Origin of the sequence: Bartonella bennetti, from assembly GCF_045945445.1 — a bacterium.
Classification (GTDB): domain Bacteria; phylum Pseudomonadota; class Alphaproteobacteria; order Rhizobiales; family Rhizobiaceae; genus Bartonella.
In genome coordinates this window covers 230685-288355 of sequence record NZ_CP174576.1, presented here as the reverse complement: position 1 = coordinate 288355, position 57671 = coordinate 230685, and the positions used below count along the sequence as shown (strand labels likewise).

The following is a 57671-nucleotide window of genomic DNA, read 5'->3' as shown; positions in this document are numbered from 1 at the left end:
GAGTTCTAGAAAATGATCCTCATTTTCTTAATCATGAAAATCCCGATCATGTGTGTAGTCCCGAATGTAATCATGAACATCATCATAGGCACAACCATAAATCTCTTATACATGATATTACGATAACCTCTATAAGTTTAAAAACAGGTGCTCTTCAACAAGAGAAGTTTTTCTCATGGCTTCAAAAAGTTACCCAAGAACAAGGTCCTAATATTTTACGCTTAAAAGGTATTATCGCGTTTCACGGAGATGATAATCGTTACGTTATCCAAGGTATACATATGCTTCTCGAAGGACAGCATCAACGCCCGTGGCATCAAAATGAAAAACGTGAAAGCCGACTTGTTTTTATTGGTCGTTCTCTTGATGCTGAAAAATTAAAAACTGATTTTGAAAATTGCATATAAGCGAGTCAAAATGCCAAGTGTTATCCCTTATAATCTCAAAAGTTATTGTTTATCTTGTGGTTTTATTAACGATAAACCAGCTTTTGTTTCAGTAGAAGGTTTGATTGTTTTTCTTCAACAAAGTCCACAAATCATTGAAGTGCATAAAGGCATAATTTCAAGCTACTTTTCTCCTGATAAGACAGCTATTATAACAGGTGGAGAAGATGGGAAAGTATGTAAAACAACAGCAGATGGTCGCGTAGAAATATTAGGCATACAAAAAGGCAAATGGATAAACAGTGTTTCTTTTGGCCCACATAATGTATTTGCTTTTGCATCTTCCCGTCTCATGCTAGCTAATATTGGTAAAGGTTTACAAGAGTTTTGCCACAAATACAGTGTAGAAGGTTTAGCTTTCGCTCCAAAGGGATTACGACTTGCAGTTGCACACTATAATGGTGTTACTCTTCATTGGTTGTTGACTCAAACAGTACCAACCACATTAGAATGGAAAGGAGCACACTGTGATGTTATTTTCTCACCAGATAATCATTATGTAATTTCTACAATGCAAGAGAATGCCTTACATGGTTGGCGTCTTGCAGACAAACAACATTTACGTATGAGTGGCTATCCAAGCAAAGTTAAAAGCTGGTCTTGGAGCACAAAAGGAAAATGGTTAGCAACATCAGGTGCATCAGCTGCAATCATTTGGCCCTTTCATACGAAAGATGGTCCAATAGGTAAAGCACCGCTAGAACTTGGCATACGAGCAAATGCGCTTGTTAGCGTAGTTTCATGTCATCCAAGCAAAGAAATTGTAGCTATAGGCTTTAATGATGGAATAATTTCTTGTGTACATTTTAGTGATGGAAAAGAAATATTTCTTAAACTCTGTAGCAAGAGCGCTATTTCAACGCTCAGTTGGGATAAAACAGGTCATTACCTTGCCTTTGGCAGTGAAAATGGTGAATGCGGCATCATAAATATGACCACTTAAAAATATAACAATAAATTATTCTTATGCTTTAAAATTGATCATGTTCTCTCCTGCAATATTTGCTCTAGGCAAAATCGTTGTAATCAAGTGATTGCCGATACACCAAATTACTATCAAAGGCTATATTAGAAAATAATTGAACATAAACAACAGCCCTTCTTCCATTATTTAATACAATCACGAATTAGCTATAAAATATACTTAAAATGCTAAATAGCTCAAAATTCTTATTAAAATAATTGCGGAAAATTACCACTAATCGCTGTTTTTGTTATCAACCAATAGCGATGAAGCAATAATGAAGTTGCATTTTCCCGAAAAACTTTTGCTCCCAACTGTACTATTTTTTGCAAAGATGCCGGCGTAACTGCCAGCGGGAGAAATGCTGGTTTAAGCGTTTTAGGCAAAATAACAGAATGCCCATAAAACTTAAGATAGTAATCTCGCGATAACGCTACCATAGCCTCAATGATCCGCTGTTTTTGTTCATCATTAATGCAATCACAATCTAGCTCTTTCCGACTTATCCCCAAAGACTCTAACATATCATTAGGAAAATAACATTGATATCGTGATTGCATCAATGGCAAAAGACGTAATATGCCACTTAATGCTTGCGCTATTCCCCCATATTTACAAGCATCTGTAAAATTTGGTGCCACATCAAAATCTAATATCTGACAAGACAGCTGCAATATTGTACTTGCTGTTTTACTACAATAAGTTTCAAGATCGTGAGTAGTTATTATTGGATTATTGTAAAGATCAAAAATACGTGCATCACAATAATGCAAAAAAGCTGTTTTGGATAACTTAAACAAAGTAATTGTTTTTAATAAATCATTTAAAATCGGATTACTCTCAATATTTTGTCTTTCATCATTAGCAATAGAATCGCGCCACCAACGTAATCGTATCTCACCAATAAGAGGATCACGCACACTTTCGCGAATACGAGCAACCTCTGCATTAAAAGCGTAAAGAGCAGCTAATGCTCGGCGTTTTTGTTTGGGTGCAAATAAAACTGATATATAACGATCACGATCTGTATTACGTAAAATATCAAGACAATAAGGAAGAAAATTTGTCATTCTACTGCACCTATTAATACTTTTTATCGTGCCTAAGATATTGTTTTTATTATATTCTAAATTAGTAATTCTAAAATAAATATTAGGAAATAGGATTTCATACTTTCCTTTATAATGCACTAAAAATCAAAACTTATTTTCAAGGTGATTTTGGGTTTGTGTCAAGTATCAAAAGCACCGAGGTTTTTCCCTTTGTAATTCGATCTTTTGTGCACCTTTCCACCCACATACATGAGCGCCTTGTTTGTTGTGCTTTAAGATTTTCCTTGCCAAATTTGGACTGATGAGCATGAAGTCGTTTCTATCCAAATATATTGGAGACAAACCAATATAGGAAGCGTATTCATTTATCACGCACCCACTGAGCAAGATCAGAACGCACATCGGCATCACTTTTCTTATTAACTTCATTTTCTATTTCCAGCCGTGTTATTGCTCTCTTGACGATGCTGTTTGTTTTTGCCGTTCAGTCTTCTTACCCAAACAAAAAGCCTTAACTACGGCTACAAAAAAAGCGGTTAAAACCGCCATCACCACCACAAAATATCTTTTTCCTCACAAGATCATAAACATTGCTCTCGTAAACGCTTAGCAATAAAAACTAACCCCAGGGCAGGACGAAAAACCATAATCGTTGCTAAAACCTCATTGCACAGGGCCACTCGCGTTCATTTTGAATTCTTATCCTCTTGTGTTGTTTTACCGCACAATGGATAATTTGACGTTTTTAGTTTCTCTTAATTCCATTTTGGGAGGTTTTTAACAATCTTCATAGTTTCTAAACTTACTGTAATAATCCTTTGAAACAATTCTAAGGGATAAGCAGGGTTGCCAATGGTGTCAACAGCGTAGCAATTGGCATCATTAGTCAAACCACTCGCTTTATCAGTTTTGACAACCTGCCGCCTCATAACCCATTCAAGAGCTGGTCTACCATTTACAACATAATCATAGGCTTCAAGAGGGATATCTGTCATGATGATATTGCTGTTGTAAATAACTGTAGACTTGTCTTTTTCTTTATCCGCTTTTGCAAACTTCATTTCTGTAACGTAATAAAACTTCTCAGGGTTAGTGATATCTGTAAGTTTAGGATCACCTTTTTTAAAGGTAACAGGATAAGGCTCTACAGTTTCATAATTTACGTGCAAATTGCCTAATTTACTCCCTGCTGTTACAAACATCCGAAAATCTTCAACACTTTTTACGCAAGGGATGCGAGGGAGCTCTTTAGAGAGGTTATCAGCGTAACGAGCACGGTAATCTTCTGAATGTAACAATCCATAAACATAATAGAATAGATCATCTTTCGTTATGGTTTCATGAGGATAAGCAGCTTTAAAATGGGCTAATCTTTCATCCGTAATGGCATCACGCCTTTGCAAACCAGCTGTTTCGCTTTCTTCTATAATATTTGTAAATAAATGTTGGAAAACCATACTTTTTTTGAGCATCAGCCACAACCTGAATGGATTGATAGGTTGCAAACACAACGGTCATTTTATCTGCTACAACATTACTTGCACGTTCGGCAAGTTTAGCAGCATCGGTTGTTACTGGAAACGCAAGATCAAACACATCAATTTCAGCAATATCATCACTCCTTTTACGACGCTTTCCCACTTGTGTATCTGAACAGACAGCAAAGGATCGTAATCCGATTTCTGCATCGGTTGTCCATTCACGTATTGCCTGTGACATTAACGCAAGGGAAGGAATAAGAAACAAGACAAACTTTCCTTTACCCGCCAAATCCTCAGCGATTTTAAGACTGGTAAAGGTTTTCCTCGTTCCACAGGCCATGATAAGCTTGCCACGATCTGCTTCAGTAAGTCCAGCACGCACACAATGTAATGCATCGCGTTGATGTGGACGCAATTTCTTTTTATCCTCCAGCACAACTTTGCCGTTGGCTGCAAAAGTTTCCCAATGGATTGGACTTTGTTGTGTATCGGCAAGACCAATGCGTATAATAAGCCCAATCTGTAAAGCTTTGAACCTTTTCATATTGTTCAAGCTGGAGAGGATCATATCTCAGATAAGCAAGTGCAAAACGCTCAAAATACGTCCCTTTGTCTCGTTCGGTACGCGCTTCATCACGATATGTCTTGTAAAAGCGATTGTAACATCATGATCCCACCCCATTATAAGCATTTTTAGTTATTGAATTTAAACAAAGTCGTCAATGCTCACTACCTAAAGGATTTTAAACGGCTCCATTTCCTCATTCTCTACAATGAAATATTTTCTAAGCAAGAATAATCAAAACTTCTTGCTAGATAAAGGTGCATCCCGCAAGATAAGCTTATACATACCGGTTTCAGAGGCTTGGACATCTGTGACAATGAAGTATTCTTGAGAGGCATCTTCAGTGTTTTCAGGAGAGATGATCACAACGCTATCTTGAGGTTTTGGTGGTAAGCCTCCAATATCATTGATACAAAGATCAAGTTCCTTTCTTGGAATTGTGGTAGGGATTCTGCCACCAGCATCCGATTCTGAATGTTTGATGCCGTAAATCGCTGTGATACGAAAAGATTGCTGGTTGTCCTTTCGCGTGTAGATGATGGGCTGCCCAAAAGTGTTGCGCACATCTTTAACCATTTGATTTAGCAGCCTGTTAAAGCCCTGCTAACAATTCCCCAAGTCGCGAAAAAGAGGCTATAATAGAAGCAAGAACTTCTTCTGTTAAAAGCCCTGTGAAATACAGCTGTAAACCCTCTATTTCTTTAAATAATTGAGACAATTTTCAGTGATTTTTCACGCCATCGTTCAATTCCATTCTATAAATAAACTTTGATCAATACGGTACCATCTCCACTACCCCCAGTTACCGCCAAGAAAATTATTATCACCATGAAAAAGTTCAGTATTTTCACCGTCAAATACACCTTTTTGATAAGGTTGAATTGAGGTTTCATCAAAAGCTATATTAAATTGGTCAACTTTTGTTTCTCATGACACCATAATCACCATCAGCTATCTTTCCTTTTCCAATTTGCACTGAATTCTTGCCAAGAAACTTTTTCCTTTTTTACGTATGTACCACAACCACCAATGCCACCCTTGCCAACAGAACTGCTAAACCCAGCATTGCTACTACCCCACTCCATATCTCAAATTCTGTCTCATCAGTGACAGCTTCTAGCCAAGGGATATCAACGCTTTCTGTCATAAAAATTTCAACCGGTTTTCTCTTTTCATTAGAATGATAGCTTCCATTGCTGTCACTATTGCTGTTTCTTCTATTTGCTTGAATCGAAGTGAGAAGATTAATAAGTATATTCTCTGTTTTTATACCATTAATCCAATTTTGTTGTTCAAGAGCTTAAATGAAATAAACTGTTTCTTGCACTTACCAGCTATCTTTTGCGCTTGATCGGCAATCTCTTGCGCGCTATTCGTGTCAGCTTGTGCATTATGCGCTGCTATTTCTTTTGCATCGTTGATACCCTTTGTATATCGTCAATCTTTGCGATCTGTATGTGCTCTTCAACTGTTAATATAAATGCTTGTCTCCCTCTCGCATATTGTCCATATCAAAAGCATCTTTTGCGACTTTTTGGGGATCATAGACTGACTTTGACATCACAAGAGACTTGGATAATGAAAAGTAATAGAAAATGCGTTTGACTACAAATTGTTAGAATCATACATAGAAACCTTCATATCACCAATCTCTAAAAAAGACGGTTTTACCGAACTAACTCCCGATAAGAGAATCTCTTCACTCGGAAATCCATTTGTTTTAATATCATAAATTGTGGCTTTAACCTTTGTAAGCAAGTGCCCCAACATCTCTCTTGGAAACGACATCATCCGCCTTTTTTCCTTGAACCGCTGTTGCAAGATATTCTACCGAATAAGCTGCTGAGCTCCCCACTGAAATAGGAGCAAAACGCCTTACTGTTTAAAAGGCCTTTTTTGAATTCTGCTTTTGTTGCTGGTTCAATCGTAAATGCGTGCGTATGATGGAGAATAGGCATGGCATGCAATTCCTTAATAAATTCATTGGTAAGATTCTGTGGAAGGGAGACGCTGCAAGTGCAATTCATCAATAATTTTTTCAAAGTTTCTAGGAATTCATCTGCCGCTTTTAATACTCTATCAAAGACTTAAAAGATCATGCTGAACATCATTTTAATAAGATCAGTGCTCTTATTAATGATGCATAAATCATTCTATTACTGGTAAAAAAAACGCGGATTTGCTCCGCCTCAGCAATATCATCATAGCATATGGATTATTAAGCATTCGAAGATTTCATGATTTTATGGCATAAATAACAGTTGCATTAATAGGAAATGTTTCTGTCTCACCTTTTGAAGAAAAACTAACTTTATGCGTATGGGAATCAGATGAGTTCGTCGTTCCTGCTTTATAGAGTTGCTTCTGTTAAAATTACAATTTTTATTTTTTTGGCATTTTCCTGTTAACATATTGATAAAAAAACACAGTATTTTTGCTTCACTCGATTATTCTTAGCTGTTCGTGCTAAAGTTCTCACTCCATCCACTAATGTTCGCATGGGTAGTGCTTTCCTGTGCTTAATCAGATTTCGGTTCTGTTACTGTAACTCCCCTTCTTATTGCTATGAAAAATATTTTAATTTTACTGCTTCTCTTCTAGGGCCTCTACTCTTGCTCATTTTAATTAAATGCTTATATGCAATTTTTTACAAATATAAAAACCTAAAGCTTTAAAAAAATCTATATTTGTAAAAAAATTGTAGTAAAAATAATAGAGGCTTATAAAATATGCACATATTTTTTTGATAAAGTATACTAAATGTTATAATTATACTTGCATAATGTCTAATTATATTTATTATACCTATCGGGTTAAAGGGGGAGGAGATATGTATTATAAGCCTACACCATTGTTTATGGTAATTATAATATGTTTATCAGTAGGTGGCTTAATTTCTACTGATATTTTCTTGCCAGCGCTTGGAGATATGCGTCAATACTACCAAGTCACAGAATCTCGAATTCAACATGCAGTGGCAATTTTTTTATCTGCATTAGCTGTTGGACAACTCATTTATGGACCTCTTAGTGATAATTTTGGACGTAAAAAAACACTTCTGTTTGGCTTGTTTTTATGGCTGTTTGCGACATTGGGTATAATTTATACAGTCAATATTCAAGCTTTTTTAACATTACGCTTTTTACAAGGTCTTGGAGCCTGTGCAGGGATTGTTTTAAGTCGCGCTATTATTAACGATTTAATGGACAAAGAAGCCGCAGGAAAGTTTTATTTGGTTATTTTCCCTTTTGTCGGAACATCACCAGCACTTGCACCATTAATTGGCCAGCTTTTATTACAATTTTTTAATTGGCAATCCATTTTTATCTTTTTAAGCCTTTTTATACTTTTATCCATTTTCCTCTGTCACTTTGTATTAACAGAAACTCTCCCTCTTACAAAACGTCAATCTTTTACTTCTGTGGGAATTATTAAGAGCAGCTTGAGAGTCCTTAGAAATAAACAATTTATTTTTTATGCATTGATTCCATGTTTTGCATATGCAACCTACTTTGCTTATATCGTAGAATCTCCTTTTTTCCTTACAAAATTAGGTTTATCAACTTTACACATTGGTTATAGCTACATTGGCGTTTCTTTAACCTATGTCTTAGGTAATTTGGTAGCGCGAAACTTTCTTAAGCGAGAATCTATGGAACGCACTATTCGGCGTGGATATGTTACTTTTGTTATGGGCGGTATATTATTTGCTATACAAATGTATGTAAGTCCGTGGCCGCTTCTAACAAGTTTAATAGCCATTTCTATTCTTACTTTTGGCAATGGTTTTTTGTTGCCATTAGGAACAGCATTGGCCATTTCATCACATCCACAAGCTGCTGGAGCAGCATCTGGAGTTATGGGAGCATTACAATTAGGCAGTGCCGCATTAAGTGCAATAATTATCGGAACAATATCTGGTCATAATCCATGGAGTTTTGCCATCTTATTGGCTACATGCTGCATAGTGGGTTTTGTAATTTATAGTCGAAAAGCAAATTATTTTATAACTTTGAAGTAAATTATATAATCAATTAGGGGAGGAATTATGGTTAAAAATCTTGATGTTACTTTACGAGATGGTGGTTATAGAAATCAATTTTCTTTTTCACTAGATTACATCATTAACCATGTTAAAATCTAACAGAAGCTCAAATTGAATATATTGAAATTGGTTATCGTAAGGGTGCATTTAAGCCTATAGATAACATAGGCCAAACAGGATTGTGCTCTAATGATTATATTCAAGCATTACGCAATGCTGTTCCTGATGCTAAACTTGTTATTATCGCACATCCACATAATATCAATCAATCAAATATTCTTGAGTTAAAGACTTTTGGAATTACACTTTTACGATTATGTCTAAATAAAAATGACATTGAGTCTACATTTGCACTTTGCCGCTATGCTCGTTCTTTAGGGATATCTACCAGTATCAATATTACGAGAGTGAGCGAAGTAGATGAAAACTATTTACGTAATATAGCAATAGAAGCGGTTAATTGTGGAGCGAACATTTTATATTTGGCTGATTCTAATGGAAGCCTCTTACCCGAGAATGTCACCCAACTCGTACAAAAAATAAAAGATATTTCACCTTTAGAGATTGGTTTTCATGCGCACGATAATTTAGGTATGGCTATGACAAATAGCATAACAGCTGTAGAAGCAGGCGCAAGTTTTATTGATAGTTCATTAATGGGAATGGGTAAAGGAGCAGGAAATCTCACTTTAGAGTCATGGTTAGCACTTTTAAATTTTCATAAAAAGGAAGCATATTATAATATAGGTAAAGTTTTGCAACAGACAGAAAATCTAAAAAGCTATTCCTTTTTTTCACCTGTATATCGCAGCACTGTTGATTTTCTTTTAGCCCTCAGTAATTTAAACTTTGAATACCAATCTTTGCTAGAGACTAAAATTCCTTTAGGTATAGAAGAGGCGCTGGTTACTATTCAAGCCTTAAAACAAAAAGCTCAGGAGATCTAAATAATATGAGCTTACATAGTGTTATTCTTGCGCCTGTAATGCCAGTCTGGGACAAAGGAACTTTTTGTTCTCCACTTAAAAACCTATTTTTAGAAAAAAATTTAAGGTTACGCTATTAGATACGTTATCTCTTTTTTCTAGTAGCTCTACGGCAGTAGTTATTCCTTCACTTACAGCAGAATTCAAGGATCGTTTTCAGGATCCTTTTATACTTGTAGGATTTGCTATGGCTGGGACATTAGTCCAAATGTTAGCTGCACAACTTCCAAATATACAAGCTGTGCTCGCTGTGAGTGCACCTGGTTATCCAGATGCTCTTTTGCAAAAACGACTTGGATATATTCTTACTGTACTGGAAGATGGTGATTTATCAAAAGCTTTGGAAATATTAGATGCTCTTGTTCAGCCTGTTGGATCAATAAAAAAAAGAATTCAGATAGAAATTCCTGCTCACCAAAAAGACATAGCTATTGAACGTATGAAAAGAGGATTTCGACTCCTTTTAGAAATGGATGCAAGGCATGAAATTGTTAAATATGGTGGAAAGTTTTTATCTTTAGTTGGTGAGAAATCACAACTTGCAACCATAGATAACCAAACACGAAGTTACAACCTCAATCATGAATATAAGATTATCCCTGGTGCTGGTATGCGTCCATGGGATGATAATTTTTTTGTGACACATACAATCGTTAATCAATGGATCAATAAATTATGAAAAAGAAAGTTCTTGTATTACCTGGTGATGGGGTAGGTGCAGAAGTCTGTGATGCTGCAATGATGATTTTAGAGCAACTTCAGCTACCGATCGAATTAACCTATGGAGATATTGGTTGGGAATGCTGGAAACAAGAAGGAGATCCTGTTCCGAAAACAACTTGGGAAAAAATTGCCGAAAGTGATGCTGTTTTACTTGGAGCCATCACTAGTAAAGGAAAAGAAGCCGCCTTAAAAGAGCTTGCACCGCATTTAAAAGAGAAAAAACCTGTATACGTTTCACCTGTTATTCAGCTTCGTCAAAAGTTAGGTCTTTTTGCGAATATACGTCCTGTAAGATATATTGTTGGTCCGAGAAAGCCTTTTCATTTTTGTGTTATTAGAGAGAATAGTGAAGGTCTTTATGCAGGATTAGATTTTCGCGGAATAACTCCTGAGAAAGCCGCATGGTTAAAACATCCTAATTTAGAAAGATATAGTCTTGATGAAGCAGCATGGACGGTACGTCTACAAACACGTTTTGGTTTAGAGCGGCTATTTAAATATGCTTTTTCTTATGCACGGAAACATGGTTTTAAGCGAGTTACTTTTGCTGATAAGCCAAATGTTATGCGAGAAAGTGGCCAATTTGCTCAGGAAATTTTTGAAAACATTGCTCAAAATTATCCAGAAATCGAAGCAGACATTCACAATGTTGATGCGGTTGCTTTATGGATTGTAACAAAACCAGAATATTTTGGTGTGATTGTTGCTGAAAATATGTTTGGCGATATTCTCTCCGATCTTGCTGCTGGAGTGATGGGGGGATTAGGGCTTGCTCCTAGCGCAAATGTGGGCAATAAGACTGCTTATTTTGAACCTGTTCATGGAAGCGCTCCACGTATTGCTGGACAGAATAAAGCCAATCCTTCTGCCATGCTTTATACTACAGCTTTACTTTTGGACCATTTAGGCTTTCAAGAGGCAGCACAACAACTATCTGAAAGCATTGATCAAGTTATTCGTGCTGGAAAAACCGTCACCTATGATTTGGGAGGTTTAGCTACTACTCATCAGATGGCTAAAGCTGTTCTTAATTATCTTGTAAACCCTATTTCTGTTTGTCATGCAGCAATTATTACTGTTGGTGATGAACTCCTTTCAGGACAATATTTGAATACGAATTTGCAGAATTTGAGTCAAAGTTTGGAAAGAAAAAATATTCAAGTAACCCGTCATTTTGTTTGTGCTGATCAATTACAGCAAATAAGTGAAACTGTAATTTCTTGTCTTGGACAAGAAGATCTCATAATTATCAGTGGAGGACTGGGACCAACATCTGATGATAAAACACGTGATGCCATTGCTCAAGCTGTGAAGAAACCTTTAGTTCATCATGAAAATGTTTGGCAAAAAATAAAAGGTCAACTGCAACAACTAGGTATTGCTCCAGATACTAATAATGCACGTCAAGCTTTGTTTCCTGAAACAGCAAAAGTGCTTGATAATCCTACTGGAACAGCACCTGGTTTTTACCTTTCCTGTGATGGAAGTTTTCTTATTGTTTTGCCTGGTCCGCCTACACAAGCTCTTATGCTTTTAGAAGACTATTTAAATCATAATGAGAAGGAGTATTCTCCTGTATCGCGTCCTCAATATGTGTGGACTTTGATTGGAATTGATGAAAGTACAATTGCGAACTGGGTTGATTGTCATTTCGTCAATGAACCATTTGAACGACATTTCTTATGGAAAAGTCCTTATGTTCTGGTACAATTAATTGGTCAGTCCTCAGTCCCTTTAGCGCAACATTTAATTGAAAAATTTGAAAGTCATTTTTGTTCATATCTGGTCGGCGCAGAGATAACTACCGCTCGTGAACAGTTAGCGATGCATATAGAAGTTCATTGGTCAGCAAATGATCCACTACTTTTAAAATATTTTCAGTCCATAGAAAAGAATACAAGCAATGTTCCACAGATTGAGGCTGAAGTTAACTTATCACCTTCCTTAGAAACATTAAAAAAGCAAAAGGAAAGCCTCGGACATGCTACAATGACTGTACGAATAAAAGGCTATGGTGATGATTGTATAACTTTTCCTTATACACGACCGCTTTTAGAGGTGGTTTTACCAGAATACGGGGCTTGGTTAATTTTAAAAAGATATTTGTACCAGGAGAATAGTAAATGATTCCTAATGAGAATATAGAAATACTCAAAAAACGATTATTAGCATTAGATACAGCAGCTGTTTCTGATGCTCTAGATAGTTTATATTTACAAGCGGCTTTACCTAACATTAAACCACGCCTAAACAATATAAAAATAGCTGGACCTGTGTTTACAGTACAATATGAAAAATTTACGCCTCAAAATCAGCAATTTGCGAATGCTGGTAATTATATTGATGATGTACCTGCGGGATCTATTATAGTGATTGATAACAATGGACGATTAGATTGTACCAGTTGGGGAAATATTTTGACTCATAAGGCACTACAACAAAAAATTGTAGGAACTATTATTCATGGTTCTGCTCGTGATATTGCTGAAATTAGAGCTCTAAATTATCCTCTCTTTACAACAAACATTTATATGGTTTCTGGTAAAAATCGTACACGCGTACGAGCTGTGCAAGTGCCTTTAATAATTGAGGGAATAAAAATTATTCCCGGAGATTGGGTTTTTGCTGACGATAATGGTGTATTAATTCTTCCTAGCTCAAAGTTATCTGAAATTATTAAACGCGCTGAAAATGTTGATAAAACAGAAGCGCGTATTTTGGCTGCACTCAAGGATGGAAAACGGCTTGAAAATATAAGGATACAAGAAGGCTATGAAGCACCTTGGAAGGAAAAATTGTGAGTGAATATTTTACACAGTTCTGGCGTAAGAAATTAAATTTTTTAGATATTCATTATCACGCACGTCCAGATTTATTTAATAGAACCTATTCTGCTTATGAAGCAGCACAAATTTATGCTAAACACAAAGGTGGAGTTATTTTAAAAAATCATTTAGGCAGTACAGCTGCACTTGCCACAGCTTTACAAGAACAAAATTTACCTGTTTTTGGCTCTATTGTTCTTAATTACGCCTCAGGTGGTTTAAATATACTTTCGGTTAAACGTGCTTTAGCGCACTATAAGTTTGCTTCACAACCCAAATTACTTGTACATTTGCCTACCATTGTACCAACATCTCATCGTAGCCGGCTCAAACGAAATTTTTCTAATGATTATGCCGCTTTTCTTGCTCAACAACCAACAGCTATCACCTGTGATAAAGGACTTCTAAAATTAGAGATTTATGAGCTCATAGCTTTTGCTGCTGACAATGAGATTGTTCTCTCTTCAGGACATGCTTCTAAAGATGCAACTTTACGTTTATTAGATGCAGTAGCGAAAAAAGAGAACTGTACGCTCCTTTTAAATCAACCAGCTAATCCAATGACAGGTTTTTCTGCTGCACAATTACAAGCATTGGGAGAACATGATTGGCTTTATATAGAACAATGCGCTCTAACTTTTTATTTAGGATACCAAACAAAAGAGGACATGCTTTACGTGTTATCTAAAATTAATAATGTGATTTACAGTTCAGATCTTGGACAATTGGGGGGAACTGATATTCCAACATGGCTAAAAGACAGTGCAAATTGGTTTCAGGAAGCAAATCTCTCTCTTTCCAAAGTGCAAACAATAACGCTTGATAATCCTTTAAAAATGCTGGCACCAACTGGTTAGTGAATAAGACCTATACTGTAATGAGATTTAACTCAATAATTATAAAAATTTCAAAAAGACTATAATAATACAAATTTACGAAATGATAAAGTGCAGTAAACTATAGCTAACATCTCCCTTTAATAATAAGCTCCATGAACGGCTTTTAAATAGCCACCTTGCCAAATATGCTTATAAAGCTCGGAGTGTTTCCTAAGATCATCAAGTCGTGCCTCATTCAATATCTGCAGAAACTTCGAATTGTCTGACCAATTGATCACAACACGCTTAATGACTTTATTGTCTGAAAAGCGAAAGCGCCTTTCAACCGGTGCATTGTCGCTTAAGGGAGTTTATGCCACCCATAATTCTGTTCCCCATAACTCTGCACGCCATCCCTCGCCTTCTTCACATAAAGTCAGTATAAGGTTCTGCCAAGCCTTCTCAGTCACCGGTTTCCCTCATCAACCCAACAAAGGAAAAATCGCCCCATCGGATTTAATACTGGCTATATCCCGGTCTAGTCCTGAAAACTGAAAGGCTATACGGCTTATCTTTCGACCTAATCGAAGCCTCTACAGCCTTATAATAATTCTTTTAAAAATTATAGAATTCAATAGCGCGCTCAATTTCCTCCAAAGAACTCTCAGCAAGTGAATTTTGAAATTGACGCGCACAAAGGATAGTGCCTGATATTACTCCATACCAAATTGATAGCCTTTTAAAACAACTATCCAAGCAAAGAACCTTGTTTTGCAAGCCCCCTATCCACCTTTATGCTACTCTTACTAAAGCATCCTCTAAAAAATCGACATAAGCTTTGGTACAATCTTAAATAGAAACAATAATCACGCAATTCTCTCATTTTTTAATTAAAATATTGATTTTATTAAATAATATATCAATCTATTGCAAATAATAACGCAGCAACTGAACGATCTTCAGCCAATAAAACATTAAATGTACGTACCGCAGCTCCCGTACTCATTGTATCTGTCGAAATATGCTTTTCCCATAAAAGACACCGCAATTTTTCGGGTAAACTCAACAATTCGAGTCCAGTACCTATCAATAAAATCTCAATGTCATTTGCTTCTTCTAAAATACGAGAAATATTATCCTGTGTAGGAAGAGGCTCCGCCATGTCAATACCATAAATACCTGATGGTAAACAAATAATAGAACCTTTATGAGACATATCTGCGAAACGAAATCCCCCATTCCCATAAGCATCAATAGGCGCTCGTCCTGGAAAATGTGCTTCACGAATTTGAATTGCATATGACATAATAGGCATCCTTCATTTTTGGAAACCCAATTACATTTTCTCTCCTAAATTAGTAAGAGGAAATAATAAAAACTAACCAGCGCAGATCATAACACATTATCAAAGGCGCGTAAAATCTTTAATAACAAAATTACCACAATAAAAAAGAGAATAGTGTCCTAAGCAGTATTGCAAATAATATCAAAAAGTTTGCAATAAAATGTAACGAATACCCATATCATAGACAGAGAAAATCATCCCAATCTGTTTTCTTCAAAAAACTTGATTATACACAGCAAGCACATTGAGTAATAAAATAATTTCTATAAAAATAAACAGAAATCCAATGCGATTTATCAATTATCAATCTACTTATAAAATATAATGGCCCTTATACAAAAAGCCATTACGTACCCATAAAAGTAACTCTTCAAATAATCATATAAAATAACTATGTTTTTGGTTTATTTTTCTTTTGTATTAATTTTTTTACTTTAGTAGAAGAAACACTTTTCTTCATTTCAGCCTTATTTTCAGAAGTTTTTGATGCTTTTATCTTAGCGCTAGGTTTTGATTTTTCTTCCGATAGTGGTTCGCCTTTAACGCGAACATCGGCCAATGTTGAACGAATAACACGAATACGTATACCTTCACTAATTTCAACTTCTAACTCACCACTTTCATCATAAACTTTTGTAACCTTACCAAGAACACCTCCACCCGTGATAACTGTATCTCCACGACGCACAGCATTAAGCATTTCCTGCCTCTTTTTCATTTGCGCGCGCTGTGGGCGAATGATCAAAAAATACATAATTGCAAAAATTAAAATGAAAGGGACAAAGGTAATAAATGATATTCCATTCGAAGTATCACTTATAGCCTGAGCGTAAGCGTTAGTAACCAACATTTTTATCTCCTATAGATTAAACTTCAAGTATCTCTCACTTTATTAAAATAAATTTTTGCCTCAGAAGAAGAATCCAGTGAACAAAAATTTTAAAAAACAGATTTTATTTCGTTTTTCTATATATCATGTAAATATCAGCTTTTCTCTAAATTAAGTAGCAGAATACTTAAGAACTTATTATTCCAAATACAGAAATCATTTCATTTTTTGTATATTTTTACTGACTTTCATAATTGTTTTTAAATAGAGTTCTTTAAGAAAGATGTACTCTTAATTTGTGTTCTCCTTAAACATTCCAGCTAAACATTAGGAAGGATACTATTCATTCTATTAAAAAATATAGAATTTGTATTCTCTTAAATAATAAGATCCTTATTTATCTCCCCTTCCCCAAAAAAAAACCCGAAAGCAAAAACTTTCGAGAACTATAAACCAGAATTTTATAATACAAACAGTAATACGAGATTTTTAGACACGATTTTTAAAACAGTGTCAATATAAAAATACTATATGTTGATACAATCTATATGAATCATCTACAGTTAAAGGGTTTACAAATTGGTCATCAACAAAAGGAACGCCATCTATATGAAAATGAAATTAGTGTTACTTTCAAAAACAATAACAATAAGTACTCCCTTAGCTTTCGTTATGTGTAGTATCGGAATATGGGCTACTTTTTCAATTGTCTTCAATTGTTTTCTTTTGAAACAAGCATTTATTATTCATTTTTTCATCATCTCTTGTATCATCTCTTTTATTGTCATATTTTTAAAATCATGGTTCACAGCTTTTTTTATAATTGGAATAGTAAGCTGCGGAGGTGTACTTATGAGCCATTTATTCAATCAGTTGCTCCTACTGTGGTTCACCGTAGAACTTTTAATGCAATAGTTTTTCATACTTTTATGAAAATTGATCATTTAAAAAATATTTATGAAAGATCTCACAATTGCATAAAGTAAATTAGTATTTTTTTTCAATTTAAAACTCGAACAGAATATTATCAAATGTCTTCACCATTTATTTAAAACAGAAGCAATCAGATTAGAATAGCCTACCCTCTCAACGGCCAGCAATAATAAAACAACTCGAAATGACTCTCTTATCTCACTATTAAATGAATAATTACCCTCGACAACCGATACCACTTGACAATTGAAACGCTATTTAAGCTAATCACATAAGAATTTAGAGAACATTACAAGAAAACTTATATTTGGAACTAAAGCAGATGAATTCACATAATTTTGAATTATTTAAATTGACCTCTTCCCCATTCTAAAAGATGAGAATTTTTACGAACGCTTATCTTGAAACAGATAAGCTTTTTCCGACATGTTCCTACTGCTGATGGCTTATGCGATCACTTCATAGCCTTTGCGAACGAACCCTATCCTGAATATTTCTTACACTCAAACGAAACAACTTCCTCACGATAATATATTAAGCCTCTTAAGAGTATTTGTCTGATGAGTCAAGGAGTATAGGGCCTTATATCTCTAATCTAAAAGATGGAGTTTTATAGCAAAAAGATAAAACGGCAACCAGTTTAATTTTCCAAATATTCAGCAGGATCAACAGGAAGAGAATTCTTACGTACTTCAAAATAAACACGCGGTGTTTTAGCATCCCCTGAAAAACCGGACTTTGCAATTTCATCACCACGCCGTACCTTTTGCCCTCTATTAACAATAAGCTTACTATTATGCCCATAAATAGTAATAATATTGTTTTCGTGCCGAATCATGACAACGTTACCAAGCTCTTTCAACCCATCACTTGCATAAATAACAACACCATTTTCTGCAGCTTTAACTGATGATCCTTCAGGAACCATGATATCTATTCCTCGATTAACTGCAGTTCCTTTTTTTTGGCCAAAGTGACTCAACAAACGTCCTCGCACAGGCCACCGCATCTTAGAAATACCCGTCAATTGTGGAGTTGTAATATCATTTGGATCAATAATTTGATCTGATGAACCATTTATTGTTACTTGTGTAGGAGAACTTTTCTTAATGTTTGACGTATCATTTTTAACCTCAGGCACAGTCTTTACGGAATTCTGATGCACAGATGTAGGAGCTTTGCTCTGTTGAACAGAGGATACAATCTTAGACTGAGATGAAGATACTTTTTTTGATGCATCTGAAATACTATTTTGAACATTTGAAGCCATCTTTGTACTTTGATCTGGAATAACCAACGACTGACCAATATAAATAGAATTACCGTTTATACCATTAGCTAGCCTTAACGTATCAACACTGACACCCAACTGTTGCGCAATACTTAATAATGTATCCCCACTCTGCACAATATAAGAATTCCTCTTAAAAACAGGAAAAGTATTCGCCTGTGAATGAGGAAGAGTTCCAAGATTTTTAGGTGGTACCCCCATAACCTGCCCATCAGAAAAAAACTGCTTGTTTTTATCAGGAGAAAAAGCTTCCTCTTGTCTTGAAGAATTATTATATGGAGAATTGTAACCAGCTTCTGAAATACCGCTCGATTCTACAGGTGGCAATTCACTGCTTTGTATTTTAACATTTTGTGATAACATTCGCGGGTCATCAGCCATAGTCATAAATGTAGTTGACTGGCTAGGAGTGATATCATTATAAGAGCCACTAGAAAAACGCTGCATACTGGAACTACAACCAGCAGCTATTAATGTCACCATCAAAAGAGCAACTTTCAGAAAAATGCACTTTAAAATGCTACTCAAAACCCTTAAATGCATAGTTTTGCTCACCAGCTAATATTAAATTACTCTATTAAAGCGTCCTAATCTTACCTAAGAGTTAAAATTTTTAAAATATCCATAAATACTCCTATAATAAAATCAAAATGTATTTGTCATTATGTAGAATAGATAAAATATTTAGCAATATCTTAAATTCACAATTACAAAACTTCTGCAATATTTTCAATGAAGGGTTGATAACGCACTTGAAACATTTCTGAGCATTCAAATTGGCTACCAATTTTTGTATAACGCATCACTTTTTGTACCCCTTCATCTGGTCCAATAGCTTGAATGAGAATTCCATTTCCCGCTAGAAGTTCTAAGCATTCTTTTGGTTCATTAGGACGTGATGGCCAAATGAGAATACGATCAAATGATCCCAAGCCTGTAATGCCTCGACTTCCATCGATCTGCCTTATAGTAATGTTCTCAATCCCTAAATGCTGAAACCTTTGTCGTGCTAAATCAATAAGTGTTTTATAACGATCAACTGTTGTTACACGATCACTAAGACAAGCCATAAGGGCAGTACAAAAACCAGAGCCTGTACCAATTTCTAAAATACGGTGTTTCTTTTTCAACGATAATGCGGAAAGAATCAAAAGCTGCTCTTCTAGACGCTCAATATATTCGCCACATTCAATCGGAATAATTTTATTATCATAAGCACTATTAAGCCAAGAAACAGAAACAAATTGCTGGCGTGGAACTTTCTCTAATGCTGCAAAAAAGTTTATATCATCAATGCCTCTACTGCGCATTTTCAACACAAGACTTGCTAGCTCTTCACGAAATCGTAAAATGCCTTTTTGCTCCATAGTATCATTTGATCTCCAATAAAATGGCTATCTTAATTGTATATACGAGTTCTCCTCTTATAAACAATTAAACCTTGCATATAAATGCCATTAATTCACTAACAAGTTCTCATAAATAAGAATACAACAAAATCAATCAATTGTTTGCTTTTATTTTTTAATTCCCTCTCAGAATCCATGCTCGTGCATACTTCAATTCCCGATTCTTCATAAAAACTACCAAGTATGAAAGGAACAAATAATGACGTAGATAACACGATGTATATGAATATTCAATTAAGAGCAAAATAGCTCTCATTATAATGTGCTCTTATATCATAACACTATAAAAATTACTAAAGCTTCAGTAATTTGAACATGTTGATATAAGTTAAGTAATTTGAATTTTTGAAGATTTCACCTTAATTAAGAACCAGGTTTATTAATCACAACAAAGAATACGATTTGGAAAAACACAAAATTTTATAAAAGTTAAAATTTGAGTCTCTGCAAATTCCTCCTTTATTTATACATAAAACATTTAGATCTTTTGATTTTATACAATGCCTCTATTATATACATATTAATCATAATCAGTTTAAACATATGCATACTTCCACTTTTTGAGAAAGTCATTAAGATAAAATTTAATAAAACTTTCGAAATACACTCTCTTATTGCCTTCAAATTGAGCATGCTCGTGATAAGAACATATTTTAAGAAATCTCAAAATAAATTGTAGAAACACCTTTTTACTCTAAAGCATTATTGATTAAAGCATTATTGATTAAAGCATTATTGATTAAAGCATTATTGATTAAACTTCCTTTCATTTTACAAACAAAATGAACTTTATTAAATTAAAAAAATAGTAACAAAAATGAAACAAAAAGCTAAAAAATACAAATCGTTTATAAGAAAAAATATTATAAACTGCAATTTAAAAACTCTTATGAAGAGTTTTGGTCATTAAAAAATTACTTCTTCTGTTAAATAATTTTAGCTCTATTTATAAATATCTCATACTGTAAATCCAGTTAATTTATAGAATATTCCTTAAGGATATCAATAATTTCTAGGTATTCTTATAATTTCAATATTCCACTTATCACCCTTAAAATAACATTCATGATGACAAAAAATTATTGAACAACAATAGATCAATCGACAAAAGATAAGAGTATTAGATTTTTTAATAAAAACAATTTTACTACTTGACAATATTTCCTTTATGAATGAAAAGAACAAAATGCTCATTATTAAGTTTTCAGCTTTTATAATAATGGCATAGCAGTAAAATGTGTTTCCTATTTTTAAGAAAGTTGATTGAAAAATAAGGAAGACTGTATGGAGATAACTTCAAATGTTAGTTTTATTTCTATCATGTTGAAGAAATTACAGAAATGTAATGAAGTAGTTATTTCAACTACTTGGCGTCCGTATAATTAGAAAGGAGGACTTTTTGTTGGTAAAACGTTGAGATTTTGAAAGATACGCAAAGGGGGATTATCCACTACAAAGTGATTTATTTTTAAACATAACATTGTGTAAGGAATAATCATGTCAATAAGAGATACTGAAGCTTTAAAAAAAGCAGAGCAATTGTTACTGCAACAAAGTTCTAATTACACCTATGCTAATTCTGGTTCTGGAAATAGTATATTAAAAAATAAATTCGGGATACAAGATCATAAGCGCTTTCAGGTAAAGTGTGCTCATGAAGTGGCAAAACAGATTGTTAATGTGCATCAAGAACCAGTGCCAGAAAAGTTTGATCACTCTTATCTAAAACAACTTCACAAGCGTTTGTTTAAAAAAGTATTTGACTGGGCTGGAGAAACGCGCGACGCTTCAATTAAAATGTCAGATGGCACAATTGCTAGTATGTCAACGGCTAGTCAAAGTCCTACTTTTGCACCTAGTAATGACGTCAAAAAATGCTTAGAGGAGCTCAATCAAAAGCTTGCTCAAAGAAAGAAATCTCAAGATAATTTACAAGAAAAATCAGAGGAAAAACTTACTGATTCTATAACAACTGTCTATGCATTACTTACCCATGCACGTCCTTTCGTAGATGGCAATGGGATTACACAACGGTTATTTATGAATAAGCTCTCTCAAGCTGAGAATCAAAAGCTTGATTTTTCAATTGTGACACAAAAACGTATGGAAGATGCTATTGTTAATGCAGCAAATGACAATTTAGTGCCTCTGAAGCATATGTTTGAAGATGCTTCTGATCCACAAAAAATTAAGACTTTGAAAACAGCTCTAAATGGAATGTCTTCTATAGAAGAGCTTACACAGGGAATTGTTACAACACCAATCCCAGGAAAAACCTATACAGGTGTCTATGAAAGTCGTCAACTGGACACTGTTGTGATAAAAACGAAGGATTCTGTGATTGTATGCAATAAACATGATATTCCAAAAGATAAATTCCAGAAATTAAAGTTAGGTGATACAATCAGCTTTAAAGCTCTTAGCAAACTTGATGATGTTTTTATCCCAGGACGAGAATTATCTGATTTAACAAGCTTTAAAGTTATAGAAATGGCTTTATGCAGTCCTTCTGTTCAACAGCAAAAGAAAGAAGTTGAGCGTTTAACAAGAGTTGTGTTTGGAAGGCGTGAGAAATTATCTAATTACCTAGAGCGAGTTCATGAGAATGAAAGTTCAGCGACAATGCTTGCTAATAGAATTATGTACAGCCATCAATCTATCTCTAAGCTTGCAGGTTTTGGAATATGTGGGATAAACAGTTCAAAACGTAACAGAGCTGAAAGAAATCTTACAGCCCTTGGCGATGCAGTTAAAAAATATGGGGAATGCCTGAAATCTTCTAAGGAGGAAATTCTTCAAGAGCATAGAAAAGAACAGCACCGCATTGCAAAAGATGTGCATTTACCTAACAGAGATTTGACGCGTTTTCTTAATATGTCACCAGATGAGCGTGGAAAGATTCCTGTTACTGAAGTTGTTACTCTCAGCAAAGAATCTGCCCGATTTTTAAGCCAAGTTTATTCTCGTCTTTCAGTAGATGAGCGTAAAATGCTTAATAATAATGATTATAAATCGCTTGCTGAAAGTATTGGTATTCCAGAAGACAAAGCACAACAGGTTGTGAAGACCGTTAAACAGGTTAAAGCTATACAAGAGCCGGGTAATTTAATTAAACCTTTAATGAAGCCTTTTCCCAAACAAGCAATGGCTATAGCTAGTTAAGACTGTTGTAAATTTTTCTTTAAGATTTAGGGGGGGGCTATTTAGAAAATAAGGAAACATTAATAAAAAGTATTTCATCAGTATAAATTTGGTGAAAAAGTTTTTTATATGCAAAGTTATATATACTTTGTTGAATATGGGTAGTTTGTAAATATAAAATAGACAAATATTACGCATATAAAGTCGATACAATCTATGATTGGCATTTATGAAAAATATTGTTTAATAATTATAATTAAATCAAGCAATTATCATTAAGTATCTTCTAATTTTAGGATTTGAATATAATGACTCTTGAAAATAAAATACAAAGATCTGAAAATTATTTAATTCCTCCACGAACAATATCTAATCTTGTGTTCGATCAATCATTATATGCAATCGACAAAAGTGCAAATAATTTTTTTTCTTTAAACAAGAGAAGTGAAATTAGAAAATTGTCAGCGATTGTGTTTAAAAACAAGACGGTCTTAGATAAGGAGATAAATCAGATTACTGAATATCCAAATTCTGTGCATGCATTTGCCACATTGGTCAGAGAAAATCCTGAACATTTTGGTGAACTCGCAGGTTTTTATAAATTTGGACTAAAAACTCCGGGCCGTATAAAAGCTGAAAGAAATATTCTAAAATTGAGTGACACAATTATAGAGTATGCACGCATTGTAGACGAAATGGTAAATAGTTCTTTAAAAGAAATGCAACGCTTGGAACAATCAGTCGAAATGTTGAGTGACGATGTGATGCATCTGCTTAATCAACCAAGTGACATACGGCGAGATATTTTACAACAGCAGGATACTTCTCAACTTTACAAAGAACTTTCGTATTTTTTAGATGACATTGCTTTTCGTCTTTCAGCAAGCGAGCATAAAATGCTTAGGAATGGTAATTATAAAATGCTTGCTGAGAGTCTGGATGTATCAGAATATAAAGCACAGGAAATCATAGATACTGTAGAGAAGGTGGAAAGCGTGCAACAAGAGATTCAAAGGATTAACGAAAACATTTATAATATTTATGAACATTATACCCCATATGAAAAGCACATGCAGAATTCTGAAAATTTTCTCAATTCCTCAGAGGAAATAGATTCTATCTATGACAGTCCTCCACATGAAGCTCAAACGCAGAATTCTGAAAGTTTTCTCAATTCCTCAGAAAAAATAGATCCTATCTATGAAAATTATAACCCAAATAAAACTCAAACGCAGAATTCTGAAAATTTTCTCAATTCCTCAGAGGAAATAGATTCTATCTATGACAGTCCTCCACATGAAGCTCAAACGCAGAATTCTGAAAGTTTTCTCAATTCCTCAGAAAAAATAGATCCTATCTATGAAAATTATAACCCAAATAAAACTCAAACGCAGAATTCTGAAAATTTTCTCAATTCCTCAGAGGAAATAGATTCTATCTATGACAGTCCTCCACATGAAGCTCAAACGCAGAATTCTGAAAGTTTTCTCAATTCCTCAGAAAAAATAGATCCTATCTATGAAAATTATAACCCAAATAAAACTCAAACGCAGAATTCTGAAAATTTTCTCAATTCCTCAGAAAAAATAGATCCTATCTATGAAAATCGTAACCCAAATAAAACTCAAACGCAGAATTCTGAAAGTTTTCTTAATTCTGAAGACTTTCTTATTCCTCCAAAAAAATTAGCTCCTCTAACCCAGTATGACATTAATATTATAACTGCAAATAATTCTATTATTCAACAGAAGGCAGAACAAATTCGAAATCTTTCAGAACTTGTATTTGGGAACCGGGAATTATTTAACAGCATTCTACGAGAAATCATTGAAAAACCAAAAATCGGAGAAGGGTATAGTAAAATACTAGAAATTTCTCCTCAATCTTTTGCTAAATTTGCTGGTTTTAAAAAGTGGTGGTTTAAAAATTCAAGACATAAAACAGCTGAAAAAAATGCCCCAAAACTCTGTGAAGAAATTAGAAAATATACAGATTCTGTGAAAATTTATCAGAAACAAACTCTTTACGATCATAAAAAAGAACAACAACGTGCCAAACAAGCAGTATTAATGCCTAGTGATAAAATGCAGCATTTGCTTAATATGCCAAGTGATATGTGGGAAAATACTTTAATAAAGCAAGATACTTCTCAACTTCATAAAGAATTTTCTGATTTTTTAAGTCAAGTTAATTCTCGTCTTTCAATACACGAACGTATAGCGATTAAGCATAATGATTATCAAACGCTCGCTCACGAGATTAAGGTCCCAAAGGTTAAAGCACGTCAGATTATAAATGTCGTCAAAAAAGCACAAGAATGCCAACAAAAAATTAAAGATATAATATCTCAGCAACAGGAACAAATGATAGCTGTAGCTCTTTAAAAACATAAGCTTCTTCTCTTGATCTTCATAGAGAAGAAGTATTTTTAAAAATATTATCTCACTCTAGAATTAGTGAGAAATGTTTTTTAACTCAAATTCTATTAAATGTGAATAATATGTAGAAATATCATAAACGTGAAAAAAGGTTCTATTTGTATTTTCATTTTACATTTTGATATGTAGATAAATAGTTTCTTTTGATGCAGAACAAGAAAATTTAAATAAGATAATACAGCCCTATTTAAAGAGTTGGCGCGTGATAAAAAAGTAATAAATTATTGTTAAATTAATTAGTTATCATTCATAAATAGCAAATGAGTATTAGATTCTTTTTTACAAAACTAAGTTGTAATATAACTCATACCTCGCATATAAGGTTGCAAAACATCCGGAATAATAATTGAACCATCTGCTTGTTGATAATTCTCAAGAATAGCTATAAGACAACGACCAATAGCTGTACCTGAGCCATTTAAACTATGTACAAAGTGCAATGTTTTTTTATCTTCTAAACGATATCTAGTATTCATGCGTCGCCCTTGAAAATCACCGCAAACTGAACAACTCGAAATTTCACGATAACATTCTTGCCCTGGAAGCCATACTTCAATATCATAAGTCTTACGCGCTGCGAAACCCATATCACCAGTAGAAAGAACTATAGTACGAAAAGGTAAACCAAGGCGTTTCAAAACGTTTTCTGCGCATTCCGTCATACGTTCTAATTCATCTAAGGATTGTTCTTCTGTGGTAATCGATACCAATTCTACTTTTCTAAACTGGTGTTGACGTAACATACCACGTGTATCACGCCCTGCAGCCCCTGCCTCTGAACGAAAACAAGGAGTAAGAGACGTAAATCGCAAAGGTAATTCTGTAATATCAAGAATTTCACTGTTGACTAAATTAACTAAGGGTACCTCTGCTGTAGAAATAAGCCATCGACCATCTGTCGTTTGAAAGAGATCTTCAGAAAACTTAGGTAATTGGGCTGCTCCATAAACAATCTCATTACGAACAAGAAGAGGAACTGAAATCTCTTGATAACCATGCTCATCCACATGCATATCAAGCATAAATTGGCCTAAAGCACGTTCTAAACGTGCTAATGAACTTGAAAGAACTGTAAAACGTGAACCTGACAATCGGCTAGCTCGTTCAAAATCCATCTGCTTAAGATTTTGACCAAGATCAAAATGTTGCTTTGGTAAAAAATCAAACGTCGGTGGTGTACCAAAATAGCGCACTACAATGTTATCGCTTTCATCTCTCCCTTCTGGAACGTCATCTAATGGAATATTAGGTATTGCTGAAAGAGCTTCTTCTAATCTATCTGTTAACCGCTTTTCTTCTAAAACAGCAGAGGAAAGAAAAACCTTTACTTCTTCAACCTCAGCCTTAACACGATTAGCAGTTTCTTGATCACCAACAGTTAAAGCTTGTCTTATCTTTTCTGAAGCTGAATTGCGCAACTCTTGAGCTTGCTGTACTTTAGAAACATACAAGCGACGCTCAAGATCAAATTTGAGCAAATTTTTAGCTTGCGGTTCAAGGCCTCTCTTTGCAAGTGCTTTATCCAATTCCTCAGGATGATCACGGATCCATTTAATATCAAGCATTTAATCTCTCTTTTGCATTATATTTCTACTCATTTCCTACTGTAAAAAATAAGTTCACTACGAAGATTTTTTGTTTTTTTCTATACAGCGTGCAATAAAAATTGAGATCTCATAAAGAAGCACAGTTGGTAAAGCCACTGCAAACATAGTAAAAAAATCTGATGGTGTTACCATAGCAGCAACTATAAAAGAAATTAAAATAGCCCACTTTCGTTTGGATATTAACATATGACTTGTCAATAATCCAACTCTCGTTAAAAGACTTATGATAAGAGGCAATTGAAAAATTAAACCAAAAATCAAAATAAAAGATATCATAAAATTTAAATAATCTGAGATACGAGCTATAAACTCTATCTTTAAACGAAAATCCGGTAAAGCCTGCTGAGAAAGATTAAACCACAACATTAGTGGAGCTAAGAGACCATAAACAAATGTTCCTCCCACAATAAATAAAATTGGTGCAGTAATAAGAAATGGTAAAAAAGCTCGACGCTCATTTTTATAAAGTCCTGGAGCTATAAAACTATAAAGCTGAAAAGCCGTATAAGGAAATGATAAAATAACTGCACCGAACGCAGCAAGTTTCATCTTCGTTAAAAAAGTCTCCCACACTTGTGTTGACTGAAGACGAATATTTCCAGGATAATCACCTGATATCTTCATCGCCCACTGATAAGGCCATATCAAAAAATTCAAAATATAATCTTTGATAAGAAAACACAGAATAAAAGCTATAAAAAATACAACCAGAGTTGCAATAATTCTCTGACGAAGCTCAATCAAATGCTCTAGAAGAGTGATTTTGGCATCAACTCCATCTTTTTTAGAAATCACAATCATTTTCCTTATCTTTATTTTTTAAATCTTTATAGATAATTTTATGATTGTGAGAAGTAGACACTGTTAAATCTGGATTGACTTCATTTGTACTAAATTCAAAGACTTCTATATCTTTTTCTGATTTATGGAGTGTAGCATCGACATCAAAATTATCTGAAACATCCCCTTTTTTATTATATATTGAATCAAAAGATTTTTTAAACTCTTTTCTAAAGTTAGGGTCGCTAGTGTTTGACAATATCTTTTTCAAATCATCTAACTCAGCTTGCTTTATTGCATCATCAAAATGATGACGAAATTCATTGGCTGTTGAACGCATATATGCAATCGCTCTTGCTATAACTTTGAGCATTTTAGGTAAATCTTTTGGTCCAACCACGATGATGAAAATAAGTAAGATAACGAGAAACTCTGATCCATCAATCCCAAACATCGCTTATACTCAACTTCTCCATTTAAAAGACTATTGCTAAAATTATGATTTCGTCTTTAATCACTTTGCACATTATCCTCGCGTAACAGAATCCTTCCTCGCCTTAGTTGAAGAAGTCCTCCTCTTTGAGTCTACCACACGCTCTTCTGATAATGGTTGAGAATACTGAGCAACATCTATTGTTTTAGAATAATCAGCTACTTCAAGCTCATTTTCAGTACTTTCTTCTTCTTCTTTCATATTACTTTTAAAAGCTTTTATACCTTTAGCAACATCCCCCATTAATTCAGAAACTTTACCACGCCCAAAAAGCACAAGGATGATCAACAGAATTACAATTAAATGCGTTGGTGAAAAAATATTACCCATAACTTCATCTATGCCCCTAAGACTGATTTAATTCATCTACACTCATTTTTTTGAAGGAGGATGTATGTCATATAAATATTATTATATCCTTATGTTCTAATTAATATTATATTCTCTGCATAAATTAAAGGCAACAAAACGACCTTTTAAAATAACATTTTCTAATTCTACATATCATATTATCATGTTATCATGGATAAAAACATTAAAATTCCCTTCTTCCATTCAAACAAGAGCTAAAATACTTGAAAATTCTTCTCTTAAAGCATTTTCATTCGAATGATCGGGTGTTGTAACCTTAGAGCAAATATTATATACACGCTCCAATGCTTTTCCTTCCAAAAATGGAGCAGCATCAGCAACAATATGCATCTCTTGTGGCTTACCATGACAATGAAGAACGATATCACAACCTGCTGCAAAAATTTTAATTGTTAGATCTGAAAGATTTTTTGCTAATGAGCTCCCTGAAAGAGCTTTCATTGACAAATCATCCGACATTAAAAGTCCATCAAAGCCTATTTTTTGACGGATAACATTTTCAATAACTCTGTTAGATAATGTTGCTGGTAATTTATCATCAATCGCTTCATAAACGATATGAGCGGTCATTGCAGCTGGTAAATCAGCCAAATTTTTAAATGGAATAAAATCACTCTTCTCCAAAATATCGAGTGACACATCTACACGTGCCAGCTCCAAATGCGTATCAGAAAATGCTCGCCCATGCCCAGGTATATGTTTCATCACTGGTAAAACACCACCATCTAAAAGCCCTTGAGCAGCAGCACGCCCTAACGCAGCAACAGTTTGTGGATCTTGAGAATAAGCGCGCGTTCCAATCACATCATGAGCTCCTGCCACTGGCACATCTAAAACAGGAAGACAATTTGCGTTAATACCATATCTCATCAAATCAAAAGCATGAAGCCGCGACATAATCCACGCAGCACGAAGCCCTTGATCCTGATCTTTTCTATAAATTTCTCCCAAGATCTTAGCTGCTGGATAATCCGGCGCCAAAGGCGGACGTAGACGCTGCACCTTCCCACCTTCTTGATCAATAAAAATAAAAACATCGTCGCGTTTACTGAACTCACGTAAAGAAGTAGTAAGCGCTTTCAGATCATCTGCTGTTCCTATATTCCGAGCAAATAAAATAAAAGCCCAAGGCTTATGTTCAATAATAAATTCTTTTTCATAATCTTCTAAAACAATACCAGAAATACCAGAAATTATAGCCTTTATCCCTGACATCGTAATAATACCTCCCCAATATTGCTTGTCTAATATTTTTATAAAAATTTCTATTTTAGCTAAAATAATTTCATGCCCCACACAAATTTTTAAAAGCTATATCATAATATTATGCACAAAAAAGCTGCTGCTTAATATAAAATTACCCTTTAATAATAACTCATTTCCCATAAAAAACTATCATCTGTCAAATTGTAAGTGAGAAATATTATAAAATAAAAAAAAATAATGGATAACAATTCACTAAATTTTATAAAATAAAAAGTACAAAATCATTAACTAATGAGCCGTCATAATAGTAAATACAATACTTGATCTCAAACTCATAAAGACTGCTTCAGATAAACCGATTAAAACCAATAGCGTACTTCACCTAAAAATTTGTTCAAACAAAATCCAACTTTGTCAGTTTATGTTTATACACTAAACTGTTATGGAGCGCTACATTAGAAAATAATTGGACATAGCTACCTCAACTACTTTCATCACCGGAAGCAAATGTTCTCAATTTAAATTCTCCAATTAATATGCTTCAGCGATATACTCACAAACCTTCTAATGTCATATACTCGAAATAATCTTCCTCAGTTGTAGCAAAGCCTATAATGTTAGATATAAATACATCATGCAGATCTAGATCAATAAGCACTTAGCTAAAACATTACTTCTATACTCATGACAAAAGATAAAAAATTATTTTTCTGATTACTGTTATCGTGTACCTAAAGTCATGATAGGTTTTACAAACCAATCGGGATACATCGATTTAATAAGAAAAGCTGCTTTTTGCGCCGCTTGCCTATCTTTAAAAATCCCAAAACACGTTGCACCTGAACCAGACATACGAGAAAAAAGAGCTCCACTTTTATCTAATGTATATAAAACTTTGGCTAACTGAGGAGCGATTTTTAATGCAGGAAAAAAAAGATCATTACGTGTTTCTTGCAAAAATTCAACCAATGAAAAAACTGTTTTGAAGGCAGATGTATCAATTTTCAAACGAGAATAATTACACTTTTCTAAAGTTTTAAAAATAGTCTCTGTGGCAATATATTGACCATGATTCACCAACACCATTGCAAGAGAACATGCTTCTTTTACAGGTGTTATATCATCACCAATTCCTTTAACAAAAAGTGGCTGCTGATACTCCAATGCGAACAAACACATTGGAACATCAGCTCCAAGGGCTAAACTCATTTTAGCCAACTTTTTATAAGAACAATCAAGCTTCCATTGCCGACGCAACACATATAATACACTCGCAGCATCACCTGACCCCCCCCCGATACCTGATGCAATAGGTAATGTTTTAACAAGCTGCAAAAAACTAGGCTGAGCATTGTTAGGAAATTTCTTACGCATAAAATCACGAGCGCGGACAACTAAATTCTCTGTGTCAGAAGCAATTCTATTAGCAAAAGGGCCCGTTACAATAAAGCGATCACTCTCAAAAGACGCATAAGTTAAACAATCGCCACTAAAACTAAAATAAACCAAGCTTTCTAACAAATGATAGCCATCAGAACGCTGCCCCACAACATGCAAAGCTAAGTTCAACTTAATGGGCGTAAATACATAAGAACGCTTTTTAAGCGAAGCATGTACATTTGATATCATTGAACGTAATATTCACCTGTACAAAGATCTTTTACCAATGCTCCTTTTACACTTGCGTATAATGCAACTTTCGAATGAAAAATATATCGATATACCCATTTAAAATGACATTTGAAGACACACCAACTATAAAGAGCTATGGCACACATCAAACTAAATAAAATAAAACTCACCATTATTAATTCTTTCTCCTATTAGCACTTCTAAATAACTATCAATCTTTTTAAGTATTTAATGAAGCACTATTTTCATTACAAACCATAACGTTGCCAAAGTGCTCGCTCTTCTGCCGCCATCATAACACCATCCACTGCAGTATAAATGGTATCAGCAGAAATACCTAAATGCGCTTTAGAAGACAACAAACTTTTTGGAGGAGAAATTAAGCGCAACTTTGCATTATCACCAAACCGTTTTTTAATGACAGAACGAACATCACCTAATTCATCAATTAAGCCAAGCTCAACACCTTTTTTTCCGCTCCAAAACATTCCTGTAAAAATATTTGAATCATCTGATAATTTTGACGTGCGCCTTTCCTTGACCAAATCAATAAAAGTTTGATGAACTTCAAGTTGCAAAGATTTCAAATGATCAACATCTGTTTTCTTTTCTGGTTGAAATGGATCTAATGTAACCTTGTTTTTTCCTGCCGTATAGACACGACGCTCCACACCAATTTTCTTCAAAAGTTCAGGAAAACCAAAAGAAGCTGAAACAACACCAATAGAACCAACAATAGAGGAAGGATCAGCGAAAATTTCATCTCCAGCACAAGCAATCATATAACCACCCGATGCTGCTACGTCCTCAACAAATGTAAAAACCTGTTTGTTTTTTTCATTTGCTAAATCGCGAATACGCTGAAAAATAAGACGTGATTGAACAGGAGAACCACCAGGAGAATTGATAATTAAAGCAACCGCTGGTGCTTTTTTATAAGAAAAAGCCTTATCCAAAAGGCTTGCAGATCTTGCTAATGACAATGTACGTGACATCAACGAATTTGATGATATAATCGTCCCCTGGAGCCTTACTACAGGGATTTGAACCGTATTAGAACGAAAACAGCATGACATTAAATTCTTTATACAACCCATAAAAACAAAAGCTCCCTAAGTAAAAAATCAAAAAAGCAAAACAATTCTTATATAAATAAAAACTCTCATCTAAATTTAAGAAATAAATTTTAAAACGCAAGTATTAAAAACTCTCCCACAAACTAATATATCCATTATTAATCGCATTAACCCGTGGTAAAAAAACATGACTATCACTCTCATGCGTAACTAATGGTGGTAATATGGACAAACCCGCTCTACTTCCCCGTTTTGCATAAAACAAAATACGAATCGCTGCTGTTTCAGCATGAGAATGCACAGGAATTATACATACATTACCAAAGCGTCCTTTTAAAGCATATAATATATCATTCAATGATTGCGGACGTGCAATTAATCCTAAATATCCACCCGGTTTAACAATTGCTGACGCGCACCGAAACCAATTTTCAAACATTGCTTCAGGCATAACATGTGCTTCTAACTTTTCCTCATCAGGTGTTTTACGGTCTTCTGAACTATTAAAGGGAGGATTCATAATTGCAAAATCAAACGCATTATCCATCAGCCCTGCTTTCAAACGTTCTTTACCTTTTAAGGTAATATCTACTTTTAATAAACAAACTCTGCTAGCTAATTTCTCATTCTGTTTTAGCATAAGTGTTTTCTGAGCATAAGATATCATAAAAGGAGATCGTTCAACCAATGTAATATGAGCTTCAACGCAACGTGAAGCAACTGCTAATCCTGCAGCACCTGCACCTGCACCTAAATCAACAACCTTCCCTTTAAAACCACTAGGAACCAAACCAGCAAGCAACATAGCATCCATACCAGATCGATGACCCTGTAAGCGTGGTTGTACTAAATAAAACTTACCACGATGAAAACCATCTATTGTTTCATTGCTATGATTTTTTACCCTACGCATCTAAAAGCTTAATATGACCCTGATTATTTTATTTATACTTTTAAAAGTGCTATTTAAACTATCCTATTTAAATTAATATGATTAATATAAAAAAAAATATTTTTTCAAAATTATTAAAACTTTTATTTCAAATCAGTACCAAAACTTGAGTAAAAACTCATCCCTCTTTATGCTATAAAGATATTTATCTGAAATATTTTAGGAGTGAACAAATTGGGTGCCACCACACAGTTAAATCATAAAAAAAAACAAGACTCCCTCTATCCTCTTTTCAGTCTTACTAAAGAAGATATGAAGCGTGTAAATCAATTGATCATTTCTATGGCTAAATCGAACGTTACAATGATTCCTGAAATTTCTAATTATCTTATTTCATCGGGTGGTAAACGAATACGCCCAATGATTACCTTAGCCACCGCTCATATGTTTGAATATCAAGGTGATGAACACATAAAACTCGCAACAGCAGTTGAATTTATGCATACAGCAACTCTCTTACACGACGATGTTGTTGATGAAAGCGAATTACGACGGGGAAAATCTACAGCACGAATACTTTGGGGAAATCAAGCAAGTATTCTTGTTGGTGATTTTTTATTAGGACAGGCTTTTAAAATGATGGTAGATGTTGGCTCTCTGGAAGCTCTCTCTGTTTTATCAAATGCTGCTGCTATAATTGCTGAAGGAGAAGTTATGCAACTTTCCGCCGCAAAAAATATAGAAACAAACGTCTCAGATTATCTCAAAATTATAAAGGCAAAAACAGCTGCCCTTTTCTCAGCAGCTGCTGAAATAGGACCAATTATTGCTGGTTACGGACATGAAGAACGCTCTGCATTACATCAATACGGTTTATCATTAGGATTAGCTTTCCAATTGATTGATGATGTCCTTGATTATAGTAGCAATACTCAATATTTAGGCAAAAATATTGGTGATGACTTTCGAGAAGGAAAAATTACAATGCCTGTTATTCTGTCATATACACGCGGAAATGATATAGAAAAAACATTTTGGAGACAAGCTCTTGAAAATAACCATAACAACGATGAATCCTTAAAGCACGCGCAACATTTAATAGAAAAATACAATGGTCTAATCGATACAATAGAGCAAGCTCGAATTTATGGAAAACGTGCAATTGACGCTCTTTCTTCAATAAAGGAAAATCCTGCTAAAAATGCATTAATTGATATTATCGATTTTTGTATCGAACGCGTAAACTAATTCTTTGCAAGAATCACAATACAGTATTTTAGTAAAACAATTAAACATAGTTTATAAACTATAAAAATAATTAATTATCTTTAAGAGGGATTAACTTTATGCGCAAGGCAGCAGTACCGTGTTTTTTTATTCTCATAGGAATCATACTGATGCCACTGCCCACTTATAGTGCAGATGAAAAAATTAATCCAAGTTCATTTACAGGAGCTTATCTAGCAGGACGAATTGCAAATTATGAAAACAAAATGAATCTTGCTATCCATTATTTTAAACACGCGCTTACTTATGAACCTAATAATCTTGAGGCACAAAAAGAAATTTTTCAAGTAATGCTTAGTGTAGGTGCGTTCACAGAAGCTGCTCAACAAGCAAAAAAAATAAAAGAAAAAGGTATTGTTACACCACTCATTTCCTTAACATTATTAATAGAAAATCTTATCAAAAAAAATTACAAAGAAACTCAACTGCTTCTACAAGCTAAAAAATCTTCTCCTGATAATAATCCAATATTTCAGTTAACCAATGCTTGGGCTGAATTTGGATCTGGTAATCACACTAAAGCAATCACTAATCTTGAAAAGCATTTGGGACCCTCTTGGTATAATCTTTTTATACATTATCATCTTGCACTTATGAGTGATTTAGCAAAACGTCCACAAGATGCAAAAAAATATTTTATTCAAGCATTCAATAATCAACAAGGAGCTATTACAGCTACTGATACCTATGAACGTATTATTATAGCTTACGCCTCATTCCAATTACGTCAAAATATGCGCAGCGATGCTATAAAAACTCTCCGATATGGAGAGAAAATATTATTAGGCTCCAAAACACTCCAAAATATCCGTCAAAAAGTTGAAAAAGGAGCCAATATAGAAAATCCTATTACAACACCTCAACAAGGAGTTGGTGAAGTATTATATAACTTTGGAACAACTCTTAATAAAAAAGGTTCAGAACGGATTGCACGTATTTTTCAACAATTCTCTTTAGCCCTGTATCCTAAAAATGAAGCAACGCTGTTTCAATTAGCAAAAATTTCTGCGAGATTAGGTGATTCTAATCAAGCCATTAAAATTTATCGTTCTTTACCACTTAACTCCCCTTATTATAGAGATGGACAATTCCAACTTGCATTGACTCTTGCTGAAAACGGCGATTACGATGAAGCTATTAAATTATTAACGTTATTAGAGAAAAAATTTCCTAATGATCACCATATTTTTATTGCTCTGGCTGCTATTTATATGCAGGCAAATAACTTTCCTGAAGCGATCAAAATCATGGATCATGCTATCGCACAAATAACAGACTTTCAACGAGATAATTGGAAACTTTTTTATCAACGTGGAATTGCATTTAATTATTTAAACCAATGGCCAAAAGCTGAAACTGATTTTCGCAAAGCGCTTACATTTGTTCCTGATCAACCGCAAGTACTCAATTATTTAGCTTACTCCCTTATCAATCGTGATCAAAAACTTGAAGAATCATTAAATATGCTTAAAAAAGCTGTTATGTTACACTCTCAAAACAGTTATATTCTTGATTCTTTAGGATGGGCTTATTACAAACTGAAACAATATCCTCAAGCTGTTACAACATTAGAAACCGCTGTCAAATTGCAACCTGGTGATCCAATACTTAATGATCATTTGGGTGATGCTTACTGGCAAGTTGGACGTAAACGTGAGGCAATATTTCAATGGAACCATGCAATTGATGGAGAACCAGATAATCCGGAAAGAATTAAAGAAAAAATAAAGTTTGGTCTATAAAAATAAGGATACTTGACCATAACAATATGAAGCAATAGACAGTAATAAAGCTCAATTTTTTGATCTTTAATTATAAGTTAAACATTAAAATGGTATTCAAAGAGTGAATCTACCTTCAAACTTAAATCCCAAGTATTCTTTTCAAGGACTTATTCTAAGTCTGCAAAATTACTGGGCTCAACATGGGTGTGCAATTCTACAACCTTACGATATGGAAGTAGGAGCTGGAACCTTTCATCCAGCCACAACGCTACGTTCATTAGGTCCACGTCCTTGGAAAGCAGCTTATGTTCAACCTACCCGACGTCCAACAGATGGCCGATATGGTACAAATCCTAATCGTCTGCAACACTATTACCAATTCCAAGTGCTCCTCAAACCCTCTCCTCCAAATTTACAAGAGCTTTACATCGGCTCTTTACAAACTATCGGTCTTGACACAAAACTTCATGACATACGCTTTGTTGAGGATGATTGGGAAAGCCCAACACTTGGCGCTTGGGGACTTGGATGGGAATGCTGGTGCGATGGAATGGAAGTTTCTCAATTCACTTATTTTCAACAAATATGTGGTATTGAATGTGCACCAGTCTCAGGAGAAATTACCTATGGTCTTGAGCGCTTAGCGATGTATATTCAAGATGTCAGTAATGTTTATGATCTTAACTTTAACGGCTTAGATGGTACAGACCGAATAAGTTATGGTGATGTTTTTTTACAGGCAGAACAAGAATACTCATATTATAATTTTGAATTTGCTAATAGTAATCTTTTACTACAACATTTCATTGATGCAGAACGTGAATGTATTGCACTTCTTGACGCTGGAAAACCCGATAAAGAAAATAGTTCCCATTTATGTGTTTTTCCAGCTTATGATCAATGTATTAAAGCAAGCCATATCTTTAATCTCCTGCAAGCACGTGGCGTTATTTCGGTCACTGAACGACAAAATTATATTCTTCGTGTTCGTGATCTTGCCCGCCGCTGCGGTGAAGCTTTCTTATTAACTGAAGCTGGGAATATAGCCATAAACGGAGATGTATAATGCCTGATCTCCTACTTGAACTTTTCAGCGAAGAAATTCCTGCTAGCATGCAACGCAGAGCTGCTTCTGATCTTAAAAAATGTGTTATAGATAAACTTGTTAATGCAGGATTAACTTATAAAGTAGCCTGTGATTATTGGACGCCTCGTCGGTTAACATTAAACATACGTGGTCTTTCCAAAAGTTCGCCAAATGTTCATGAAGAACGTAAAGGACCTAATGTACAATCACCACAACAAATTATTGATGCTTTTTTACGCGCTACAGGTTTAAATGACATTTCCAAATTACACATTGCGCATGATGACAAAAAGGGCGACTTTTATATTGCTAAAATAACCCAAAAAGGTCGTTTAGCTGAAGAAATTATCGCAGATATTTTACCCGATATTATTCGTAATTTTCCATGGAAAAAATCGATGCGTTGGGGGAAAGAATCAGCTAAAAGTAGCGCCTTAAAATGGATACGCTCTTTACAAAACATTCTGTGTGTTTTTGGACCAGCAATGGGTGAAACACACACTATTCCATTTACAGTTGGTTCCCTCAAAAGTAATAATTTAACTTATGGTCATCGTTTCTTAAGTAATGGAGAGCCTATCCAGATACGCCGTTTTGATGACTATGTCACACAACTTGAAAACCATAAAGTTATTTTGGATGCTGAGAGACGAAAAGATATTATTTTAGCAGATGCTCAAAATCTTTGCTTTGCAAACGGCTTGGAATTAATTGAAGATAAGGCTCTTTTGGAAGAAGTTGCAGGACTCGTTGAATGGCCTGTTGTCCTCATGGGTAATTTCGACAAAACTTTTCTCAATATTCCTCCAGAAATTATTCGCTTGACCATTCAAACGCATCAAAAATGCTTTGTAACACACAAAAGAGGTGAAAAGAGCAAACTCTCTAATCACTTCATTCTTGTTGCTAATATCCTTGCCAGTGACAAAGGAGTAGAAATTTCTAAGGGAAATAGTAAAGTTGTACATGCCCGTCTTTCTGATGCACTCTATTTTTGGAAAACAGATCAGTGTAATTTACCCAACATTACGCGTTTAGAATCTTCGGCTAAGAAACTCGATCTTGATTTAAATAAACCTCTCGATCAGCGAATAGCACACCTTGATTATTTGAATGTTACTTTCCATAATAAATTAGGAACACAAGGCGCAAGAGTAGAAAGAATTGCTACTTTAACACAAACAATCGCGCCCTTAGCACAAGCAAATTCTATATTGGCTAAACGTGCAGCAGTATTAGCAAAAGCTGATTTACAAACGGAAATTGTTGGTGAATTTCCTGAATTGCAAGGACTGATAGGACGAAAGTACGCATTACTTCAAGGAGAAGATCCTCGTGTAGCTAAAGCCATTGAAGACCACTATAAGCCTCTAGGACCTAAAGATCGTATCCCATCTGAGCCTATTGCGATAACAGTCGCATTAGCTGATAAAATTGATACACTCATTGGTTTTTGGTTCATTAATGAAAAACCAACGAGCTCAAAAGATCCCTATGCATTAAGAAGAGCAGCATTGGGAGTTATCAAGCTTATACTTTTAAATGATTGGAAAATAAACCTTATACCGCTGTTTCATCAGGCAATGAATTGTTTATTACAACAAAAAATTAAGTATGCAACATCTGAAATAGAATCTGTACAACTTCAAAACATGTCTGTAGAAAAAAAAGAAAATATCATATTAGACTTGTTAGCATTTTTTCATGAACGACTAAAAGGTTATCTTAAAGATGAGGGAGCGCGCCATGATATTATTGAAGCCGTTTTAACAAAAGATGACGATGATATTTTATTCATTAAGCGCCGAGTTGAAGCACTTACCTTTTTTATCAATACCCATGATGGAGATAGTCTTTTAATTGCAGTAAAACGCGCCATCAATATTCTTGAAAATGAAATCAAAAAAGGAACAGCAATAATAAACAAAGTTAAACCTGAGCTTTTTATTGAAACAGAAGAAAAACAGCTTTATCAAGCAACGATTGAAACAGAAAAAAAGATTGCGGATCATATTCACGTAGCAGAATTATCATCTGTACTGAATAGTTTAGCACTCCTCAAAAAGCCTATTAACGCATTCTTTGAAAAAGTATTTGTAAATGATGACAATATAAATATTAGAGCCAATCGTTTTGCTCTTCTTGAACGTATTCGCATAGTTACACAACGTGTTGCAGATTTCTCAAAATTACAGTCTAAAATCTAATGTACTTCTTGATAAAAAAATCATAATGCATGTCTTTTATTTTCAATACTTTCTGCACCAAATATCTTAAGAGAAAAGCTATAAAATAATTGCTCAAACAATTTTATTCTCCCATTAATTCCTTTAGTAACATGTGAATAAGTGGCTTTTGATCTTAAAATAAAGAAATTTTACTTTTTTAGCTTTAATTTAATATAACAAATGATGGATTATTTTTACATATTAGCATGTTATTTCTTTAAAAAATCTACAAGAGATATTTGAGCTGATCCTGGAGGTATTGGCTTTTGTTGTTTTTGGTCAGGAGCCCAACCGGAGAGCCAAAGAAAAGAAAAATGTGCACGAATACGACCGTCGGGATCACTGAATTTTTTTGCATAAATTTCGTTAGCGAGAAAGAAAAATCGCTTAGATACAGGACGTCGAGAACGGCTAATAAGTGCATTTTGCATTCCCATAGCTTTCAGATCATACATGAGATCAAACATCGTATTATAACGTATGGTGATATCTTCAACATCTACCACAGGCATAGCAAAACCGGCACGCTGTAAGAGAGCCCCTGCATCGCGAATATCTGCAAAAGGATAAATTCTTGGACTAACACCACCGTAAATTTTATTTTCAGCTTGTAGCAAACTTTCACGTAATTCTCTTAACGTACCAGCTCCAGCCATAACAGCAAGAAATAAACCATCTGGTTTAAGAATATTTTTTATTTGACTGAGAACACCAGGAATATCATTAGTTAACTGTAAAGAAAGAAGAGAAACAATAAGGTCACAATAATGTTGAGGCAAATCAAGCAACTCTCGATGGCGTAAATGAAATGGATTGTCATCATTTTGGTAAAGAATATTGGTTTCAACACGTTCTATAGAAGCAATTTTACCAGATTTTTTTAAAGTTTGCACCGCAAGACCTGTATGACCGTGTAAATCTAAAGCTAATGTAAAATTACGATTAACAGCATTGAGACGTTTGTAGAGATCATCAACAACATAAGAAAGCAAAAAATCACATCCTTTTTTTGCTCTTTTGAAAGCACGTTGACGAAATTGCTCAATACAACTGTAATCAAAAATCAAAGGATGAGACATATCTTATAGCACTGTTAATTTACGAGATTATATGATTTATAATAGGATTATTTCACCTATGCTATATCAATTTATAACATAAAAAAAGAAAAACGATTTTACAAAAGAAACAAGCAGCTGGAAAACTAAATTTAACTCTTTTGAAATATGATTTTTTTGATTACTATAGAAAATTGATAACTTAGTTAAAATACTTTAAAGATATTTTTTACTATTGGTGATATATTGTATAAACTTATCGAGCACTTACTAAAAGTTTTATATCCGCCAATCTGTCATGGATGTAAAAGAATGACTTCCGCTTATGGAACAGTTTGTTCTGATTGTTGGAAAGATCTTCAATTTATCACAAAGCCTTATTGTCCCGTTATGGGAACTCCTTTTGCGTATGATATAGGAGAAAGATTTCTTAGCGGCGAAGCCATTCAGAATCCTCCCCCCTTTTCATTTTTACGCTCCGCTGTTGTTCATAAAGGTTTAGCACGAACTTTAGCAACACGATTGAAATATGGTGATCGTTTGGAATTAGCATCTTTTATGGCAAATTGGATGATGTTTGCTGGACGTGAAATTATTAATGATTGTGATTTTATTATCCCTATTCCTTTACATTCTCGTCGTTTTTTTGCGAGACGTTATAACCAATCTGCTGAGCTGGCTCGTTATATTGCAGCAAAACAGAAAAAACCTTTTAAGCCTGGTTGGCTTGTGCGTTATCGGTACACACGTCCACAGGTTGGTTTATCTGCTAAAGAACGAAAAATGAATGTGCAGAATGCTTTTAAAGTGCCTAATGAAGTTAAAAAATATCTAAAGGGACGCTCTATTTTGCTTATTGATGATGTTTTGACAACAGGCGTAACAGTTACTGCAGCAGCTAAAACACTAAAACATGCAGGTACACGACAGGTTAATGTATTGACATTTTCGCGTGTCTTAAAAGACAATTTTGCTTTGCCTTATTTTTAAAAATTTATTTAACATGTATGATACAAAAAGCATTGGAGAATATTATGAAAGAAATTACAATTTATACACGTCCTAATTGTCCATATTGTATAAAAGCACGTACTTTACTTGATCAAAAAGGAGTGAAATATACTGATATTGATGCATCAACTTCTCTTCGCCAACAAATGGTGCAACGAGCAAATGGACGTAATACATTTCCGCAAATTTTTATAGGAGATTATCATGTTGGGGGATGCGATGATCTTTATGCTTTAGATACTGAAGGCACTCTTGATTCTCTGTTGAAAGATTTTCAATAACTATTTACTCTAATGTACTTATTAAAACCGTTTTGCAAGAAGTGTATAATTAACATCCATATCGCATGAGTAGTTCCAACTATTAGTTAATGGATTATAAGTAAGACCAAGTTCATCAATGATAACTAAAGAATTTGTGCGCAATAATTTTTTAAGTTCTTGAGGTTTTAAAAATTTTTTATAGTCATGTGTCCCTTTAGGAAGCCATTTTAAGATATATTCAGCACCTACAATGGCAAGTCCCCATGCTTTCCATGTACGGTTTAGTGTTGAAACAAACATGAGCCCTTGCGGTTTAACCATTTTAGCCGTAGCCTCTATAAAAAGATCAACATTCGCAACATGTTCAACAACCTCCATATTAAGAATTACATCAAATTGTTCACCTTTATTTACAAGGACTTCTGCAGTAGCGGTGCGATAATCAATTGAAAGGCCACTTTGAATTGCATGAATTTTTGCGACTTCAATATTCATTTGTGCAGCATCAACTCCTGTGACAGTGGCTCCAAGGCGTGCCATTGGCTCACATAATAAACCACCTCCACAGCCGATATCAAGAATTCTCAAACCCTCAAAGGGCATGAGTGAAATGGGATCACGATCAAATGTCAAACAGATTTTTTCCTTAATATATGCAAGGCGTGTTGGATTAAAATTGTGAAGTGGTCGAAATTTTCCTTGTGGATCCCACCACTCATCAGCAATACGCGAAAAATGATCAATTTCACTCTGATCAATCGTTGTACGCGTTCCATTTATCATATCGCTCTCCTTTTATTTAGCTTATCAAGTCATATGAATTCTTTCTAAAGCCATGCACAAATTAACACAAACATATCAGACTTGTGAAAATAATAGATATTAGTTATTTCAAAATAGAAACTTGATACAGTATAAAGCTTTATTCTCATTGTTAATTAAAATAAAAATTATAAGAGTGTCATAAATAATGCGTATTGTAATGAAATTTGGTGGAACATCTGTAGCAAACATTAAATGTATTCGTAATGTTGCACAGCACGTTAAAAGGGAAGTAGATATAGGCAATGAAATTGCAGTGGTCGTATCAGCAATGGCTGGTACAACTAATCAACTTGTACAATGGGCGCATGATATTGCACCGTTGCATGATACTTATGAATATGATGTAGTTGTTGCTTCTGGTGAACAGATAACAGCTGGTTTATTGGCTATTACACTTCAGTCAATGGGAGTAAATGCACGTTCATGGCTTGGTTGGCAAATTCCTATTCATACCGACAGTGCTCATAGTAGTGCGCGAATTACAGATATTGATGGATCCTTTTTGATACAGCGTTTTCAGGAAGGTGAGGTAGCCGTTATAGCTGGTTTTCAGGGTTTAGCTCCAGGCAATCGAATTTCTACTTTAGGGCGTGGTGGCTCAGATACAAGTGCTGTTGCAATGGCAGCAGCTTTAAAAGCTGATCGTTGTGATATTTATACAGATGTTGATGGCGTCTATACAACCGACCCACGTGTTGAACCTAAAGCGCGCCGTTTACCAAAAATAACTTTTGAAGAAATGCTTGAAATGGCTTCTCTTGGAGCAAAAGTTTTACAGGTTCGTTCTGTTGAACTAGCTATGGTTCATAAAGTTCGTATTTTTGTGCGCTCAAGTTTTGAGGATCCTAATGCTATTAGTAGCAGTAATCCAATTGCCCCCCTTGGAACACTTATTTGTAATGAGAATGAAATTATGGAACAACAAACTGTTACTGGTATTGCCTTTGCTAAAGACGAAGCACAAATTTCGTTACGCCGACTTGCAGATCGTCCAGGTATTTCTGCAGCGATTTTTTGCCCTTTAGCTGAAGAGCATATTAATGTTGATATGATTGTGCAAAATATTTCTGAAGATGGTTCGAAAACTGATATGACTTTTACAGTACCATCAGCAGATGTAGAGAGGGCAGTTATACTTCTTAAAAAAAATCGTAAAAAGATTGGATTTGATGTTATCCAATCTGAAAGTGACCTAGCAAAAATTTCTATTATTGGGATTGGAATGCGTAGCCACGCAGGTGTTGCGGCTACAGCATTTAAGGCTTTAGCGGAAAAAGGTATTAATATTCAGGCAATTACTACTTCAGAGATTAAAATTTCTGTTCTCATTGATAGCGCTTACACTGAACTTGCAGTTAGAACATTACATAATGTTTATCGCCTTGATAAGGAATAAGCATTTTTTCTCTTAAAAATCTTCAGAATAAGTGTGAGCTCTCTGCTTAATATACGTATTATTCTCTTCTTAATACACCGTAGATATATTCGATAATATCTTCATACGTAAAAAATAACAAAAAACGATTGTGCTAAACTTAAATGTGAAAACTTTACTCTCCTATCCTTGATATAATATAAAATATCTAATTTTGAATTATAATATCAGCTTCATGTTTCTAGATTTTTCGAATATAAGCTAATGCATTAATGTTTTTAGATTCGAATAGCTAAACTCAATATTATCGCTTCACAACAAAGTTTTCTTCCAAAAAAAAATAAGAAAAAGTATAAGAAAAACAGTTTTTAACTTTGCAGAAAAACACAAAACTATTGCACCCTCACTTTTTTACATTTCTACATTGTAAAATGCATACTTCTAAATATGAATCTTGCAATATAACTTGGGCGTATTGTTCACCAAATAAAGAAAAATGTAGCTATTGAATTTTATTCTTATTATGTTTTACATACTTGGAATGTTTTAAGTTTATGCAATTTATAAGTTTAATTGTTATCCTATGCAGTCGGATTGTACTCTCACCTGCGAAAGTTAACTATTATGTCTTTTAGGATTATGAGAAAATTATATATAAGTTAAATAAACCACCCCCCTTTTAAAGGATGTGGTTAAAATTTAATCATTATTTTCTTTATTAAAATTTATCATGTACTTTTTTATGTTTTTTGATATAAAAGAGACCATATCCAAGGCCGATAAAAGCAGATAAACCAGATCCGCAAAGTACACCAATTTTCGCAGAATCAAGTTGAACAACATCTTTAAAAGCAAGCATTGAAACAAAAATAGACATTGTAAAACCAATGCCTGCTAAAAATCCAATCAGTAAAATTCCTCCCCACGTCATGTTGGGTGGAAAACGACAAAGACCTGATTTTACAGCAAGATAACTAGCAGTAATAATACCAAGTGGTTTACCAACAAATAATCCAATAATAATACCGAAAACAATGAAGAATGATTTATTAGAAGAAAGATCAAAATTTGCAAAGCTAACGCCAGCATTTGCAAAAGCAAAAACTGGCATTATACCGTAAGCTACCCATGGATGTAGTGCTTTTTGAACACGAATTACAGGCGCAATTATATCACGTTGTCCTTTACGTACTTTTTTTAATGTGTGGTGTAGATCTTTGACAGTATTTTTTTCTTGAAGAGATTTTACCGCATTGTTGAGCATTGTAAGTGGAGCTACAAGATGACGAGTAGGAAAAACTGGAGTCATCATGCCTAAAACTACACCAGAAAGTGATGGATGAACCCCTGTTACCATCAACCCCCACCAAATAATTGCACCTGGTACAATATAAAGCCATGCTGATGCAAATCCAATCCACTGAAAAAATAAAACCAATGCAATACCTGCTGATGCGATAGCTAAACCACTAGGATCAAGGTCGGTCGAATAAAAAAAGGCAATGATTAAAACAGCAATGATATCATCAATAATGGCTAATGATAAAAGAATAATATGAAGATTAGAAGGTATGGCTTTTCCAAGAAGAGCAAGAATCCCTAAAGCAAACGCAATATCAGTGGCAGTTGGTACAGCCCAACCATAAGTGTGTCCACCATTTAAGTTGAAGCTAAGATAAATAATCGCAGGGAAACAAACACCTCCTATTGCTGCGACAATTGGCAAAACTGCTTGTTTGAAATTTGCAAGAGCTCCTTCGTGAATTTCTCGCCGAATTTCCATTCCTGCTACAAGAAAAAATACAGTCATAAGAACATCATTAACCCAAAAATGTAGATCCCATGAAAGATTAAAATGGCCAAAATTAAAACCAAGGGATGTGTGCCAAAATGCTTCATAAAGAGAAATATATTTAGAATTGGCAAAAATAAGAGCTGCAGTTGCTGCAACCAACAGAATAATACCACTAAGAGCTTCTATATGGAGAAAACCTTCAATAGCAGAAAGTGCTCGCTTAGTTACAATAGAAGCACGATTAGGTAAGCGATTTGATGATAAATTAGGCATAAAACAACTCCAAATATCAACAATTTTCTAATATATATTTTGTTTATAGATTACTTTCATGATATTTCTGATAATATCATATAAAGCTGAAAAGAAAAACGATAGCTTTTTAATTTAGAACTCAAAGATTTGAAATTAGTTACGTTTTTCAAAAAGATACTTTATTTTTAACGGTTAAACTCATTTTATTTAAAATATTTGATAAATCATCTTGCAAAATATTTTTAAGATCCCCAGCTGTAAAACCTTTATTGTCTTTCGCCCTCATTTTAATTATTAATGTCTGTGGATTTTTAGCAAAATCCCCAAAAGATTTCGAAATATTTTCAGCTTCATCGTGATCTTTTAATAACATTTTCAAACTTTTGGTTACAATTAAATAAAAATAATCATAAAGCTCTTCTTTAAGATTATGCTGATAATCACTATCGCTGAAATTTTGTGCAAGATAAGAGAAAAACTTATCAATGAATCCAGCATCTTTATAATGCAGATCAATTTCAGGTATACTAAAATCTTGAGCAGAAAAAATCATTGCATCTTTTTGACCTGAAAAAAATGCTTTATCAATATTCATTATTTTTGCTGATATATTTCCAGAACCGATATCTTTTATATTAAAAGATATCGCATTTAGCAAAAGTGTACGCTTTTCTTCATTATATGCAACATCAATCCTTCCTGAAAGATTAAAATCTTCAAAATTCATTTTTTTAAGAAAATCTAAGTCATTTTTTTCCATTTTTTTAGATAAAATCGAAAGACCATTGAGAGAAAGCAAAAGTTTCTGAGGTATGGATTGCTGCCATTGACTTGGTCTTAATTCAAATGAATCAAGTTTTGTTTTAAGCTGTGGCATATCAACTGTTGCTTTATCCATGATAACATTAATAGAAGTTATCGCTGAAAAACTATCTAAGAGAGCTGCGTTCCATACTGCTTTTATATCTTCATGATTATTTATCTTTTTTGCATTAAGGTAGGCTTTGATAAGTTGCTCAGGGGAATGAGTCATTGGTTTCATTTTCAAACAAGATGCTTTAAACTTGCCAAGAGAAAAAGAAGTATTTTTATTGTTTTCTCGAAAGAGATCAACCATCATATTATCCAACATAATTGACCCAACAACAGTCTTACTTTTCTTCGTTTTACTTGTACCAAAAATAATAGAGTGAGCATAATCAACATTGATATTATAGGCTTTAATTGCATCACTTTTAACGATTAAATGTATTTTTTGAGTATCATTTGCAACCGTTGATACAAGATTAATGTTCGTTGTTATATTGTCGATACCAATAGAACGAATGTGACCATTTTTAAAATCTGCAATCTGAAAGTTCTTTATGCTTATTTTGTCAGTTGATTTATTACCACCGTTTATGAAAAAAAATAGATCTGGTGCAGAAATTGATGCAATATTAAGACGCATAAGTGGTTGAAAAATAGGAGATTTAATTGTGATATCTTTTTCCTTTAAAGATACACTACTAATAAACATTTTTGGTATTTTTAAATGAATATTATCATATTTTAAATCAACATTATAGAGTGTGAAACTTCCTGGAATGAAGGCAATAGGAGGACGAGCTGAAATAGCACCAATTTTCAGTGATATACCTGTAGGAGTTGGTAAAATAACATTTGTTAAATTAACTTTTCCTACAATACTAACCCCCGATGTTTCAGCATAGATAGAATGACGAACCATTTCTTTTTTTATAAAGCTATCTAGATAGGGTTTTACTATATAAAATCCCCCAACAAATATGATAGCCAAAATAAAGATAAATCCAATGATATACCTCAACCAATTCTTTTTATCACTTTGATATTGACTACTAACATTAGCCATTCTTTTTTCTTTCAGTTTTATCACTCATAATTAAATGTAGATAAATTCTCCTACAATTCATATACGCTATAATATCTATTACACAACTGTCGATTTTTATCACTTTTGCATGTAGAGTTATTATCTTATTTTTTTCAATAAATTTTTATTAACTATCACCAATTTTCTTTAGTTTAATTTTTGCAAAAACTATAATAATTAACAAGAAAATATATGCTAAATATTATCTTTTGATCATTTTTATCACCCATTTAATTAATTACAGTCATGTTTGGTTTGATCTTGTTTCTAGTGATAGGAACAGTTAAAAACGATATGTGCATTTGTAATAATGCTAATTAACAGGGAAAGATGAATCTCATGACAGAAGATCAAATAATGGCTTTTTCTATCATTTGTCTCATGATGATTGTTTTCATTTGGGACCGATTTCGTTATGATATTGTTGCTGTTTGTACTTTATTGATTGCCTGCACAGTAGGTCTTATCAGTCCAAAGGAAGCATTTAGCGGTTTTAGTAATGATATTGTCATTATTGTCGGTAGCGTATTTGTAGTTAGTGCAGCTGTATCACGCTCTGGTGTGATGGAATTAATTATTCAACATATATGGCCTGATGTGAAATCGATAAGGCTTCAGCTAGCTTTTTTAGTTCTCTCTGTCATGCTCTTATCAACATTTGTTAAAAACATTGGTGCTTTGGCTATTATGCTACCAATAGCTTTTCAGTTTGCTCGCCGTTCTCAGGTTACACCATCAGTATTTTTAATGCCAATGGCATTTGGTGCTTTATTGGGTGGTCTTATGACACAAATAGGCACCTCTCCTAATATTGTTATTTCAGCTATGCAAGAACGTTTGACAGGCGCTCCTTTTACTATGTTTGATTTCATGCCAGTTGGCATAGCAGTTGCTATTTCTGGGGTATTATATTTAGTGTTTTTTTCCTGGCGTTTACCTATCCGTGCACATCCGAGTGTATCATTTGATGATGCTATTGATATTCGTAACTATATTTCAGAAGTACATATTCCAGCTTGTTCTCCGATTATTGGTAAAACTATTATTGATCTTGTTAAACCATCAAGTGGTGAAGTTATGGTTCTGCAAATTATTAGAAATAAAATGTTTATTTCTCCTTTGCCGGATTTTGTTTTTTCTGAAGGAGATATTGTTCTATTAGAAGGATCACATAAGGGTTTAGATATTGTCATTAATTCTTCCCGTTTGGAATTTTTTACCGGCCGTACTGTATCTACAAACGATAAAGACAGTGAAATTATTGAAGCAGTTATCTCACATGACTCACCTCTTATCGGTATCAGTGCTAAAAATTTTTCACTTTTTGAGCGTTATGATGTGAATATCCTTGCATTAAGCCGTCAGCATGAAAGGGTTCGGAGAAGACTCAATGATATCGTCTTCCATCTTGGAGATGTAATTGTTTTACGAGGGCAAGATGTAGTCATTCCAAATTTGTTACGGGAATTGAAATGCCTGCCATTAGCAAAGCGTAATATTATGTTTGGTAATTTACGGCATAGTCTTGCAGCTTTGTCTATTTTATTTATAGCAATTGCTTTGACCGCTTTTCAGATTATTCCAGTTGCGTTATCTTTTTTTGCAGCCGCTGTCGCAATGGTTATTTTTCGCGTTCTTCCAGCACGTAATTTATATCAAACTCTAGACGGTCAAATATTGGTATTATTAGCAGCTCTCATTCCAGTAAGTGAAACACTAGAAAAAACAGGATGCACAAATTTAATCGGTCACTGGCTAAGTCAATTGGCCGTATTTTTACCACCATCTGGAGCATTAGCGCTTATTTTAATTACAGCAATGTTAGTGACACCATTTTTGAATAATGCGGCAACAGTAATGGTAATCGCACCAATTGCATCAAGCTTTGCTCATTCTCTCCATTATAAACCTGAAGCTTTTCTAATGGCTGTCGCGATAGGAGCTGGATGTGATTTTCTCACACCTATTGGACATCAATGTAATATGTTAGTAATGGGTCCAGGTGGTTATCGTTTTAGTGATTATCCACGTTTTGGTATTCCATTAGCTATATTAATAGCAGTCGTTGCTGTTCCCATGTTAATGTGGGTCTGGCCATTACAATAAAATAATTTTTAGATAATAGATGTGCGTCGTAAAAAAACTTTTAGATAAAAAAGTGAGATTGAATAATATTATTGAAATTATATGAAACTAAACATTCAGAAAATGATTATTTTTTCTACATACTATACTTAGGTATTTATTTATCCTCTATAAAAATATTCGTATAAAATTTTTACAAGTAGTAAAAAATTGATAATAAGATTAACTTGCACTGTACCTGTTATTCATGCATTATCGTTATATGAACTATCATAAAAAAATAATAACAATTAAATAACCTGCACTATATTTGAATGAGTTATCAGTTGAGTGCAATAAACAGAGCCACTGAAAATAGTTTTTCATGCTTTTTAAAGGTCAAGCACATCAAAGCCATAATATGAATCGATAAATTTTACAAAAATCTTAAGTAGTATAATGATTTAAAAAAATCCAATTGATAAGAACAGACACTCATTCTAATTTTGTCAATTGAAATTATAAAATTTTTTGTTGATTAGGATTACTAATTTTATTCATTTTATGTAAAAGCGCAGACTAATGTTTTTTCAAGGTAGACTATATGACACATGATAATTTTATTTATGAAGTTAATGAAGAACTCCGTCAAGAAAAATTCTATACTTTTTGGAAACGTTATGGTTCTTTTGTTATTGGTGCAATTATTATTTTTGTTTTGATGATAATTGTCTATCAAATTTATCAGCAGCAGCAGATAAATAAAGCCAATAATGTTGGTGATACATTCATAACAGGCCTTGATTTAGCTGATGCACATCATTTCGATGAAGCGATTAAGAAATTTAAAAGTGTTAAAAAATCTGATTTTGGTGGATATCCTTTTCTTGCAGATTTACGTGAAGCCTCTTTGTGGATGGAACGAGGTGATACTGCTAAATCAGTAAAAATGTTTGATATGATTGCAGCGGATGAAAAAGCACCACAGATTTTGCGGAAAATTGCAAAAATTCGAGCAGCTTATATTTTAGTTGATATAGGAACATTTGATGATGTAATGCAGCGTGTTAAAGAAATGGCTAATGATATTGATCCTATGCGCATGTCTGCAAGAGAGGTCTTAGGCTTAGCCGCTTATAAAGCGGATAAAATGGAAAATGCAGTTTATTATTTCCAAAAAATTGTTGAAGAGAATGCTCTAGTATTTAAAATAACGGATCGAGCAAAAATTATGCTTGAGCTTATTCAAGCGAGTGGAAAGGTAAATAAGGAATAAATTGATGAGCCTTACCATTGCTATAGTTGGTCGGCCTAATGTTGGTAAATCGACACTATTTAATCGTTTGGTTGGGCAAAAGCTGGCTCTAGTTGATGATCAACCAGGTGTAACCCGTGATCGACGTACCCATTCAGCTAAGCTTCAAGATCTTCATTTTGATGTAATTGATACAGCAGGATTGGAGGAAACAGATAACCATACACTTGAAGGACGTATGCGTTCTCAGACAAAAATTGCCATTGATGAAGCAGATCTTATTTTATTTGTGCTTGATGCTAAAAGTGGGATCACACCCAGTGATCTAGATTTTTCTTCACTCATTCGTAAATCAGGAAAACCAATCGTGCTCGTTGCTAACAAATCTGAGTCAAAAGCAGCGATAGCAGGAGAATATGAAGCATGGTCATTGGGATTGGGTGAGCCTTGCCTAATCTCTGCTGAACATGGTCAAGGTCTCTCAGACCTTCGTGATGCTATTGTAGCTGCTATTGGTACAGATAAAATTTTTAATCTGATGAGAGAAAAAGAAAAGGTTTATACTGCTGCACAGGTTTCATCTATTAGCGATAATGTTGGTGACATAGTAGAAGAGGATTCTGTTTATGATGAAAAAAAAACCATTCGGATAGCAATTGTTGGTCGCCCAAATACAGGGAAATCAACACTTATCAATAGCATGTTAGGGCAAGATCGTTTACTGACAGGACCTGAATCTGGTATTACGCGTGATTCTATTTCTGTAGATTGGGAATGGAATAATCGTCGTATTAAACTTTTTGATACTGCAGGCTTGCGTCGAAAATCAAAAGTTCAAGAAAAGTTAGAAAAACTTTCTGTTATGGATTCTTTACGCGCAATCCGTTTTGCTGAAGTCGTTGTAATTGTTTTTGATGCAACAGCATCTTTTGAAAAGCAAGATTTACAAATTTCTGATCTTGTGATTCGTGAAGGACGTGTTCCTATCATTGCTTTCAACAAATGGGATCTTATTGAAAACCGTCATGAAACATTAACTACTCTATATGAAAAATGTACTCGCCTTCTTCCTCAGGTACGTGGCTTGAGAGCTATCCCTTTATCAGGTCAATATGGTCAAGGAATTAATAAATTGATGGAAAATATTACGATGATACATCGTGTATGGAACCGTCGTATCTCTACAGGAAAACTGAACCGCTGGCTTGAAACGATGCTTGTTAATTATCCACCACCCGCTATTTCTGGACATCGACCTAAAATTAAATACATAACACAAGTTAAGACACGTCCTCCTGGATTTGTTATTTCTTGTTCACGATCAAAAGAAATGCCTCAATCATATTTGCGTTATCTTTCTAATGGGCTGCGAGATAAATTTGATATGCAAGGTGTACCAATTCGTCTATCTCTGCGGACATCTGATAATCCTTTTGCAAGACGCGCAAAAAAGAAGTAATTTTCTTTTACATATTGTTAAATTTTATAAAATTAAAAATCAACATTTAATTACTTATTATAGAACAACAAGTATTTGCAAATCTGTTAAAATTTAAGATATGATACTCTTTTTATTGGATTTTTTACGTAATAAAATAAATTTTAGGCGTTTTTATTTATCTATAAAAATCTTTGTGGTAGAGTGCTTTTGAGGACTTGACGAATAAATCTGACAGCAATATGCTAAATAAAGCTTGATCGAGTATATTGTAACCTTTTTTGCTTAAGGAGCCAGTTATGGCGAAGGGCGATGATCCCGATATGCCACAAAAGGATGTTGAGAGATATAAACGCAAACAAGTATCTTCTCTTTATTCAGAGGATTTAGAATTTCGTAATCGGAATTTAGAATTAGCTTTAATCAGTAAAAAAGTGTTAAAGAAAGAGCAGTCTGAAGTTGGAGAAAAAGAGCAACAAAAAAAAATGGCATATGCTGTTAAGTTGTCGAGTGAGTTTCTGGCGAATATTATTGTAGGAGCTGTTTTAGGATTTGGGTTTGACAAATTAGTAGGTTCATTACCATGGGGATTAGTGTTTTTTCTTTTTCTTGGATTCGTTGCTGGTATACTAAATATTCTTCGATCTATGAAATATATTGCTCCCAGCCAATTAGGACGACATAGTGCTTTGCAACAAAATAAAGAAGATAATAAAGAGGTTTAAAAGTGACATCGCACGCACCGGATCCTATCCATCAATTTGAGGTTTCACGATTGATTAATATTTCCATTGGAAATGTCGATTTGTCATTTACAAACGTGTCGTTTTTTATCGTTTTGACGGTTGTTCTCTCTTCAGTATTTCTTTTCATTTCATCATCAAGTCGTCGGTTAGTCCCAACACGGATACAATCTGTTTCCGAAATGCTTTATGAGTTTGTAGCGTCAACTTTGCGAGAATCGTCTGGTACGCAGGGAATGCAATTTTTTCCTTTAGTTTTTTCGTTATTCATTTTTGTTCTTATTGCTAATTTTATTGGCTTGTTTCCTTATTTTTACACAATTACTTCCCAAATTGTGATTACTTTTTCATTAGCAATGTTAGTAATTTTAACGGTAATTGGATATGGTTTTTATAAACATGGACTCAATTTCTTAAAGCTTTTTGTTCCCAGTGGCGTTCCTGTGATCATACTACCTTTGGTTACAATGATTGAGGTTATCTCTTTTTTATCTCGCCCTATTAGCCTTTCATTTCGCCTGTTTGCTAATATGCTTGCAGGTCATATCACGCTTAAAGTATTTTCTGGCTTTATTGTTTCAATGGTTGGAATTGGAATCATAGGTATGGGCGGTGCAATTTTATCACTTGCCATGACTGTAGCAATTACGGCTCTTGAATTTTTGGTTGCTTTTCTTCAAGCTTATGTTTTTACAGTTCTAACTTGTATGTATATTAATGATGCGGTCCATCCAGAACATTAATAAAACCGGCGGGTTTCCGTCAAATTATGCAATTTCGCTTTAAAGGAGAATGATATGGAATTAGTACTTGCAGCAAAATATATTGGAGCTGGTCTTGCTTGCTTTGGTATGGCTGGAACCGCACTAGGTCTTGGAAATATTTTTGGAAGCTATCTTTCTGGTGCTTTACGGAATCCATCAGCAGCAGATAGTCAATTTGGTCGTTTAGTATTTGGTTTTGCTGTTACAGAAGCTTTAGGTATTTTTTCATTGCTTATTGCTCTTTTACTTCTTTTCGCTGTCTAATTACTTTCAAAAAGCATGTCTGTTTTATAAATTGTTTGAGAACAGACATAGCCTTTTAGCTCTTAATAAAAAGAAAGTTATTACTTACTAAAAGCTTTGATTTAATAGAGATAGAATGATTATTTCGAAGGAAAATGAAATGTTAATTTCCAGCGATGATGTAGAAGATACTAAAATGCCGGATCATTTTAATAATAAGGCAGAATTTGATCATGATAATACTACAGTGCTAGAATGTCATGATGGTAAAGTGGAGTTTAATAGTATTACAGAGCATGCGAGTCGTGTCTTTCCACCTTTTGATTTTGTGTATTTTGGTTCACATTTTCTTTGGTTAGCTATTTCTTTTGGATTTTTTTATCTCTTCATTTCTCGTGTAATCGTACCGCGTATTGGTGGTGTTATTGAAACACGTCGAGATCGGATTGTATCCGATTTAGATCAGGCAATGCGCATAAAACAGGAAACAGATACTGTAATTGAAATTTACGAAAAGAAATTAGCAGAGGCTCGTTTAGAAGCAAAGAATATGATACAGGCAGCAAATAATGAAATTAAATTAAAGGCTGAGCTCCAGCGAGAAAAAATTGAAGCAGCTTTGGAGAAAAAGCTAGAAGATGCTGAAGATAAAATAAAAAAGATTCAAAATAAAGCAATGCAGAATATTAATTTAATCGCAGAAGAAATTACTTTCGAAATCATTAAGAAGTTAGTTGATGTTGATATTAGTAAAAAATCTGTTAGTTCAGCTGTTAAAGCTGTAAGTCATTAAGGATTGCAAAAATGACTGATACGTTTTGGGCTTTTATTGGATTAGTTCTTTTTTTAGCGCTTTTAATCTATTTTGAAGTTCCCAATGTGATAATACGCAAACTCGATACACGTGCAAAACATATTAAAGATGAACTTGATGAGGCTCTTCATCTTCGTGAAGAGGCACAGAAAGTGCTTGCTGAATATCAGCGTAAACATCTAGAGATAGAAAAAGAAACACAAGAGATTATTGCTGATGCTAAATGTAAAGTTGATGCTATGATTGCTGAAACTCGCATAAAAACAGAGGAATATATAAAGGATCGCAATCGGTTAGCGGAACAAAAAATTGCTCAAGCTGAAGCTAATGTAGTTCGGATGGTTTCTTCATCTGCTATTGATTTAGCAATTTCTGCTGCAAATAGGCTTCTTACAAAAGAATTAGATGCTGAACAAGCTAATAGCTTGATTAAAGAGTCTCTTGTTCAAGAATCCCTAAAAAAGGTAGAAACATATTTTAATTAATATGTTTTTATTAGCATTTTTTTTAAATATTAAGAATGAATATTGCGTTTGTTGATTATGAAGACTTTTCTTAGCTTTTTAGCTATATTATTGATGTAAAACCTTTCTTATCACAAACAGAATTTTAAGAGAAAAATTGTTTGGTGAAGCATTGGATTGAGATAATAAAAGAAGAAATTGATCGTTTGAATTTTACTTATTTTAATTTTATCACAAATTTTACAATAATTAAGGTAGTGATTAATATAGACCTTTCTTTATGACTTGAAATTGCTGATTAAAATAACGAAGAGCTTTAATTTTATTAACAATAAAAGTTTTATTTGTCAGAAGTAAGATACAAAAGCTCAACACTAAGGGTTTCTCTTTTGAGAAAGAGAAATACTCTTAGTTCAGAAAATAATATTAAAGTTAGAGTTGTAATCATAGCCTTATAAAACGGCACTTTATAATGCACGTAAACTGTGTGAACATTGGGAGTAAAATCCGATTTATATATTAGGTAAAAATCGTTTTAATAATACTCTTTTATTAATAACAAAATTTTATAATCGCAATTAATTTTTATCAAGATAGAAACTACTATCTTACAATAGCTATAAAAGTAAGCAACTTTACCATAGTCTTATAATTTATTATAATAAGAAAAATAGCAATGTTTCTTAGTTTACAGATTATGAATAATTTGATGAATTAAATATAAAGTTACCATATACAAAATAAAAAGATATACTATATCTCAAAACTTGCAATCCAAAAGTTGAATTTCTAGAAGAAGTAAAATAATACTGATAATTATAAAATTTATTGTACCAGAGCTTCTCAAGACTTCAGAAACATAAAAGAAACTAATTTTAGTAAAGTAAAAAACTATCACAAAAAGGCAATTGCTTGATCTATTATAGACTAGCATCTATGAAAATACAGAAATTTTCAACAGTACAGAAATTTCTAGAAGAACTAAAATTGATAAAAGGGTTTAGATGGTAACATCTAAGGTTATAAAAACTCAAATTTACAGCGAAATTATATTTGTGATAATGGTCAAGTTTGTGAGATATTATATTTTACGGAAAGAGGCTATTTTATAAGGAAGCAAAATTATCAATAAGTAACAAAGATTATATCAATAATAAATATGAAAAAGCCGATAATCTTAATATGAAAATCATTCTTCAAAAATGCTTTTATCCGTTGTATGCAATATCTGGCTTGTCATAGTTCCAGCTAACATTGAACCATTTACGTTAAGAGCCGTACGCCCCATATCAATTAAAGGTTCAACAGAAATGAGTACAGCTAGCAAAGTAACAGGAAGCCCCATAATTGGCAAAACAATTAACGCAGCAAAAATAGCTCCTCCTCCAACACCAGCAACACCAATAGAACTTAATGTTACAACACAAACAAGAGTAGCTATCCAGAGAGGATCGAGAGGATTAATGCCAACAGAAGGGGCTATCATAGTCGCAAGCATTGCTGGATAAAGGCCTGCACAACCATTTTGACCAATTGTTGCACCGAAAGAAGCCGCAAAACTTGCAATTGAATGCGGAACACCAATCCATTGAGTTTGTGCTTCGATATTTAAAGGAATACTAGCGGCACTTGAACGACTACTAAAAGCGAATGTTAAAACAGGAAAAACTTTTTTGAAAAAACGGAATGGATTAATACCTGAGATACCAAGTAATATGCCATGAACTCCAAACAT

46 protein-coding genes and 4 pseudogenes (2 of these 50 cut by a window edge) are annotated in these 57671 nt (G+C 34.0%); 25 read left to right on the top strand and 25 right to left on the bottom strand.

What is annotated here, in order from left to right; genetic code table 11:
* On the top strand, positions 1-407 hold the end of the coding sequence (locus tag ACJTDF_RS01120) for a CobW family GTP-binding protein (protein WP_407965778.1). It extends 628 nt beyond the left edge of the window; the window shows 407 of its 1035 coding nt (coding positions 629-1035); its start codon lies beyond the left edge, outside the window; the stop codon is at positions 405-407.
* 10 nt (positions 408-417) lie between these two features.
* Positions 418-1389, top strand: coding sequence for a WD40 repeat domain-containing protein (locus tag ACJTDF_RS01115; RefSeq protein WP_407965777.1), 972 nt, complete (start codon positions 418-420; stop codon positions 1387-1389).
* Positions 1390-1619: 230 nt separating this feature from the next.
* On the opposite strand, the gene ACJTDF_RS01110 is transcribed toward ACJTDF_RS01115, so the two are convergent.
* The 7 genes and pseudogenes from ACJTDF_RS01110 to ACJTDF_RS01080 all read right to left on the bottom strand — a co-directional run bounded on the left by ACJTDF_RS01110 (position 1620) and on the right by ACJTDF_RS01080 (position 6299).
* Positions 1620-2480 carry a phytoene/squalene synthase family protein gene (locus ACJTDF_RS01110; RefSeq protein WP_407965776.1) on the bottom strand — a complete coding sequence of 287 codons (861 nt, stop codon included), beginning with the start codon at positions 2478-2480 and terminating at the stop codon, positions 1620-1622.
* A gap of 343 nt (positions 2481-2823) precedes the next feature.
* A pseudogene (locus tag ACJTDF_RS01105) lies at positions 2824-3011 on the bottom strand (hypothetical protein).
* A gap of 168 nt (positions 3012-3179) precedes the next feature.
* Positions 3180-3907: pseudogene (locus tag ACJTDF_RS01100) on the bottom strand (type ISP restriction/modification enzyme); the annotation flags it as partial.
* Positions 3903-4612 (bottom strand): annotated as a pseudogene (locus ACJTDF_RS01095) (DEAD/DEAH box helicase family protein); the annotation flags it as partial. The pseudogenes ACJTDF_RS01095 and ACJTDF_RS01100, both read right to left, overlap by 5 nt.
* A gap of 130 nt (positions 4613-4742) precedes the next feature.
* Positions 4743-5084, bottom strand: a complete 342-nt coding sequence (locus ACJTDF_RS01090) for a hypothetical protein (protein ID WP_407965775.1) — start codon at positions 5082-5084, stop codon at positions 4743-4745.
* Between the two features lie 430 nt (positions 5085-5514).
* Positions 5515-5655, bottom strand: a complete 141-nt coding sequence (locus ACJTDF_RS01085; protein WP_407965774.1) for a hypothetical protein — start codon at positions 5653-5655, stop codon at positions 5515-5517.
* A 458-nt stretch (positions 5656-6113) separates the two neighbouring features.
* Positions 6114-6299 carry a hypothetical protein gene (locus tag ACJTDF_RS01080; RefSeq protein WP_407965773.1) on the bottom strand — a complete coding sequence of 62 codons (186 nt, stop codon included), beginning with the start codon at positions 6297-6299 and terminating at the stop codon, positions 6114-6116.
* Between the two features lie 1039 nt (positions 6300-7338).
* Here ACJTDF_RS01080 and ACJTDF_RS01075 point away from each other — a divergent pair.
* From ACJTDF_RS01075 to ACJTDF_RS01050, 6 genes are all read left to right on the top strand, one after another.
* A complete protein-coding gene (locus ACJTDF_RS01075; protein WP_407965772.1) occupies positions 7339-8529 on the top strand; it encodes a multidrug effflux MFS transporter in 1191 nt (396 codons plus the stop codon).
* Positions 8530-8732: 203 nt separating this feature from the next.
* Positions 8733-9500 carry a hypothetical protein gene (locus ACJTDF_RS01070; RefSeq protein WP_407965771.1) on the top strand — a complete coding sequence of 256 codons (768 nt, stop codon included), beginning with the start codon at positions 8733-8735 and terminating at the stop codon, positions 9498-9500.
* Positions 9501-9726: 226 nt separating this feature from the next.
* On the top strand, positions 9727-10218 hold the full coding sequence (locus tag ACJTDF_RS01065; RefSeq protein WP_407965770.1) for a hypothetical protein: 492 nt from the start codon (positions 9727-9729) through the stop codon (positions 10216-10218).
* Entirely contained in the window at positions 10215-12389 is a 2175-nt protein-coding gene (locus ACJTDF_RS01060) for an isocitrate/isopropylmalate family dehydrogenase (protein WP_407965769.1), read from the top strand. Before ACJTDF_RS01065 ends, ACJTDF_RS01060 begins: the two co-directional genes overlap by 4 nt.
* Positions 12386-13063, top strand: coding sequence for an RraA family protein (locus tag ACJTDF_RS01055; RefSeq protein WP_407965768.1), 678 nt, complete (start codon positions 12386-12388; stop codon positions 13061-13063). Before ACJTDF_RS01060 ends, ACJTDF_RS01055 begins: the two co-directional genes overlap by 4 nt.
* Positions 13060-13944: a DUF6282 family protein gene (locus ACJTDF_RS01050; RefSeq protein WP_407965767.1), complete on the top strand. Its 885-nt coding sequence runs from the start codon at positions 13060-13062 to the stop codon at positions 13942-13944. The genes ACJTDF_RS01055 and ACJTDF_RS01050 overlap by 4 nt, the downstream gene beginning before the upstream one ends.
* 122 nt (positions 13945-14066) lie before the next feature.
* Here the strand turns inward: ACJTDF_RS01050 and ACJTDF_RS01045 are convergent.
* The 5 genes and pseudogenes from ACJTDF_RS01045 to ACJTDF_RS01025 form a co-directional block, all read right to left on the bottom strand.
* A pseudogene (locus tag ACJTDF_RS01045) lies at positions 14067-14687 on the bottom strand (phage terminase large subunit); the annotation flags it as partial.
* A 137-nt stretch (positions 14688-14824) separates the two neighbouring features.
* Positions 14825-15211 carry an Mth938-like domain-containing protein gene (locus ACJTDF_RS01040; RefSeq protein ID WP_407965766.1) on the bottom strand — a complete coding sequence of 129 codons (387 nt, stop codon included), beginning with the start codon at positions 15209-15211 and terminating at the stop codon, positions 14825-14827.
* A gap of 430 nt (positions 15212-15641) precedes the next feature.
* Complete coding sequence (gene yajC, locus ACJTDF_RS01035; protein WP_407965765.1) at positions 15642-16100, bottom strand: preprotein translocase subunit YajC; 459 nt, start codon at positions 16098-16100, stop codon at positions 15642-15644.
* A gap of 1552 nt (positions 16101-17652) precedes the next feature.
* A complete protein-coding gene (locus ACJTDF_RS01030) occupies positions 17653-18846 on the bottom strand; it encodes a peptidoglycan DD-metalloendopeptidase family protein (protein WP_407965764.1) in 1194 nt (397 codons plus the stop codon).
* Positions 18847-19010: 164 nt separating this feature from the next.
* Positions 19011-19670, bottom strand: a complete 660-nt coding sequence (locus ACJTDF_RS01025) for a protein-L-isoaspartate(D-aspartate) O-methyltransferase (protein WP_407965763.1) — start codon at positions 19668-19670, stop codon at positions 19011-19013.
* Positions 19671-21209: 1539 nt separating this feature from the next.
* Here ACJTDF_RS01025 and ACJTDF_RS01020 point away from each other — a divergent pair.
* Positions 21210-22874 (top strand): BID domain-containing T4SS effector, encoded by a 1665-nt coding sequence (locus ACJTDF_RS01020; protein ID WP_407965762.1) that lies wholly within the window; start codon positions 21210-21212, stop codon positions 22872-22874.
* 287 nt (positions 22875-23161) lie between these two features.
* Positions 23162-25237, top strand: coding sequence for a BID domain-containing T4SS effector (locus tag ACJTDF_RS01015; RefSeq protein WP_407965761.1), 2076 nt, complete (start codon positions 23162-23164; stop codon positions 25235-25237).
* A gap of 341 nt (positions 25238-25578) precedes the next feature.
* Here the strand turns inward: ACJTDF_RS01015 and serS are convergent, their stop codons facing one another.
* The 8 genes from serS to ACJTDF_RS00975 form a co-directional block, all read right to left on the bottom strand.
* Positions 25579-26856 carry a serine--tRNA ligase gene (gene serS / locus ACJTDF_RS01010; RefSeq protein WP_407965760.1) on the bottom strand — a complete coding sequence of 426 codons (1278 nt, stop codon included), beginning with the start codon at positions 26854-26856 and terminating at the stop codon, positions 25579-25581.
* 57 nt (positions 26857-26913) lie between these two features.
* Positions 26914-27693, bottom strand: a complete 780-nt coding sequence (gene tatC, locus ACJTDF_RS01005) for a twin-arginine translocase subunit TatC (protein WP_407965759.1) — start codon at positions 27691-27693, stop codon at positions 26914-26916.
* Positions 27683-28132, bottom strand: a complete 450-nt coding sequence (tatB, locus tag ACJTDF_RS01000) for a Sec-independent protein translocase protein TatB (protein WP_407965758.1) — start codon at positions 28130-28132, stop codon at positions 27683-27685. The genes tatC and tatB overlap by 11 nt, the downstream gene beginning before the upstream one ends.
* A 72-nt stretch (positions 28133-28204) precedes the next feature.
* Positions 28205-28501, bottom strand: a complete 297-nt coding sequence (gene tatA, locus ACJTDF_RS00995) for a twin-arginine translocase TatA/TatE family subunit (RefSeq protein WP_407965757.1) — start codon at positions 28499-28501, stop codon at positions 28205-28207.
* A gap of 225 nt (positions 28502-28726) precedes the next feature.
* Complete coding sequence (gene nagZ, locus ACJTDF_RS00990; protein ID WP_407965756.1) at positions 28727-29758, bottom strand: beta-N-acetylhexosaminidase; 1032 nt, start codon at positions 29756-29758, stop codon at positions 28727-28729.
* Between the two features lie 711 nt (positions 29759-30469).
* Positions 30470-31378, bottom strand: a complete 909-nt coding sequence (locus ACJTDF_RS00985) for a 4-(cytidine 5'-diphospho)-2-C-methyl-D-erythritol kinase (RefSeq protein WP_407965755.1) — start codon at positions 31376-31378, stop codon at positions 30470-30472.
* 251 nt (positions 31379-31629) lie between these two features.
* Positions 31630-32478: a S49 family peptidase gene (locus tag ACJTDF_RS00980; RefSeq protein ID WP_407965754.1), complete on the bottom strand. Its 849-nt coding sequence runs from the start codon at positions 32476-32478 to the stop codon at positions 31630-31632.
* A gap of 103 nt (positions 32479-32581) precedes the next feature.
* The gene (locus tag ACJTDF_RS00975; RefSeq protein WP_407965753.1) at positions 32582-33370 is read right to left on the bottom strand and encodes a tRNA1(Val) (adenine(37)-N6)-methyltransferase; all 789 of its coding nucleotides are present in this window, start codon (positions 33368-33370) and stop codon (positions 32582-32584) included.
* A gap of 213 nt (positions 33371-33583) precedes the next feature.
* On the opposite strand from ACJTDF_RS00975, the gene ACJTDF_RS00970 reads away from it, so the two are divergent.
* From ACJTDF_RS00970 to glyS, 4 genes are all read left to right on the top strand, one after another.
* On the top strand, positions 33584-34597 hold the full coding sequence (locus ACJTDF_RS00970; RefSeq protein WP_407965752.1) for a polyprenyl synthetase family protein: 1014 nt from the start codon (positions 33584-33586) through the stop codon (positions 34595-34597).
* Positions 34598-34695: 98 nt separating this feature from the next.
* Positions 34696-36378: a tetratricopeptide repeat protein gene (locus ACJTDF_RS00965; protein ID WP_407965751.1), complete on the top strand. Its 1683-nt coding sequence runs from the start codon at positions 34696-34698 to the stop codon at positions 36376-36378.
* A gap of 103 nt (positions 36379-36481) precedes the next feature.
* The gene (locus ACJTDF_RS00960) at positions 36482-37426 is read left to right on the top strand and encodes a glycine--tRNA ligase subunit alpha (protein ID WP_407965750.1); all 945 of its coding nucleotides are present in this window, start codon (positions 36482-36484) and stop codon (positions 37424-37426) included.
* Positions 37426-39654, top strand: a complete 2229-nt coding sequence (gene glyS, locus ACJTDF_RS00955) for a glycine--tRNA ligase subunit beta (protein WP_407965749.1) — start codon at positions 37426-37428, stop codon at positions 39652-39654. Before ACJTDF_RS00960 ends, glyS begins: the two co-directional genes overlap by 1 nt.
* A 230-nt stretch (positions 39655-39884) precedes the next feature.
* Here the strand turns inward: glyS and ACJTDF_RS00950 are convergent, their stop codons facing one another.
* Entirely contained in the window at positions 39885-40754 is an 870-nt protein-coding gene (locus ACJTDF_RS00950; protein WP_407965748.1) for a methyltransferase domain-containing protein, read from the bottom strand.
* A gap of 225 nt (positions 40755-40979) precedes the next feature.
* Between ACJTDF_RS00950 and ACJTDF_RS00945 the strand changes: the two genes are divergently transcribed.
* Together ACJTDF_RS00945 and grxC are read left to right on the top strand one after the other, a co-directional pair.
* Positions 40980-41723 carry a ComF family protein gene (locus tag ACJTDF_RS00945; RefSeq protein ID WP_283772505.1) on the top strand — a complete coding sequence of 248 codons (744 nt, stop codon included), beginning with the start codon at positions 40980-40982 and terminating at the stop codon, positions 41721-41723.
* 44 nt (positions 41724-41767) lie between these two features.
* The gene (gene grxC, locus ACJTDF_RS00940) at positions 41768-42025 is read left to right on the top strand and encodes a glutaredoxin 3 (RefSeq protein WP_078679923.1); all 258 of its coding nucleotides are present in this window, start codon (positions 41768-41770) and stop codon (positions 42023-42025) included.
* 21 nt (positions 42026-42046) lie between these two features.
* On the opposite strand, the gene ubiG is transcribed toward grxC, so the two are convergent.
* Positions 42047-42790 carry a bifunctional 2-polyprenyl-6-hydroxyphenol methylase/3-demethylubiquinol 3-O-methyltransferase UbiG gene (gene ubiG, locus ACJTDF_RS00935; protein ID WP_407965747.1) on the bottom strand — a complete coding sequence of 248 codons (744 nt, stop codon included), beginning with the start codon at positions 42788-42790 and terminating at the stop codon, positions 42047-42049.
* 184 nt (positions 42791-42974) lie between these two features.
* On the opposite strand from ubiG, the gene ACJTDF_RS00930 reads away from it, so the two are divergent.
* The gene (locus ACJTDF_RS00930; RefSeq protein ID WP_407966194.1) at positions 42975-44228 is read left to right on the top strand and encodes an aspartate kinase; all 1254 of its coding nucleotides are present in this window, start codon (positions 42975-42977) and stop codon (positions 44226-44228) included.
* A 697-nt stretch (positions 44229-44925) separates the two neighbouring features.
* On the opposite strand, the gene nhaA is transcribed toward ACJTDF_RS00930, so the two are convergent.
* Together nhaA and ACJTDF_RS00920 are read right to left on the bottom strand one after the other, a co-directional pair.
* Complete coding sequence (gene nhaA / locus ACJTDF_RS00925) at positions 44926-46275, bottom strand: Na+/H+ antiporter NhaA (protein WP_407965746.1); 1350 nt, start codon at positions 46273-46275, stop codon at positions 44926-44928.
* Between the two features lie 148 nt (positions 46276-46423).
* Positions 46424-48130 carry a hypothetical protein gene (locus ACJTDF_RS00920; protein ID WP_407965745.1) on the bottom strand — a complete coding sequence of 569 codons (1707 nt, stop codon included), beginning with the start codon at positions 48128-48130 and terminating at the stop codon, positions 46424-46426.
* Between the two features lie 360 nt (positions 48131-48490).
* On the opposite strand from ACJTDF_RS00920, the gene ACJTDF_RS00915 reads away from it, so the two are divergent.
* The 8 genes from ACJTDF_RS00915 (at position 48491) to ACJTDF_RS00880 (ending at position 55957) form a co-directional block, all read left to right on the top strand.
* Complete coding sequence (locus tag ACJTDF_RS00915) at positions 48491-50257, top strand: SLC13 family permease (RefSeq protein WP_407965744.1); 1767 nt, start codon at positions 48491-48493, stop codon at positions 50255-50257.
* A 562-nt stretch (positions 50258-50819) separates the two neighbouring features.
* A complete protein-coding gene (locus ACJTDF_RS00910; protein WP_407965743.1) occupies positions 50820-51491 on the top strand; it encodes a tetratricopeptide repeat protein in 672 nt (223 codons plus the stop codon).
* A gap of 4 nt (positions 51492-51495) precedes the next feature.
* Positions 51496-52929, top strand: a complete 1434-nt coding sequence (gene der / locus ACJTDF_RS00905) for a ribosome biogenesis GTPase Der (protein ID WP_407965742.1) — start codon at positions 51496-51498, stop codon at positions 52927-52929.
* Positions 52930-53207: 278 nt separating this feature from the next.
* Positions 53208-53633 (top strand): AtpZ/AtpI family protein, encoded by a 426-nt coding sequence (locus ACJTDF_RS00900; RefSeq protein WP_407965741.1) that lies wholly within the window; start codon positions 53208-53210, stop codon positions 53631-53633.
* Positions 53634-53635: 2 nt separating this feature from the next.
* Complete coding sequence (locus ACJTDF_RS00895) at positions 53636-54394, top strand: F0F1 ATP synthase subunit A (RefSeq protein WP_407965740.1); 759 nt, start codon at positions 53636-53638, stop codon at positions 54392-54394.
* A gap of 54 nt (positions 54395-54448) precedes the next feature.
* Entirely contained in the window at positions 54449-54679 is a 231-nt protein-coding gene (locus ACJTDF_RS00890; RefSeq protein WP_006589457.1) for a F0F1 ATP synthase subunit C, read from the top strand.
* A gap of 115 nt (positions 54680-54794) precedes the next feature.
* Positions 54795-55451 carry a F0F1 ATP synthase subunit B gene (locus ACJTDF_RS00885; protein WP_407965739.1) on the top strand — a complete coding sequence of 219 codons (657 nt, stop codon included), beginning with the start codon at positions 54795-54797 and terminating at the stop codon, positions 55449-55451.
* 11 nt (positions 55452-55462) lie between these two features.
* Positions 55463-55957, top strand: a complete 495-nt coding sequence (locus tag ACJTDF_RS00880) for a F0F1 ATP synthase subunit B (protein ID WP_407965738.1) — start codon at positions 55463-55465, stop codon at positions 55955-55957.
* A gap of 1168 nt (positions 55958-57125) precedes the next feature.
* Here the strand turns inward: ACJTDF_RS00880 and ACJTDF_RS00875 are convergent.
* Positions 57126-57671, bottom strand: the 3' end of a protein-coding gene (locus ACJTDF_RS00875) for an L-cystine transporter (RefSeq protein WP_407965737.1). The gene runs 810 nt beyond the window's last position; the window shows 546 of its 1356 coding nt (coding positions 811-1356); the start codon falls outside the window, past its right edge; the stop codon is at positions 57126-57128.

Coding starts and splice junctions, on each gene's coding strand:
- ACJTDF_RS00965 (WP_407965751.1), top strand. CDS start 34,696: ATGCGCAAGGCAGCAGTACCGTGTTTTTTTATTCTCATAGGAATCATA.
- ACJTDF_RS00950 (WP_407965748.1), bottom strand. CDS start 40,754: ATGTCTCATCCTTTGATTTTTGATTACAGTTGTATTGAGCAATTTCGT.
- serS (WP_407965760.1), bottom strand. CDS start 26,856: ATGCTTGATATTAAATGGATCCGTGATCATCCTGAGGAATTGGATAAA.
- ACJTDF_RS01040 (WP_407965766.1), bottom strand. CDS start 15,211: ATGTCATATGCAATTCAAATTCGTGAAGCACATTTTCCAGGACGAGCG.
- ACJTDF_RS01090 (WP_407965775.1), bottom strand. CDS start 5,084: ATGGTTAAAGATGTGCGCAACACTTTTGGGCAGCCCATCATCTACACG.
- ACJTDF_RS01115 (WP_407965777.1), top strand. CDS start 418: ATGCCAAGTGTTATCCCTTATAATCTCAAAAGTTATTGTTTATCTTGT.
- ACJTDF_RS00880 (WP_407965738.1), top strand. CDS start 55,463: ATGACTGATACGTTTTGGGCTTTTATTGGATTAGTTCTTTTTTTAGCG.
- der (WP_407965742.1), top strand. CDS start 51,496: ATGAGCCTTACCATTGCTATAGTTGGTCGGCCTAATGTTGGTAAATCG.
- ACJTDF_RS00885 (WP_407965739.1), top strand. CDS start 54,795: ATGATTATTTCGAAGGAAAATGAAATGTTAATTTCCAGCGATGATGTA.
- ACJTDF_RS01085 (WP_407965774.1), bottom strand. CDS start 5,655: ATGACAGAAAGCGTTGATATCCCTTGGCTAGAAGCTGTCACTGATGAG.
- ACJTDF_RS01025 (WP_407965763.1), bottom strand. CDS start 19,670: ATGGAGCAAAAAGGCATTTTACGATTTCGTGAAGAGCTAGCAAGTCTT.
- ACJTDF_RS00985 (WP_407965755.1), bottom strand. CDS start 31,378: ATGATATCAAATGTACATGCTTCGCTTAAAAAGCGTTCTTATGTATTT.
- ACJTDF_RS00915 (WP_407965744.1), top strand. CDS start 48,491: ATGACAGAAGATCAAATAATGGCTTTTTCTATCATTTGTCTCATGATG.
- ACJTDF_RS00920 (WP_407965745.1), bottom strand. CDS start 48,130: ATGGCTAATGTTAGTAGTCAATATCAAAGTGATAAAAAGAATTGGTTG.
- glyS (WP_407965749.1), top strand. CDS start 37,426: ATGCCTGATCTCCTACTTGAACTTTTCAGCGAAGAAATTCCTGCTAGC.
- ACJTDF_RS01030 (WP_407965764.1), bottom strand. CDS start 18,846: ATGCATTTAAGGGTTTTGAGTAGCATTTTAAAGTGCATTTTTCTGAAA.
- ACJTDF_RS01020 (WP_407965762.1), top strand. CDS start 21,210: ATGTCAATAAGAGATACTGAAGCTTTAAAAAAAGCAGAGCAATTGTTA.
- tatB (WP_407965758.1), bottom strand. CDS start 28,132: ATGTTTGGGATTGATGGATCAGAGTTTCTCGTTATCTTACTTATTTTC.
- nhaA (WP_407965746.1), bottom strand. CDS start 46,275: ATGCCTAATTTATCATCAAATCGCTTACCTAATCGTGCTTCTATTGTA.
- ACJTDF_RS01015 (WP_407965761.1), top strand. CDS start 23,162: ATGACTCTTGAAAATAAAATACAAAGATCTGAAAATTATTTAATTCCT.
- grxC (WP_078679923.1), top strand. CDS start 41,768: ATGAAAGAAATTACAATTTATACACGTCCTAATTGTCCATATTGTATA.
- ACJTDF_RS01065 (WP_407965770.1), top strand. CDS start 9,727: ATGGCTGGGACATTAGTCCAAATGTTAGCTGCACAACTTCCAAATATA.
- ACJTDF_RS00910 (WP_407965743.1), top strand. CDS start 50,820: ATGACACATGATAATTTTATTTATGAAGTTAATGAAGAACTCCGTCAA.
- tatA (WP_407965757.1), bottom strand. CDS start 28,501: ATGGGTAATATTTTTTCACCAACGCATTTAATTGTAATTCTGTTGATC.
- ACJTDF_RS00975 (WP_407965753.1), bottom strand. CDS start 33,370: ATGCGTAGGGTAAAAAATCATAGCAATGAAACAATAGATGGTTTTCAT.
- ACJTDF_RS01060 (WP_407965769.1), top strand. CDS start 10,215: ATGAAAAAGAAAGTTCTTGTATTACCTGGTGATGGGGTAGGTGCAGAA.
- ACJTDF_RS00890 (WP_006589457.1), top strand. CDS start 54,449: ATGGAATTAGTACTTGCAGCAAAATATATTGGAGCTGGTCTTGCTTGC.
- ACJTDF_RS01075 (WP_407965772.1), top strand. CDS start 7,339: ATGTATTATAAGCCTACACCATTGTTTATGGTAATTATAATATGTTTA.
- ACJTDF_RS01080 (WP_407965773.1), bottom strand. CDS start 6,299: ATGATGTCGTTTCCAAGAGAGATGTTGGGGCACTTGCTTACAAAGGTT.
- ACJTDF_RS01110 (WP_407965776.1), bottom strand. CDS start 2,480: ATGACAAATTTTCTTCCTTATTGTCTTGATATTTTACGTAATACAGAT.
- ACJTDF_RS00980 (WP_407965754.1), bottom strand. CDS start 32,478: ATGGGTTGTATAAAGAATTTAATGTCATGCTGTTTTCGTTCTAATACG.
- ACJTDF_RS01055 (WP_407965768.1), top strand. CDS start 12,386: ATGATTCCTAATGAGAATATAGAAATACTCAAAAAACGATTATTAGCA.
- ubiG (WP_407965747.1), bottom strand. CDS start 42,790: ATGATAAATGGAACGCGTACAACGATTGATCAGAGTGAAATTGATCAT.
- yajC (WP_407965765.1), bottom strand. CDS start 16,100: ATGTTGGTTACTAACGCTTACGCTCAGGCTATAAGTGATACTTCGAAT.
- nagZ (WP_407965756.1), bottom strand. CDS start 29,758: ATGTCAGGGATAAAGGCTATAATTTCTGGTATTTCTGGTATTGTTTTA.
- ACJTDF_RS00900 (WP_407965741.1), top strand. CDS start 53,208: ATGGCGAAGGGCGATGATCCCGATATGCCACAAAAGGATGTTGAGAGA.